Origin of the sequence: Achromobacter sp. NFACC18-2 (genome assembly GCF_900108985.1) — a bacterium.
Classification (GTDB): domain Bacteria; phylum Pseudomonadota; class Gammaproteobacteria; order Burkholderiales; family Burkholderiaceae_B; genus Achromobacter.
Map to the genome: position 1 here is coordinate 1 of NZ_FNYM01000008.1, position 57,043 is coordinate 57,043.

The 57,043-nt window shown below is 66.6% G+C and carries 47 protein-coding genes and 3 pseudogenes (1 of these 50 cut by a window edge); 27 read left to right on the top strand and 23 right to left on the bottom strand.

Translation table 11 applies throughout. From position 1 onward, the window contains the following. The 8 genes and pseudogenes from BMW75_RS29115 to BMW75_RS13795 form a co-directional block, all read left to right on the top strand. Positions 1 to 163: pseudogene (locus tag BMW75_RS29115) on the top strand (IS5/IS1182 family transposase); the annotation flags it as partial. Between the two features lie 163 nt (positions 164 to 326). Next, positions 327 to 800 (top strand): annotated as a pseudogene (locus tag BMW75_RS13765) (ABC transporter substrate-binding protein); the annotation flags it as partial. A 104-nt stretch (positions 801 to 904) separates the two neighbouring features. Further along, complete coding sequence (locus tag BMW75_RS13770; protein WP_092580042.1) at positions 905 to 1,858, top strand: ABC transporter permease; 954 nt, start codon at positions 905 to 907, stop codon at positions 1,856 to 1,858. Positions 1,859 to 1,862: 4 nt separating this feature from the next. Then, positions 1,863 to 2,759, top strand: coding sequence for an ABC transporter permease (locus BMW75_RS13775; RefSeq protein WP_092580044.1), 897 nt, complete (start codon positions 1,863 to 1,865; stop codon positions 2,757 to 2,759). Then, positions 2,756 to 3,808: an ABC transporter ATP-binding protein gene (locus tag BMW75_RS13780; protein ID WP_092580046.1), complete on the top strand. Its 1,053-nt coding sequence runs from the start codon at positions 2,756 to 2,758 to the stop codon at positions 3,806 to 3,808. The genes BMW75_RS13775 and BMW75_RS13780 overlap by 4 nt, the downstream gene beginning before the upstream one ends. Further along, positions 3,805 to 4,779: an ABC transporter ATP-binding protein gene (locus tag BMW75_RS13785; RefSeq protein WP_092580048.1), complete on the top strand. Its 975-nt coding sequence runs from the start codon at positions 3,805 to 3,807 to the stop codon at positions 4,777 to 4,779. Before BMW75_RS13780 ends, BMW75_RS13785 begins: the two co-directional genes overlap by 4 nt. 110 nt (positions 4,780 to 4,889) lie before the next feature. Continuing rightward, positions 4,890 to 5,759 carry a DUF2242 domain-containing protein gene (locus tag BMW75_RS13790; protein WP_092580050.1) on the top strand — a complete coding sequence of 290 codons (870 nt, stop codon included), beginning with the start codon at positions 4,890 to 4,892 and terminating at the stop codon, positions 5,757 to 5,759. Between the two features lie 121 nt (positions 5,760 to 5,880). Further along, entirely contained in the window at positions 5,881 to 6,306 is a 426-nt protein-coding gene (locus tag BMW75_RS13795) for a CopD family protein (RefSeq protein WP_231952119.1), read from the top strand. 29 nt (positions 6,307 to 6,335) lie between these two features. Here the strand turns inward: BMW75_RS13795 and BMW75_RS13800 are convergent, their stop codons facing one another. Together BMW75_RS13800 and BMW75_RS13805 are read right to left on the bottom strand one after the other, a co-directional pair. Further along, entirely contained in the window at positions 6,336 to 7,358 is a 1,023-nt protein-coding gene (locus tag BMW75_RS13800; protein ID WP_092580398.1) for a hypothetical protein, read from the bottom strand. Positions 7,359 to 7,414: 56 nt separating this feature from the next. Then, the gene (locus BMW75_RS13805; RefSeq protein WP_092580052.1) at positions 7,415 to 7,858 is read right to left on the bottom strand and encodes a hypothetical protein; all 444 of its coding nucleotides are present in this window, start codon (positions 7,856 to 7,858) and stop codon (positions 7,415 to 7,417) included. Positions 7,859 to 8,043: 185 nt separating this feature from the next. Between BMW75_RS13805 and ppk2 the strand changes: the two genes are divergently transcribed. Further along, positions 8,044 to 9,303: a polyphosphate kinase 2 gene (gene ppk2 / locus BMW75_RS13810; protein ID WP_092580054.1), complete on the top strand. Its 1,260-nt coding sequence runs from the start codon at positions 8,044 to 8,046 to the stop codon at positions 9,301 to 9,303. Positions 9,304 to 9,379: 76 nt separating this feature from the next. Here ppk2 and BMW75_RS13815 read toward each other — a convergent pair whose 3' ends face one another. From BMW75_RS13815 to BMW75_RS13835, 5 genes are all read right to left on the bottom strand, one after another. Continuing rightward, the gene (locus BMW75_RS13815; protein ID WP_092580056.1) at positions 9,380 to 9,733 is read right to left on the bottom strand and encodes a DOPA 4,5-dioxygenase family protein; all 354 of its coding nucleotides are present in this window, start codon (positions 9,731 to 9,733) and stop codon (positions 9,380 to 9,382) included. Positions 9,734 to 9,749: 16 nt separating this feature from the next. Beyond that, positions 9,750 to 10,112, bottom strand: coding sequence for a translation initiation factor Sui1 (locus tag BMW75_RS13820; RefSeq protein ID WP_092580058.1), 363 nt, complete (start codon positions 10,110 to 10,112; stop codon positions 9,750 to 9,752). Next, positions 10,112 to 10,495 (bottom strand): RNA-binding S4 domain-containing protein, encoded by a 384-nt coding sequence (locus BMW75_RS13825; protein WP_076520232.1) that lies wholly within the window; start codon positions 10,493 to 10,495, stop codon positions 10,112 to 10,114. Before BMW75_RS13825 ends, BMW75_RS13820 begins: the two co-directional genes overlap by 1 nt. 134 nt (positions 10,496 to 10,629) lie before the next feature. Further along, positions 10,630 to 11,619: a tripartite tricarboxylate transporter substrate binding protein gene (locus tag BMW75_RS13830; protein WP_092580060.1), complete on the bottom strand. Its 990-nt coding sequence runs from the start codon at positions 11,617 to 11,619 to the stop codon at positions 10,630 to 10,632. Beyond that, a complete protein-coding gene (locus BMW75_RS13835; protein WP_092580062.1) occupies positions 11,616 to 12,470 on the bottom strand; it encodes an amidohydrolase family protein in 855 nt (284 codons plus the stop codon). Before BMW75_RS13835 ends, BMW75_RS13830 begins: the two co-directional genes overlap by 4 nt. A gap of 109 nt (positions 12,471 to 12,579) precedes the next feature. On the opposite strand from BMW75_RS13835, the gene BMW75_RS13840 reads away from it, so the two are divergent. Together BMW75_RS13840 and BMW75_RS13845 are read left to right on the top strand one after the other, a co-directional pair. Then, the gene (locus BMW75_RS13840) at positions 12,580 to 13,470 is read left to right on the top strand and encodes a LysR family transcriptional regulator (RefSeq protein WP_092580064.1); all 891 of its coding nucleotides are present in this window, start codon (positions 12,580 to 12,582) and stop codon (positions 13,468 to 13,470) included. Between the two features lie 132 nt (positions 13,471 to 13,602). Next, entirely contained in the window at positions 13,603 to 15,447 is a 1,845-nt protein-coding gene (locus tag BMW75_RS13845) for an ABC transporter ATP-binding protein/permease (protein ID WP_092580066.1), read from the top strand. A 59-nt stretch (positions 15,448 to 15,506) separates the two neighbouring features. Here the strand turns inward: BMW75_RS13845 and BMW75_RS13850 are convergent, their stop codons facing one another. The 6 genes from BMW75_RS13850 to panB form a co-directional block, all read right to left on the bottom strand. Beyond that, the gene (locus BMW75_RS13850; RefSeq protein ID WP_092580068.1) at positions 15,507 to 16,310 is read right to left on the bottom strand and encodes an aspartate dehydrogenase; all 804 of its coding nucleotides are present in this window, start codon (positions 16,308 to 16,310) and stop codon (positions 15,507 to 15,509) included. 156 nt (positions 16,311 to 16,466) lie between these two features. Then, positions 16,467 to 17,420 (bottom strand): Bug family tripartite tricarboxylate transporter substrate binding protein, encoded by a 954-nt coding sequence (locus BMW75_RS13855; protein WP_092580070.1) that lies wholly within the window; start codon positions 17,418 to 17,420, stop codon positions 16,467 to 16,469. Between the two features lie 69 nt (positions 17,421 to 17,489). After that, entirely contained in the window at positions 17,490 to 18,758 is a 1,269-nt protein-coding gene (locus BMW75_RS13860; RefSeq protein ID WP_092580072.1) for a carboxylesterase family protein, read from the bottom strand. 138 nt (positions 18,759 to 18,896) lie between these two features. Then, a complete protein-coding gene (locus tag BMW75_RS13865) occupies positions 18,897 to 19,847 on the bottom strand; it encodes an adenosine deaminase (protein ID WP_092580074.1) in 951 nt (316 codons plus the stop codon). Positions 19,848 to 19,895: 48 nt separating this feature from the next. Next, positions 19,896 to 20,831: a LysR family transcriptional regulator gene (locus BMW75_RS13870; protein WP_092580076.1), complete on the bottom strand. Its 936-nt coding sequence runs from the start codon at positions 20,829 to 20,831 to the stop codon at positions 19,896 to 19,898. A 64-nt stretch (positions 20,832 to 20,895) separates the two neighbouring features. Next, a complete protein-coding gene (gene panB / locus BMW75_RS13875; RefSeq protein ID WP_092580078.1) occupies positions 20,896 to 21,801 on the bottom strand; it encodes a 3-methyl-2-oxobutanoate hydroxymethyltransferase in 906 nt (301 codons plus the stop codon). A gap of 384 nt (positions 21,802 to 22,185) precedes the next feature. Between panB and BMW75_RS13880 the strand changes: the two genes are divergently transcribed. From BMW75_RS13880 to BMW75_RS13905, 6 genes are all read left to right on the top strand, one after another. After that, a complete protein-coding gene (locus BMW75_RS13880; protein ID WP_254792011.1) occupies positions 22,186 to 22,791 on the top strand; it encodes a hypothetical protein in 606 nt (201 codons plus the stop codon). 45 nt (positions 22,792 to 22,836) lie between these two features. Then, on the top strand, positions 22,837 to 23,202 hold the full coding sequence (locus BMW75_RS13885; RefSeq protein WP_092580080.1) for a hypothetical protein: 366 nt from the start codon (positions 22,837 to 22,839) through the stop codon (positions 23,200 to 23,202). Between the two features lie 9 nt (positions 23,203 to 23,211). Next, a complete protein-coding gene (locus BMW75_RS13890) occupies positions 23,212 to 24,570 on the top strand; it encodes an MATE family efflux transporter (protein ID WP_254792012.1) in 1,359 nt (452 codons plus the stop codon). 82 nt (positions 24,571 to 24,652) lie between these two features. After that, the gene (locus BMW75_RS13895; protein ID WP_092580082.1) at positions 24,653 to 26,173 is read left to right on the top strand and encodes a lytic murein transglycosylase; all 1,521 of its coding nucleotides are present in this window, start codon (positions 24,653 to 24,655) and stop codon (positions 26,171 to 26,173) included. An 88-nt stretch (positions 26,174 to 26,261) separates the two neighbouring features. Then, positions 26,262 to 26,807: a GNAT family N-acetyltransferase gene (locus tag BMW75_RS13900; protein WP_076520247.1), complete on the top strand. Its 546-nt coding sequence runs from the start codon at positions 26,262 to 26,264 to the stop codon at positions 26,805 to 26,807. A gap of 31 nt (positions 26,808 to 26,838) precedes the next feature. Further along, complete coding sequence (locus BMW75_RS13905) at positions 26,839 to 27,072, top strand: oxidoreductase-like domain-containing protein (RefSeq protein WP_092580084.1); 234 nt, start codon at positions 26,839 to 26,841, stop codon at positions 27,070 to 27,072. A gap of 41 nt (positions 27,073 to 27,113) precedes the next feature. On the opposite strand, the gene BMW75_RS13910 is transcribed toward BMW75_RS13905, so the two are convergent. From BMW75_RS13910 to BMW75_RS13940, 7 genes are all read right to left on the bottom strand, one after another. Beyond that, a complete protein-coding gene (locus BMW75_RS13910) occupies positions 27,114 to 27,551 on the bottom strand; it encodes an acetyltransferase (protein WP_092580086.1) in 438 nt (145 codons plus the stop codon). Positions 27,552 to 27,597: 46 nt separating this feature from the next. Further along, positions 27,598 to 29,337, bottom strand: coding sequence for a M14 family metallopeptidase (locus BMW75_RS13915; RefSeq protein ID WP_092580088.1), 1,740 nt, complete (start codon positions 29,335 to 29,337; stop codon positions 27,598 to 27,600). A gap of 40 nt (positions 29,338 to 29,377) precedes the next feature. Further along, a complete protein-coding gene (locus tag BMW75_RS13920) occupies positions 29,378 to 30,244 on the bottom strand; it encodes an ABC transporter permease (RefSeq protein ID WP_076520251.1) in 867 nt (288 codons plus the stop codon). A gap of 5 nt (positions 30,245 to 30,249) precedes the next feature. Then, positions 30,250 to 31,173 (bottom strand): ABC transporter permease, encoded by a 924-nt coding sequence (locus tag BMW75_RS13925; RefSeq protein ID WP_092580090.1) that lies wholly within the window; start codon positions 31,171 to 31,173, stop codon positions 30,250 to 30,252. Between the two features lie 171 nt (positions 31,174 to 31,344). Beyond that, positions 31,345 to 32,871, bottom strand: coding sequence for an ABC transporter substrate-binding protein (locus tag BMW75_RS13930; RefSeq protein ID WP_092580092.1), 1,527 nt, complete (start codon positions 32,869 to 32,871; stop codon positions 31,345 to 31,347). A 51-nt stretch (positions 32,872 to 32,922) separates the two neighbouring features. Further along, positions 32,923 to 34,776 carry an ABC transporter ATP-binding protein gene (locus BMW75_RS13935; RefSeq protein ID WP_092580094.1) on the bottom strand — a complete coding sequence of 618 codons (1,854 nt, stop codon included), beginning with the start codon at positions 34,774 to 34,776 and terminating at the stop codon, positions 32,923 to 32,925. A gap of 9 nt (positions 34,777 to 34,785) precedes the next feature. Continuing rightward, positions 34,786 to 35,298, bottom strand: a complete 513-nt coding sequence (locus BMW75_RS13940; RefSeq protein WP_063641272.1) for a winged helix DNA-binding protein — start codon at positions 35,296 to 35,298, stop codon at positions 34,786 to 34,788. A gap of 424 nt (positions 35,299 to 35,722) precedes the next feature. Here BMW75_RS13940 and BMW75_RS13945 point away from each other — a divergent pair, with 424 nt between their 5' ends. From BMW75_RS13945 to BMW75_RS13955, 6 genes and pseudogenes are all read left to right on the top strand, one after another. Further along, positions 35,723 to 37,396: a ShlB/FhaC/HecB family hemolysin secretion/activation protein gene (locus tag BMW75_RS13945; protein ID WP_092580096.1), complete on the top strand. Its 1,674-nt coding sequence runs from the start codon at positions 35,723 to 35,725 to the stop codon at positions 37,394 to 37,396. A gap of 25 nt (positions 37,397 to 37,421) precedes the next feature. Next, complete coding sequence (locus BMW75_RS13950; RefSeq protein WP_092580098.1) at positions 37,422 to 48,986, top strand: hemagglutinin repeat-containing protein; 11,565 nt, start codon at positions 37,422 to 37,424, stop codon at positions 48,984 to 48,986. A 7-nt stretch (positions 48,987 to 48,993) separates the two neighbouring features. Next, positions 48,994 to 49,431 (top strand): hypothetical protein, encoded by a 438-nt coding sequence (locus BMW75_RS29120; protein ID WP_139208532.1) that lies wholly within the window; start codon positions 48,994 to 48,996, stop codon positions 49,429 to 49,431. A gap of 192 nt (positions 49,432 to 49,623) precedes the next feature. After that, entirely contained in the window at positions 49,624 to 50,085 is a 462-nt protein-coding gene (locus BMW75_RS29125) for a hypothetical protein (protein ID WP_139208533.1), read from the top strand. Between the two features lie 527 nt (positions 50,086 to 50,612). Continuing rightward, on the top strand, positions 50,613 to 50,915 hold the full coding sequence (locus BMW75_RS29130) for a hypothetical protein (protein WP_139208534.1): 303 nt from the start codon (positions 50,613 to 50,615) through the stop codon (positions 50,913 to 50,915). Positions 50,916 to 51,566: 651 nt separating this feature from the next. Continuing rightward, positions 51,567 to 51,754, top strand: a pseudogene (locus BMW75_RS13955) (IS256 family transposase); the annotation flags it as partial. 79 nt (positions 51,755 to 51,833) lie between these two features. Here BMW75_RS13955 and BMW75_RS13960 read toward each other — a convergent pair. Next, complete coding sequence (locus BMW75_RS13960) at positions 51,834 to 52,319, bottom strand: Lrp/AsnC family transcriptional regulator (RefSeq protein WP_092580100.1); 486 nt, start codon at positions 52,317 to 52,319, stop codon at positions 51,834 to 51,836. Between the two features lie 99 nt (positions 52,320 to 52,418). Between BMW75_RS13960 and BMW75_RS13965 the strand changes: the two genes are divergently transcribed. Next, positions 52,419 to 53,909, top strand: a complete 1,491-nt coding sequence (locus BMW75_RS13965; protein WP_092580102.1) for an aminotransferase class V-fold PLP-dependent enzyme — start codon at positions 52,419 to 52,421, stop codon at positions 53,907 to 53,909. A 105-nt stretch (positions 53,910 to 54,014) separates the two neighbouring features. Here BMW75_RS13965 and BMW75_RS13970 read toward each other — a convergent pair whose 3' ends face one another. Beyond that, positions 54,015 to 54,383: a hypothetical protein gene (locus BMW75_RS13970; RefSeq protein WP_092580104.1), complete on the bottom strand. Its 369-nt coding sequence runs from the start codon at positions 54,381 to 54,383 to the stop codon at positions 54,015 to 54,017. Positions 54,384 to 54,650: 267 nt separating this feature from the next. Here BMW75_RS13970 and fmdA point away from each other — a divergent pair, with 267 nt between their 5' ends. Beyond that, positions 54,651 to 55,880: a formamidase gene (gene fmdA / locus BMW75_RS13975; protein ID WP_092580106.1), complete on the top strand. Its 1,230-nt coding sequence runs from the start codon at positions 54,651 to 54,653 to the stop codon at positions 55,878 to 55,880. An 11-nt stretch (positions 55,881 to 55,891) separates the two neighbouring features. Beyond that, a complete protein-coding gene (locus BMW75_RS13980; protein ID WP_092580108.1) occupies positions 55,892 to 56,224 on the top strand; it encodes an FmdB family zinc ribbon protein in 333 nt (110 codons plus the stop codon). 88 nt (positions 56,225 to 56,312) lie between these two features. Here BMW75_RS13980 and BMW75_RS13985 read toward each other — a convergent pair whose 3' ends face one another. Beyond that, on the bottom strand, positions 56,313 to 56,780 hold the full coding sequence (locus BMW75_RS13985; protein ID WP_092580110.1) for a MarR family winged helix-turn-helix transcriptional regulator: 468 nt from the start codon (positions 56,778 to 56,780) through the stop codon (positions 56,313 to 56,315). Positions 56,781 to 56,952: 172 nt separating this feature from the next. Between BMW75_RS13985 and badH the strand changes: the two genes are divergently transcribed. Further along, positions 56,953 to 57,043: the 5' end (the start) of a 2-hydroxycyclohexanecarboxyl-CoA dehydrogenase gene (gene badH / locus BMW75_RS13990; protein WP_092580112.1), read on the top strand. The gene runs 677 nt beyond the window's last position; only the first 91 of its 768 coding nucleotides appear in the window; its start codon is at positions 56,953 to 56,955; its stop codon lies off the right edge, out of view.

The window sequence follows — 57,043 nt, forward strand, 5'->3', positions numbered from 1 at the left end:
CACGTTCAAGCACTGGATGGGCTATACGCACTTCCTGACTCGTCGCCTGGGGAATGTGAGCACGGAAATGAGCTTGAATGTACTGGCCTATAACCTCAAGCGGGTCATGCAAATCCTGGGCTACCAGCAGACCATGAAAGCGGTGCTGGCGATGGGCGGCTGAGCCCTTCATGTGACCCATAACGCACCTCAGGCCCTATCCGGGCCGCCCAAACGGCCTTGAGTGAGCCCCGCTTCGAAAAATCGAAGTGAAGACCGCCCAAGGTGATGCGGATCAGGCTATTGCGCTGTAGCTGGCAGGACGAAAAGCGTTTCCACACAGCCTCGGCCAGATGCAGCCGCTGCCCATGAACGAGTTCGTGCAGCAGAACCTGAAGGACTGCTACTTCGACGTGAGCTTTGACGTGGTGGAGTGGAACACGCTCTTCACCAACTGGCGCAAGGGCGCCAAGGATCCGTCCGCCAATGGCAGCGATGCGATCAACGTCAGCTTCGCGGCCATGGATCCGTTCTTCGCCATCGTGCGCTTCGTCAGCACCAAGACCTTCCCGCCCGCGTCCAACAACTGGGGCTATTTCGGCAATGCCGAGATCGACGGGTTGATCAAGGATGCGCGCACGACCTTCACGCCCGCCGAGCGCGACGCCGCCCTGGCCAAGCTGCATGCGCGCGTGGTGGAAGAGGCGCCCTTTGTCTGGATCGCGCACGACGTGGGTCCGCGCGCCATCTCGCCGAAGGTCAAGGGCGTGGTGCAGCCCAAGAGCTGGTTCATCGACATCGCCACGATGTCCATGGACTGACCTTGAACGCGCCGGACGCCTCGCCACGAGGTGTCCGGCGCATTTTTCCCGGGGGGCCGCGCGCGGCTCCTCCAGCGGTCTTCGGACCCTAGCCGGTGACGCCTATGCTGTCTTATATTTTCCGGCGCGTGGTGTATGCCCTGCCCATCATGGTGGGGGTCGCGCTGCTCTGTTTCCTGCTCATCCACCTGGCGCCCGGCGATCCGTTGGTCTCCATCCTGCCGCCCGATGCGTCGGCGGACCTGCAGCGCCAGCTGATGCAGCTCTACGGCTTCGACCGTCCGCTGGTCGAGCAATTCGCGGGCTGGCTGTGGCGCGCGCTGCATGGCGACCTGGGCACGTCGATCGCCAGCGGCCGGCCGGTGGCCGCCGAAGTCTTCAACGCCGTGGGCAACACCTTGCGGCTCGCCTGTCTGGCGACGCTGCTGGGCTTTGTCGTGGGCGCGTTCCTGGGTTTCGTGGGCGGCTATTACCGCAACTCGCTGTTGGACCGCGTCGCCTCGTTCATGTCGGTCGTCGGCGTCAGCGTGCCGCATTACTGGCTGGGCATGGTGCTGGTCATCGTCTTTTCGACGCAGCTCATGTGGCTGCCGCCAACCGGCGCGGGGCCGGGCGGCTCGGGCGAATGGGTGGCGGACTGGGCGCACTTCAGGCACATGATCCTGCCTGCGGTCACGATGTCCGTGATCCCGATGGGCATCATCGCGCGCACCGTCCGCGCGCTGGTGGCCGAGACCCTGTCGCAGGAATTCGTCGTGGGCCTGCGCGCGCGCGGCCTGACCGACCTGGGCGTGTTCCTGCACGTCGTGAAGAACTGCGCGCCCACGGCGCTGGCCGTGATGGGCCTGCAGCTGGGCTACCTGCTGGGCGGATCCATCCTGATCGAGACGGTGTTCTCCTGGCCCGGCACGGGCTTTCTGCTGAACGCGGCCATTTTCCAGCGCGACCTGCCGCTTTTGCAGGGCACGATCCTGGTGCTGGCGCTGTTCTTCGTGGTCCTGAACCTGGTTGTCGACATCCTGCAAGGCCTGTTCGACCCGCGCATCGAAAGGAACTGAGATCATGACCGATTCCGTGGCAAGCCTGGCCGCGCCCGCGAACGCGACGCCCATCGCGCGCTCTCCCGGCTACTGGTCCAACGTCGTGCGCCGGTTGCGCCGCGACCCGGTGGCCCTGGCCGCCGGCGCGCTTATCCTGGCCCTGATCGTCATGGCGATCCTGGCGCCGTGGATCTCGCCGGCCGATCCCTTCCAGGCATCCATGCTCAAGCGCCTGCGCCCCATCGGCACCGAAGGCTATCCGCTGGGCGCCGACGAACTTGGGCGCGACATGCTCTCGCGCCTGATGCTGGGCGCGCGCCTGTCGCTCTTCATGGGCATCGTCCCGGTCATCGCCGCCTTCGTGGTGGGCAGCGCGATCGGCATCCTGGCGGGTTATGCGGGCGGCTGGACCAACACCCTCATCATGCGCGTGGTGGACGTGTTCTATGCGTTCCCGTCGGTGCTGTTGGCCATCGCGCTGTCCGGCACGCTGGGCGCCGGCATCTTCAACGCGATTCTCTCGCTCACCATCGTGTTCGTGCCGCAGATCGTGCGCGTGGCCGAAAGCGTCACCACGCAGGTGCGGCGCAGCGACTACGTGGATGCGGCCAGGGCCTCCGGCGCGGCGCCGCTGACCATCGTGCGGGCGCATGTGCTGTCGAACGTGCTGGGCCCGATCTTCGTGTATTCGACCAGCCTGATTTCCGTGTCGATGATCCTGGCCTCCGGGCTGTCGTTCCTGGGCTTGGGCGTGCGGCCGCCGGAGCCGGAATGGGGGCTGATGCTGAACACCCTGCGCACCGCGATCTACACCCAGCCCTGGGTAGCCGCGCTGCCGGGCGTGATGATCTTCATCACGTCCATGTCCTTCAACCTGCTGTCCGACGGACTGCGCTCCGCCATGGAGGTCAAGGAATGAACGGTTTCATCGACGCGCGGCCTCCCGCGCACCCGGACCTGGGCGGACCGGCGCAGCCGCTGCTCAGCGTGCGCGGCCTGGTCAAGCATTTTCCGCTCAAGCGCGATTTTCTGTCGCGGCGCGGCGGCGGCGCCGTGCGCGCGGTCGACGGCGTGGATTTCGACGTGAAGAAGGGCGAAACGCTGGGCGTGGTGGGCGAGTCCGGCTGCGGCAAATCCACCACGGCGCGGCTGGTCATGCAGCTCATCGGCCAGGATCGCGGCGAGCTGGTGTTCGACGGCGTGGCGGTCGGATCGCGGGCGCTGGCGCTGCGCGAATTCCGGCGGCAGACGCAGATGGTGTTCCAGGACAGCTATTCGTCGCTGAATCCGCGCATGACCATCGAGGACTCCATTGCCTTCGGGCCGCGCGTGCACGGCACCCGCGCGGGCGAGGCCATCACCGCCGCGCGCAGCCTGCTGGGCAGGGTGGGGCTCGACGCGCAGCGCTTTGCGGGCCGATATCCGCACGAGCTGTCCGGCGGGCAGCGCCAGCGGGTCAACATCGCGCGCGCGCTGGCCCTGAACCCGCGCCTCGTGATCCTGGACGAGGCGGTGTCGGCGCTGGACAAGTCCGTGGAAGCGCAGGTGCTGAACCTGCTGCTGGACCTGAAGGACGATTTCGGCCTGACCTATATGTTCATCAGCCACGACCTGAACGTGGTGCGGTACATCTCGGATCGTGTCATGGTCATGTACCTGGGCCAGGTCGTCGAGCTGGGCCCGGTGGACCAGGTGTTCGACGCGCCGCGCCATCCCTATACGCAGGCGCTGCTGCGGTCCATGCCATCGACCGAACCCGGCGTGCGCACCGAGACCGCGCCGCTGTCGGGCGATCCGCCCAATCCCATCGATCCGCCCTCGGGCTGCCGCTTCCACACGCGCTGCGCGCAGGCGCGGGCCGCGTGCGCGCGCGAGGCCCCCGTCATGACGCAGAACGACGGCCACGCCGTGCGCTGCCTCATGCATCAGCCCGATTCCGGCTACGCCGCCTCTGGAGCCCTGTCATGACGCCCGCCGCACAACCCCTGGTCAGCATCCGGAACCTGGAGGTCGCCTTCCAGGCGGGCGCCAAGACGGTGCAGGCGCTCAGCGGCGTCAGCCTGGACGTCGCGCGCGGCGAGGCCGTGGCGCTCATCGGCGAGTCCGGCTCCGGCAAGAGCGTGACGCTGCGCGCGCTGATGCGCCTGCATCCGCCACGCCGCACCCGCATGCGCGGCGAGATGATCGTCGACGGACGCGACGTGCTGGGCATGAACGCGCGCGAGCTTGCCGCGATGCGCGGCCCGGTGGTGTCCATGGTCTTTCAGGAGCCCCTGCTGGCGCTGGATCCGGTCTACACGCTGGGCCGGCAGATCGAGGAAATGGTGCGGCGGCACACGGGCAAGAGCGCGGCCGAGGCGCGCGCGCGGGCGCTGTCGCTCTTCGAGCGCGTGCGCATTCCCAGTCCGGAACGGCGGCTGCAGGCCTATCCGCACGAAATGTCCGGCGGCATGCGGCAACGGGCGATGATCGCGCTGGCCTTGTCGTGTTCGCCCAAGGTGCTGCTGGCGGACGAACCCACGACGGCGCTGGACGCCACGGTGCAGATCCAGATCCTGCTGCTGTTGCGTGAACTGCAACGCGAGCTGGGGCTGTCCATCGTCTTCGTCACGCATGACATCGGCGCGGCGGCCGAGATCGCCGACCGCGTCGCCGTCATGTACGGCGGGCGCATCGTGGAGCAGGGCACGCTGGCGGACCTGCTGCGTGCGCCGCGCCATCCGTACACGCAGGCCCTGCTGCACGGCCGGGCGCACGGCGCCATGCAAAAGGGCCAACGCCTGCAGACCATTCCGGGGTCGCCGCCCGACCTGGCCGCCTTGCCGCCGGGTTGCGCCTTCGCGCCGCGCTGCGGCTACGCCGAGGCGCGCTGCCGGGAGGCCGTGCCCGGCATCGTGCCGGTCGCGCCGGGACATGAGGTGCGCTGTGTGAGGGTGTGAAACCGACGCCCTGGAATCTGTTTCAACCTGTCTCCAATGCGGCCCGTCCCCAATAACGGGTCCTGTATCCTGGCCCATAATGCACCTCGTTGCCCAGAGCAGGACCCGTCATGCCTCGCGTCACCCGCCGTATTGCCTTTCCCCTGGCCGCCCTTGCGGCGGCCGTCCTGGCCGGATGTTCCACCCCCAAGCCCGTCTATGAGCGCGAGGACTTCGCGCAGAGCGACACCTACTCGCGCAGTTTCCCGGCCGCCAGCAGCGCGGCCTGCGACGCGGGGCGCCGGGCCCTGCTCAGCCAGGGATACAACATCGACAAGTACGAACCGAATCGCGTCACGGGCCACAAGAATTTCGAAGGCGAGGATGGGCAGCATACGCAGATCAGCTTCAACGTCGAGTGCGCGTCGGACGCGAGCTCTAACGAGCGCGCGACCGTTTTTGCGAATGCCGTGCAGGACCGCTATTCGATCAAGCGCACGGGCAATTCGGCCAGCGTCGGCGTGAGCGTCCTGGGCCAGGTGTCCATGCCGTTCGGCGGCAGCGACGACTCGTTGGTCAAGACCGCCAGCCAGACGGTGACGCGGCCCAAGTTCTATGACGGCTTCTTCCAACTGTTGCAGCGTTTCCTGCCGGATGCGCAGGCCGCCGCCGCGCCGCACCAGCCTCCGCCCACCCGCGGCAAGACCGCCGCGCCCAAGCCGGCGCCCGCGCCGGCCGAACCCGTCGCGTCGCCGGATGCGCCCGCGGACACGCTGAATCCGGCGGCCGCGGACGGCGAGAAAGCCGCGCCTGCGGCGGCGCCGGCCCAGTCAACTGATGGCGCGGCAAAGGCCGGGTCGCCCGCGGCGGGGGCATCTCCCGCTGCAACGCCTGCCGAGGGATCGTCAGCCGCGGGGGCGCCTGGTGCCGGAGCGCCGGCTGCTGGATCGCCGGCCGCAGGATCGCCCGAAAATCCGCCTGCCGCGCAGACGGCGAACTGACTGGCGCGCGGGAACCCTTTGGCCCGCGCCCGTCGCAGAACGCGCGCGGGTTTGCCGTAGCGCAAGCCGCCCGCGCCGGCCCGGCGCGCCGCCCTGGCGGCGGGCGGCGATAATGCCGGCCATGACCTACCAACTTCTGAAAATGGCCCACGTCGCGGCCGCCGTGGCCTGGCTTGCGGGCTCGCTCTTCGTGTCCATGTTCCTCCTGACCTCGCAGCCGCAGTCCGGCGACGAGGCGCCCAAGGAGCGCAGGATGCTGCACGTCCTGCGCCGCTGGACGCTCTATGTCACCACCCCCGCCATGGTCATCACCTGGCTCATCGGCCTGCACCTGGCCATGACCTTCGGCTGGTTCGCCATGAACTGGATCTGGGTCAAAGTGGCTTTCGCGCTGAGCCTGTCGGCCTTGCTGGGCATGCAAAGCGCATCGCTGCGTCGCATGGCCGGCGGCAGCGACCGCCGCCCGCCCATGCTGGACCTGCACGCGCCGTTCACCGTCCTGGCGGCCGCGGCCATCGTGACACTGGTGGTGGTCAAGCCTTTCTAGGCGGCGGCGCAAGGCGCGGCGCGCGGGGATCAGCGCAACTGCGCCTGCGGCATGGCGGCCAGGGATTGGGTCGCCAGCCGCTCCTGCTCGCGGGCCATGCGGTTGACGGCGTCCTGGTGCTGGTGAAAGCGGCGCAGGTCGTCGTCGCGGCCGAACATCAGCTCGGTCCGATCCGCATACCAGAACTGCCGGTTGTCATCGAGCAGCGTGATCATCAGGCCGAACTCGCGCAGGATCCGCGTCTCCAGGTCCCAGACGCGGGTGAGTTTCTCGGTGCTGGCCGCCCGGGAGTCCTGCAGCGCTTTCAGGATCTTCGCTTTTTCGGAATCGGAAATCGACAGCGAGCGCACCAGCGCGGGCATGGCGTTCAATATCTCCAGGCTGCGCTGGCGGTAGCCGGGCACGAGCTTTTCCGCCTGTTCCAGGATGAGGCGGCTTTCGATCAGGCCCGAGTCGCGCGCCAGCCGGCTGGCGTCGAAGAGCCGCGGCAGGCCGATCTCCTTCAGTTCCTGCAGATAGGCGCGATGCTGCGCCAGCCGTTCGCCGGCCACGGTCTTCAGGGCCCGCTCCATTTCGCCGTAGGGACCGGAGGCCTTGGGCGCGGGGTCGATGTCGGGCACGTCCTCGGGCGCGCCGCTGCCGCCGCCCGCCTGCAGGCGCAACGCGTCGATGGCTTTGCGGATTTCGGCATTGGCGATGTCGCGCTGCCGGTCCTGGTGCTGGCGCTCGGCCAGGGGCGCGGCCACGGCGGCCAGCAGGAACACGCCCGTGCCCAGCATGATGCGCAGCCGGTTGCGCGGCGTGCGAAAGCGCTTCCAGAGGGAAAAGACGCCCAGGACGATGAGCACGAAAACGCCCAGGGCGAGCGCGCTGCCCACGGCCAGCGTGGCGACCTCCAGCAATGTGCCGGGGCGCCGGCTGTGGACGATCCACGCCAGCATCCCGGAATAGACCAGACAGGTGGCGGCTTTCAGGAGCCAGCCCGGTTCAGGCGGCTTCGCTGCCGGGGCCGCCGGGCCGGCGGTCGAGGCGGGCGCTTGCGGATGGGTCATGTCGCGCACGAAAACGGGATATGGCCCTTGGACTGTAAAGACTCGTTCCAGCCCCGTCAATCGGCGCCGGTGCGTCGCCACGCGACCCATTCGCCTTCGCCCTCGAAGTGGCGCGGGCCGCGCGCGGCGGTGGCCAGGCCGGCCCGCAGGACTTCCATGTCCAGCCCCGGCAGGTTGCGCAGCAGTGCGGGGGGCAGATGGTCGATGTCCAGCACGGCGGCGTCGAAATCCATCCGCATCAGTCCGCCGCCGTCGCTGGGCACGCGCACGAACCACAGGCTTTCCATGTAATCGCCGAACCAGGGGTCTGGATAGATCGCCTGCGTGAACAGGAATCCGAATTCGTGGATGTCGCTCCACGGCCAGAACTCCTGCAGCCCCATGGCGCGCGCGAGTTCGCCCGACCGCGTGAGGCCGGCGTCATCGAACCGCACGGTTTCGCGCAAGGGATCCTCGGGCGCCGGCGGGCCGGCCAGCCATTTTCTGATGAATGACCACATGGCGGTGCGAACGGAGTGACGAAACGCGCAGTGTAATGGGGGCAGGTCGGTGCAAAAATGTTACAACCATTGATCCCCATCAACGCCGCGCGCCCAGCGGCGCGTTAGGGTTGGAGTTTTGCCTGACGGGTCGCCGGCGACTGGCCGCCCTGGCCAGGCAATCATGCGCAGCAAGGACAGGATCAATGACCGACAAGACATCTCAAGCCCCCGAACAAGACGCCGCCACCGCAGAAAAGCGTGCCGCCGGCACCGCGGGCGCTGCCAAGCGCACGGCGAGCGGCCGCCGCGCGCCCGCCAAGCGTTCCGCGGGGGCCGTGGCCGGGAGCCAAGCGGCCTTGAAAGCCGCCGCGGCGCCTGACGCCGCGCCCGAGGGGCAGCCCGCCGCCGGGACCGTGGCCGACGCCGGGACCGCCGCCAACGCCGCCGCAGAACCCGTCGTCGAAATCCGCAAGCGCGTGGCTGCGCGCCAGGACGCGGCGCGGCAGGAGACCGTGGCGGTGCTGGCCGACATTGCGGGCCGCTATCGGGTCGGCGAGCCCGGGCAGGCCCATGAGGCCCTGCGCAGCGTCATCGACGAGCTCTCGGCCGACGACGCGCAGGCCGTGCATCGCGCGCTGCTCGAGGCCAACAGGCAGGCGCCCCGCTCGCGCCGCAATCCCGACGACGAACTGGCGGTGGACTGGCGCGAAGGCATCTACCCATACCGCCACCGCATGCTGCGCCGCAATTACGAAAAGCAGAAGTACCAGCTGCAGGTCGAGCTGCTCAAGCTCCAGGCCTGGGTCAAGGCCACCGGCCAGCGCGTCGTGATCCTGTTTGAAGGCCGCGATGCGGCAGGCAAGGGCGGCACCATCAAGCGCATGATGGAACACCTGAATCCGCGGGGCGCGCGCGTGGTCGCGCTGGAAAAACCGTCCGACACCGAAAAGGGCCAGTGGTATTTCCAGCGCTACGTACAGCACCTGCCGACCGCCGGCGAGATCGTCATGTTCGACCGGTCCTGGTACAACCGCGCGGGCGTCGAGCGCGTGATGGGCTTTTGCACGCAGGACGAATACCTTGCGTTCCTGCGGCAGACGCCCGATTTCGAACGCCACCTGGTCAGCAGCGGCATCATCCTGATCAAGCTGTGGTTCTCGGTGAGCCAGGAAGAGCAGCGCCGCCGCTTCATGCAGCGCAAGGTGCATCCGCTCAAGCAGTGGAAACTGAGCCCCGTGGACCTGGCGTCGCTGGACAAGTGGGACGACTACACGCGCGCCAAGGAAGCCATGTTCGCGCATACCGACACCGCGGACGCGCCCTGGATCGTGGTCAAGTCCGACTGCAAGAAGCGCGCGCGGCTCAACGCCATGCGTTATGTGCTGAGCCGCGTGCCGTACGAAGGCAAGAGCGACGATCCGCAGATGGCGATCGATTCGTTGATCGTGGGACGGGCGCTGTAGCGGACCAGGCGACCGCTCAATCAAGCGACCAAGCGGTCAATCGGTCGGGCGATCTGGCGATGAGGCGCCCGGGCGGTTACCCGCCCAGCGCCGCCAGATTCAGCACATGGCTGCGCCCGATCCACACGGCGCAATCGCGGTGGTCCCGCAGCGCATCGCCGGTGTTCGGATGCATGAACACGTCGAGCGCGTCGCGGTTCAGCGTGAGCCAGGTCGCGATCTCGGCCAGGTGTTCCGGCGCAAAGGCGATCTGGTAGCTCCACTGCGGATGCGGGCCGACGGGGCGCTCATGGAAGCGCCCCATTTCCATCTTGCCGCCGAATCGTGCGACCACCCGCTCGCGCAGCGCGAACGCGGCGTCGCGGGTGGCGGCGTCGAAGTACACATGGGCGTGCCAGCTGGCGACATCGGTCACGGGAATATCCATCATCTCGGGTCGTTCCGGTTCAGCCGCCCGCGCGCTTGGCGCGGTGGCCTTGTTTGGCGAGCGCGTCGAGGATGCGGTCGCAGTGGTCGCCCTGCACCTCGATCACGCCGTCCTTGACGGTGCCGCCCGAGCCGCAGGCGGTGCGTAGCTGCTTGCCCAGGGCGTTGAGCGCGTCGGGCGCCAGCGCCAGGCCGCGGACCAGCGTCACGCTCTTGCCGCCCCGGCCCTTGGTTTCGCGGGAAACGCGTGCCACGCCGTCGCCGGCGGGCGTCGCGCGCGCGGCCTGCTGGCACAGGCATTGTGCGATGGGCTGGCGGCACTGCGGGCACATGCGCCCGGACTCGGTGGAATAGACCAGGCCGCCGGCGGTGCTGCGCTTCATCAGCCTTCCCCTCGCATCCGGTCGATGAGCCGGCGGTCGCGTTTGGTGGGGCGTCCGGCCTCGATGCCCAGCGCCGGCTCCGGCGCGAGGCGGCGCATCTCCGCGGCGCGCTCGCGCGCGGCGATGCTTTCCGGCGTTTCCTCATAGAGCTGGCGCGCGACCGGCGCGGGCCCGCGCACGCCGCTGACGGCCACGACGCGCACCTGCACGGCGGGATCTTCCTTGCGCACCGCGACCACGTCGCCCGCGCCGACTTCGCGCGCGGGCTTGGCGGGCTGCCCGTTCACGAACACGCGGCCCTTGCCGATTTCCTGCGAGGCCAGGCTGCGCGTCTTGTAGAAGCGCGCCGCCCAAAGCCATTTGTCGAGCCGGATCTTGTCCATCCTGCGATTTCCTGCGGTAAAGCTGTCCAAGCCGCCATGATAGCCCCGCGCTAGCGGCCCAAAAAAAAACGGCGCTCCCGAGGAGCGCCGCAAACCGGCTACGCGGTGGCCGGGCCGTGCTGGCCCGGCAGTACTCAATCCAGCTTCAGTCCGGCTTCCTTCACGACGCGCTGCCACTTTTCGATCTCGGCGCGGCGGAACGTGTCCAGTTCGGCGGGGGTGGAGCCGATGGGCTCGGCGCCGATGCCGGCCAGTTGTTCGGCGATGGCGGGGTCCTTCAGGACCTTGGCCAGCGCCTGCGACACCTGGTCCACGATGGCCGGCGGCGTGCCGGCCGGGGCGAACACGGCATTCCATTCATAGGTTTCGTAGCCCGGCACGCCGGACTCGGCGATGGTGGGCAGGTCGGGGGCGGTCTTGGAGCGCTGCGTGCCGCCGACGGCCACAGCGCGCAGCTTGCCGTTCTTCACGTGCTGCCAGGCCGAGCCCATGCTGGCGAACATGACCGGGACCTGGCCCGACATCACGTCGATCATGGCCGGGCCGCCGCCCTTGTAGGCGACGTGCTGCAACTGGGTCTTGGCGAGCAGGTTGAACAGTTCGCCGGCCAGGTGTTGGGCGGAACCGGGACCCGCGGAGGCGAAGTACACCGGCTCCTTGGCGCCGGGCTGGCCCAGCTTGATCAGGTCGGCCACGGTCTTCACTTCGTACGAGGGCGTGACGACCAGCACGTTGGGCACGCGCAGCAGCAGCGACACGGGCGCAAAGTCCGCCAGCGTGTCGAACTGCATCTTTTTGTGCAGGGCGGGGTTCTGGGCGTGGTTGGACGCATCCAGCATCAGCGTGTAGCCGTCGGGCTTGGCCTTGGCGACCACCGCGCCGCCGATCATGCCGCCCGCGCCGCCGCGGTTTTCAATGACGACGGGCTGGCCGAGTTCGGCCGCGAGCTTCGGGCCGATCAGGCGGGCCACCACGTCCACGGTGCCACCGGGCGGATAGGTGACCACCAGCGTCACCGCGCGCTCAGGGTAGGCGGCATGCGCGGCGCCGGCGGCGCCGGCCAGCAGGCCCGCCGCGGCGCACAGGGCGCTGCGGCGCGCCAGGCGTTTGAAGAGAGGGGTCATGGTGTGTCTCCTTGGAATTGGAATAGCCGCAACGGCGTGTCGGCAAGCACGGCGCGTCGTTGCGCGGGGTCGTCGATCCAGGCGTCCAGCCACTGCGTGGCCGCGGGGTAGGACGCGAGGTGGCGGTGTTCGGTGTGGGGCCAGTCGCTGCCCCACATCAGTCTTTCGGGGGTGTAGACGTCCAGGAGCTGCTGCGTGGCAAGCCGGCCCGACGCGGCGCAGGCCGGGGCCGTCCAGTTGCGGTAAGGCGCCGACAGCTTGACCCAGACGCGGCCGCTGTCCGCCTGTTTGAGCAGGTACTGGAAGCCCGCGTCCAGGACGCCGAGCGCCGGATCCGGGCGCCCGAAATGGTCCACCACGATGCGGCAGCCGGCCGCCAGCAGGGCGGGCAGCACGCCGTCCAGGCGCGCCGCCTGCAGGTGCACTTCCACATGCCAGCCCAGCGCGTTGACGCGGGCGAGCAGCGTCTGCCAGGCTGGCGTCTGCAGGGCGGGCAGCTCAAGCCCGATGAGGTTCAGGCGGATGCCGACCACGCCGGCCTCGGACAGGGACTGCAATTCGGATTCGGCAACGTCCGGCGCCACCACGGCCACGCCGCGCAGGCGGGCGGGACAGGCGCGCAGCGCCTCGGTCAGGTGGCGGTTGTCGGTGCCCAGGAAGCTGGGCTGGACCAGCACGCCATGGGTCAGGCCGTGCGTATCCAGCAGGCCCAGGTATTCGGCCAGCGTCGCGTCGTAGTCCGGCGTGTGGCGGCGCGCGTCGGCAAGCGCCAGTCCCTGGTGAAAGACGTGCGCGTGGGTGTCGACGGCGCCTGGAATAAGCGAGGGCAAATCGGTCTCCTCGTTCTGCATGCCGGATCAGAGTCGGCGATGCACTTTGTCATGCTCTTTTGTCGGCATTCTAGGAAGTCGATGTATAGTTTTCCATTCTGGAAAATCGCATTTTATATATTGAAATAATATGGAAACCCGGCACCTGAGGTACTTTCTGGCCGTGGTCGACCACGGCAGCGTCAGCCGCGCATCGGACTGGCTGGGCATCGCGCAGCCCGCGCTGAGCCAGGCGCTGACCCGCATGGAGAAGGACCTGGGCGTGCGGCTGTTCGAGCGTTCGCGCCAGGGCACCACCCCCACGCCCGCCGCGCAGGCCATCCTGGAGGACGTGCGCGCCAGCGTGGCGCGCATCGACGCCGCGGCCCGGCGTGCGCGGGAGATCGGGCGCGGCAGCGCGGGCCAGTTGACGGTCGGGCTGGTGTCCTCGGCGCTGTTCGACACCTTGCCCCGCGCGCTGCGCGAGATGCGCAGGCAGGCGCCCGGCGTGCGTATCATCCTGCGCGAGATGAGCAACGCCGAACAGGCCGAAGCCCTGCAGACCGGAGAGATCGACATCGGCCTGATGCACACGCCCGTGGCGGTGGGCGGGCGCATGCGCGAGCGCCAGTTGCTGCGCGACCGGCTGGTCGCGGCGGTGCCCGACGAATTCGAACTGGGCGCCGACGGCCAGGTGTCCATGGCGCAGATCGCGCAGGCGGGACTGGTGATGTACCCGCAGTCGCAACTGCCCAACTTCTATGCGGAAATCCTGGACGCCATGCGCAAGGGCGGCCACGATGCGCACGTGGCGCAGGAGGCCAACCGCACGCTGACGGTGCTGTCCTGCGTGGCGGGCGGGTGCGGCGTGGCCCTGCTGCCAAGCTGGATCCGGTCGATGGACTTTCGCGGCGTGCGCTTTTGCGAAGTGCGCGACGGCGAACGCCTGCCCAGTTTCGACCTGAGCGCGATCTGGCCCGCGCGCAGCGTGCCCACGCTGGCGGACATGTTTGCCAATCTCGACCTGGGGCAGCGCGGGTGATGCGCCCAACTCCTTTCATCCTGCCTTCAACTTCCTTCAAAAAGACTTAAGCCAGGCTTAAGGCCGCCCTTCGGCCGGAACTTGGCATGACCATGGGGTCTAACCGGGAACGTCTTGGTGGGGTTCCGGCTCATGGATCTGAATTGGCAGCAGCAACTTGCGGAAAGCGCCTGGTGGCTTGCGCGCGCGTTTGGCATGTCGGCCGTCGCGCTGGCGCTGGCAACCTTGGTGCTGGCGCGCACCACGGTCTGGGGACGCAAGTTCTGGCGCCTGGCCTGGCCCTATTTGACGCCGCGCCGCTCCTGGCGGCCGTTGCTTACGCTGGCGCTGCTGCTGTTCCTGGCGATGTTCGCGGTGCGCATGACCGTGCTGTTCTCGTTCTGGTACAACGGCTTCTATAGTTCGCTGCAGGCGCTGGACCAGGTGGCCTTCTGGCGCTTCCTGGGCATCTTCGCGGTGCTGGCCACCGTGCACGTGGTGCGCAGCCTGGCCGACAGCTACGTGGGCCAGGCCTTCGACATCCATTGGCGGGTCTGGCTGAATGAACGCCTGACGCGCGACTGGCTGGGCAACGGCGCCTACTATCGTGGCCACTTCCTGGACGAGCCCGTCGACAACCCCGACCAGCGGATCGAGCAGGACATTGCCCAGTTCGTGACCGGCTCGCGCACGCTCGCCATCGGCGCGCTCAGCGCCATCGTGTCGCTGGTCGCCTTCACGGCGATCCTGTGGGGCCTGTCCGGCCCGCTGTCCTTGGGCGGCGTGGAAATTCCGCGCGCCATGGTGTTCGTGGTCTACCTCTACGTCATCGTCGCGACCTGGCTGGCGTTCAAGATCGGCCGGCCGCTGATCAAACTGAACTTCCTGTCCGAACGCCTGACGGCCAATTTCCGCTATGCGCTGGTGCGCCTGCGCGAAAACGCCGAGAACGTCGCGTTCTATCGCGGCGAGGAGGTCGAGCGCGCCACCTTGTGGACCCGTTTCACGTCCTACATCGCCAATCTGTGGGCCCGCGTGTACCGGGGATTGAAGTTCGACGGCTTCAATCTGTCGGTCAGCCAGATCGCCGTGGTGTTTCCGTTCATCCTGCAGGCGCCGCGGTTCTTCAGCGGCGCGATCAAGCTGGGCGATGTGATGCAGACCTCGCAGGCATTCGGGCAGGTGCAGGATTCGCTGTCGTTCTTTCGCAGTTCTTATGACGCGTTCGCGCAGTACCGCGCCACGCTGGACCGCCTGAACGGATTCCTGGATGCCAACGAGGCCGCGCGCGCGCTGCCGCAGGTGCAGACGCAGGCCAAGTCCGACGGCATGGACATCGCAGGCCTGGACGTGTCGCGCCCGGACGGGGCCTGTCTGCTGAAAGACCTGACCCTGCAGCTTCATCCGGGGCAGGCCTTGCTGATCAAGGGGCCGTCGGGCAGCGGCAAGACCACGCTGCTGCGTGCGCTGGCCGGCCTGTGGCCGTATGCGCGGGGTACCGTGAGGCGGCCGCAGGGCGAGTCCGCGCTGTTCCTGTCCCAGCGCCCGTATCTGCCGCTGGGCGACCTGCGCGGCGCGGTCGCGTACCCCGGCCTCGCGCAGCCGGCCGACGACGCGCGCCTGGCCGATGCCCTGCGCCAGGTCAACCTGGGCCACCTGGCCGGGCGGCTGGACGAGGTGCAGGACTGGTCGCGCGTGCTGTCGCTGGGCGAGCAGCAGCGCATCGCCTTTGCGCGCGTGCTGGTCAACCGGCCCGCGATCGTGTTCCTGGACGAGGCAACGTCGGCCACCGACGAAGGCCTGGAGCACATGCTGTACAGCCTGCTGCGCGGCGCCTTGCCGGACTGCATGCTGGTCAGCGTGGGGCATCGCAGCACGCTGGATGGGTTTCATACGCACCGGCTGGACCTGCAGGGCGCGGGCCGCTGGCAGGTCGGCCCGATGCCCGCCGCGCGCCAAGCCGACACCCCGGACACCCTGCGGCGCGCGGCGGCCTGAGGGCCGTCGCAGGATGAAACCGGCCGCTTCCCGCGGCCATTTCTACGTCGTGAGCGCGCTCAGGTGCCGACGCGCAGCGGTCCGGTCAGTTTGCGCAGGGCGGCAACGACGCTTTGCGCGGTGATGCGTCCGGTCTTGGGGTTGGCCGACGGGATGTTCTGGATTTCCATCGAGAACGAGGCGGCGTCGGACACGACTTCGACGCGGTGCAGGTTGCGCTCCAGCGAGGGGTCGGCCCAGATTTCCAGCGTGGTGCGGTCCGGCCCGATGCCGGCCAGCGACACGCTGACCGCCACGTTGAGATTGGCCGGAAATCCCACGGCCGCTTCGCGCGGCGACCCGCGGAAGATCAGGCGCGGCTCGGTGATGCCTTCGATGTCGATGTTGTTGTCGACGAGGTAGGGCGCGCCCAGCAGGCCGCGCACCGGCTTGCGGGTGATCATCGTGACGGAATGGATGACGCCTTCGGCCGCGGCGGTGATGGCATCGAGCCCCAGGATGGCGCCGGACGGCACAATGACCTGGCCGCCATGCTGGCGCGCGAGGTCGATGAGGTCTTCGTGGCGCAGCAGCGCGCCGGAGCTGAGCACCACCATTTTCTTGCCGGCGCGCAGCACGGGTTCGGCGATGTCGCGGAACACGGCGGCGGGGGCGCATTCAACGACGACGTCGCAGTGCTCGGCCAGGGCGTCCAGGGTGGTGAACGTGGGCGCGCCGTTGTTCCAGGAGAAGGCGGGCGGGGCGGCGGGATCGCGCACCGCGACGGCGGCGAGCGTCAGGCCGGGCAGCCCGGCATCCAGGGATTGCGCCACGGCCTGGCCGATGGCGCCGAAGCCGGCGATGCCGACACGGTAGCTGTTCATGGGTATCCGGAAAGTTGGGCCAGCGGACGGACCGCAGGCGGTTCGAAAGCGCGGCGCGGCGGGCGCCGCGCGAGGCTGCCGGCCACTGTAGGCGAGCGCCCGGCCGCGCGTCAATGCGGGATGCCCGCAGGACCGCTTGGCGCGCGGCACTTCCCGTCACTGCAGCCGGATGCCCAGCTCCTTGATGAGCGGCCCCATCTCGGCGCGGTCCGCCGTTATCGTGGCCGCCAGTTCCTCGGGAGAACTGCCGATCGGGATCATGCCCAGGGTTTCCATCTGCGCTTTCATCGCCGGGTCCTTCAGGATGTCCGCCACGTCCTTCTGGATCTGCGCGACGCGGTCCCGGGGGATGCCCGCCGGGCCCATCAGGCCGATCCATGGCTGCGGCGCATAGTCCAGGCCAGACTCCTTCAGCGTGGGCGTGTCGGGCAGGCCACCGAAGCGCTGCGGGCTGGTGATCGCCAGGGCGCGCAGGCGCCCGCTGTCGATGAGGCCCCTGGAGCTGGACGGCGCGTCCAGGGCCACGTCGAGCTGCCCGCCAATCAGGTCGTTTTGCGTTTTGCCGGACGACGAGGAGGGCACGTACAGCGCCTTGATGTCGGCGCGGCGCGCCGTCTGCTCCCACACCAGATGAAACGCGGTGCCGATCGAGAAAGAGCCCACGCTGAGGTTGCGCACCCGGCTTTCGCGCACGAAGTCCTCCCAGGTCTTGAGCGGACTGTCCTGGGGCACGATGAAGATGAACGGCGTGCGCGCCACCAGTGAGATCGGTTGAAGGTCCTTTTGCGTGTCGAACGGCAGGCTGTCCACGGCGAAAGGCACGATGGTGACGGACGATGCCACCACCATGCCCAGCGTGTAGCCATCGGGCGCGGATTTCACCAGCGCGCCGGTGCTGATGATGCCCGACGCGCCAGGCCGGTTCTCCACGACCACGGGCTGGCCCCAGGCCGCGCCAAGCTTGCTGGCGAGGACGCGCAGCATGACGTCCACGGGACCGCCGGGCGGATTGGACACGATGATCTTGACGGGTTTGTCGGGATAGGCGGCCGTGGCGGCCAGTGGCATCAGCATCGCGAGCGTAAGTGCGAATGCGGTTTGCTTGAACATGGAATTCCCCTTGTGTCGTTGTTGAGAAGGCGCGGCGGCAAGGCCGGCGCCTCGGGCTGGCGAGTCGCCTCAGGCCAGGATCTGCACGTGCGGCGCCTGGGGCCAGTCCGGCGCCTCGCCCCGGATGAACGCCAGCCATGCGGCCTGTGTCCGGTTTTCCAACTGCTCGCCGTGCGCGGCGGACAGGCCGGCCAGCATGGGGGCGTCGGCAAACGCCCGCAAGGTGCCGAACACGAAGGGCAGTTCAATGCAGTGGCAGGCGCCGAAACGGTCCGTGGGCGCAACGTCGAATCGTGCCAGCCAGGCCTCGCGGCCCTGGGCGACGGCCTGCCGTGCCCACAGCCGCGATGGCGCGCCGAACACCGCGTCGCCCATTTCATGGCTTGCGGCATCCGTGCCGTGGTCGGGAAAGGCGGCCATCTCGTCCCGCGTGTAGCACGCCAGTACGTCGGCGCGGCCCGCGGCCTTCAGCAGCGCGGGTGCGATGTCCTGAGGCAGCACCTGGCCGTCCAGCACCGGGCCGAACAGGCTGCGGCTGCTGCCTTCGTCCCGCAGCGCCTGCACGACCTCGGGCGCCTGCTGCGCCGCCAACAGCGCCGAAACGGGCAGCTCGCGCGCCGCGGCAAGCGAATCGGCGCCGGCGGCGCGCAGAAAGACCTGCCCCAGCGCATCGGCTTGCCGCGCGCTGCGAAAGCCGCGGCCCAGCGCGGCGCTCTGCAGGATGGCGCGTGAGAAGCGCGGCTTGCGCGCCAGCATGGCGCAGATCGACGATGCGCCCGCCGATTGGCCCATGACCGTGATGTGCTCGGGATCGCCGCCCAGGTCCTGGATGTTGGCGCACACCCAGTCGATCGCCGCCTCCTGGTCGAGCAGGCCGGCATTGGCTGTCTGCCCCGGCACGTAGAGCCAGCCCAGCGCGGCGAGCCGGTAATTGACGGCCACGACGACCACGTCGCCGCGCTGTGCGAGGCGGGAACCGTCGTACCAGTCCAAAGCGCCGCCGCCGCTCTGCCAGGCCCCGCCATGCAGCCACACGACGACCGGGCGGCGCTTGCCATCGGCCGCCGGCGTCCACACCGTGAGGTGCAGGCAGTCTTCGGATTGCTGGGCGTCGAAGTCGCCCATGGCGCCGCGCAGCCGCGACGCAAGCTGCGGCGCGACGGTCCCCGTGCCCGTGGCGTCCAGTTCGCCGCGCCACGCCGCAGGTTGCGGCGGCGCGAAGCGCAGGTCGCCCACCGGCGCCTGCGCATAAGGAATGGCGCCATAGCGGCACACGCCGCCCTCGCGCACGCCGACCAGCGTGCCATCCCGCAGCGTTGCCTTCACGCATTCACGCATGAGCTTCCCCCTTGCATTGTTGTGCATCGTCCGGCCGTGGCGGGCGCCGCAGCCGCCGGACTATGGTAGGGAGGAAAGCGCCGCGCCGGGCATTCCGGTTTTGAACATAGCCATGCGCAATGCGCATGGCTATGTAGGCTATCGGGCGATACGCGCGTCCAGGCTGTTGTCCGCCAGGGCCTGCGCCTGCGCCTGCGTCATGCCCAGGTGTTCGTAGAGCGCGTGGAAGTTCTCGTTGACGTAGCCGCCGAAGTAGGCCGGATCGTCGGAGTTGACGGTGACCTTCACGCCCGCGTCCAGCAATGACAGGATGTTGTGCTCGCGCATGTGGCTGAACACGCGCAGGCGGGTATTGGACAACGGACAGACGGTCAGCGGGATCTGCTCGTCGATGAGCCGCGAGATGAGCTTGGGATCTTCGGCCGCGCGCACGCCATGGTCGATGCGCAGCACCTTCAGCAGATCCAGCGCTTCCCAGATGTATTCGGGCGGACCTTCCTCGCCCGCATGCGCCACGGCCGGCAATCCGTGCGCGCGCGCGCGGTCGAAGACGCGCTGGAAGAGGCGCGGCGGAAAGCCCTGCTCGCTGCTGTCCAGGCCCACTGCGATGAACGCGTCGCGGTAGGGCAGCGCCTGGTCCAGCGTGCGCATCGCCTGTTCTTCGGGCAGGTGGCGCAGGAAGCTCAGGATCAGGCCGCTGGTCACGCCGAGTTGCTTGCGGCCGTCGTCGAGCGCCTGGCTGATGCCATTGAGCACGGTCTCAAAGGGGATGCCGCGATCGGTGTGGGTCTGCGGATCGAAGAAGGGCTCGGTATGCACCACGTTCTGTTCGCGGCATTTGAGCAGGTAGGCCCAGGTCAGGTCGTAGAAGTCCTGCTCGGTGCGCAGCACGTCCGCGCCCATGTAGTAGAGATCCAGGAACTCCTGCAGGTTGTTGTAGTTGTACGCGCCGCGCAGGGCCTCGATGTCGGGCCAGGGCAGCGCGACGCCGTTGCGCTGCGCCAGTTTGAACAGCAGCTCGGGTTCGAGCGTGCCCTCCAGGTGCAGGTGCAGTTCCGCCTTGGGCAATGCGTTGAGCCAGTCGTACATGGGAGCTCCGGAAAAAAGAAGGTGCGTGGTCGGAAGACGGCGCGCGGCTCAGGCGGCAAGCGCGATGCCGTCAGCCTGGATGGTGCGTTCGAGCTGAGCCGCGAAGGCGCGCGCCTGGCGCGTGCTGGGGCGGTCGCGCCGCCAGATGGCGGCCAGGGGCGATTTGCGCAGGGCGGGCCGCGCCGGCAGCACGGCGAGTTCGCCGCGCGCCTGCCGGACGGCCGCGACGCTGCCGGGCAGCATCCACAGGTATTGCCCGTCCAGCAGCAGTTCGCGGCCGAATTCCAGCGACAGGACGCCGATCATATCCGGAATCGCCAGGCCAGCCTGGCGCAGGGACAGTTCGAGCTCGCCGCGGATGCGGCTGCCGGGCAGGGCGGTGATCCAGGGGTAGGACACGCAGTCGGCCAGGGTGGCGCCGGGTTGCCGGGCGAGCGGATGCTGCGGGGCGCAGGCCAGCACCACCGGATCCTCCAGCAGGGTGGTCGAGCGGTATATCTGCGGATTGACGGTGGACGAAAAACGGCTGATCAGCACGTCCAGCGTGCCGGTATCCAGGTCCTCGATCAGGCGCTCGTGCGTGCCGACCTCGATCGTCAGCGTGATGCGCGGATGGGCCTCGCGGTAGTCGCGCGCCGCCTGCGCCACGGGCCAGCCCGCGAACATCGAGAAGCAGCCCACCGTCAGGCTGCCTTCATCGCCGCGCGAGACCGCCGCCAGATCGACCTCTGCCTTGCGAAAGCCGTTCAGAAGCTGGCGCGCGTGGCGGCACATGGCGTCGCCCAGCGGCGTGCAGGTCGTTCCTTTTGCGGTGCGCTCGAACAGCCGCGCGCCCACCAGTTCCTCGATCTCGGCGATCGCGCGGGACAGGCCCGATTGCGTGCTGTGCAACTGCGCGGCCGCCTTGGACAGGTTGCCCAGTTCGGAGACGGTCAGCACGATTTCCAGGTGACGGATGCGGAGTTTGCCTCGGAACGGTGTCATGGCGCGGGCGACAGGGATGATGTGCCGATTATTCTCCCGCGCCCGCCGCTTGGCAACGCGCCGCCTACCAGGCGTGCTGCGCGTCCACCGGAAACGCGCCTGCCTTGACGTCGCGCACGTAGGCGGCGAACGCGCCCTGGATGCCGTCGGCGCCTTGCGCGAAGTTGCGCACGAACCGCGGCATCTTGCCGAGGTTGAGCCCCAGCATGTCGTGCATGACCAGCACCTGGCCGTCGGTGCCGCAGCCGGCGCCGATGCCGATGGTGGCGCAGGACGTCATCGCGCGCGTGAGTTCGGCGGCCAATCGGGCCGGGATCATTTCCAGCACCAGCATCGAGGCGCCGGCCTGGTCGAGCTCGCCCGCGTCCCGCAAGAGCCTGGCGGCGCCGTCGTCGTCCCGTCCCTGCACGCGGTAGCCTCCCAGCGCGGAAACGGTCTGAGGCGTGAGTCCCAGATGGCCGCATACCGGAACGCCGCGCTCGACGAGGAACCGGACGATCTCGGTGGTCCAGCCGCCGCCCTCGAGCTTGACCATATGGGCGCCCGCCTCCATGAGCCGCACGGCGGAGGCCATCGCCTGGTCGGTCGACTGGTGGTAGGACCCGAAAGGAAGATCCGCCACCAGCAAGGCGTGGCCGTTCGCCTTGTCCAGGCCGCGGGCCACGCACTGCGTGTGATAGGCAATGTCCTGGAGCGACACGCCGACCGTGCTGGTTTTGCCCTGGCAGACCATGCCGAGCGAGTCGCCGACCAGGATGCTGTCGATGCCGGCGGCATCGGCGGCCGCGGCGAAGGTCGCATCGTAGGCGGTCAGCATGGAGATCTTTTCGCCGGCCTGGCGCATGTCGGCGATGGTCCTGACGGTGACCTTCCTGCGGCCGTCCGGCGCGCCGGACCGGGGCGCCGCGCCGTAGGGCGGGGCGGCGGCGTCCTGCGGGGTCGAGGGCGAAGGAACGTTCGGCTGGTTCATGTCTGGTCTCTGGGTTGTCGCAAGGAAGGCCCGGCCGGACGCAGGCGCGGCCAGCCGGTGTTGATGTCTGCGCGCGGATGCCTGGCCCACCGGCCTGGGCGCATGCATGGGCGGTTGGCGCATCGTAGTACAGTCCGGCTTGCCCGGCGCGGACCATGCGCTTTCCGTGTGTCCGGGATTGCGGCGCGGGCCGCGGCATTGCGGGAGTCGGATATAGTTCCTCGCCCGCCGGCCAGCCGGCGATCATGCATCGGTCTGCAACGGGAGGAACAAGCCATGAATGCCAGGATGCGCCGCGCGCAACGTGCAATCCGGTGCGCGGGCGCCGTGTTGGCCGCAGCAACGTTGAGCGCATGCGGCGTCTCCCGGGTGGACGGCGTCGCCGTGAAATGGCCACCATTCAAGGAAGGCACGCTGGTGACCCTGCCCGCGGACGCGGCGCAATGCCCTGACCTGGCCGGTACCTACCGCGCGCAGGGCGAGCGCCGGTCAGGGGAGGCCGGATCGGCATCGCTTGCCGACCTGCGCGACTTTCTGGCCTACCCCCTGGACCTGCCGGGCCTGCGTGAAACGCCCACGCCATGGCGCGCGTCGCCACAAGCCATCGTGTCGTTTTCCCGGACCGCGGCGGGCTGGGACGTGCTGGCGCTGGACGGCCAAGGCGCGCGGGCCGTGGGGCGCCTGCCGTTGCGGCAAGCCGGTCCAATCCCGCCCGCGTCGGCGGCCGCGGCAGGCCTTCCGTCCCGCGACACGGTCCAGCGCGCGGCGGGCTGCACGCAAGGGCGTCTATGGGTCAGCGTGCGCCAGGACTGGCGGCAGCATGAATCCATCGGCGTGCGCCGCCACGTTGCGATCCTGCGCAAGGAGGCGGGCGGCCTGCTGGTGACCGTGCAGCGTGAGTCCGACACCCTTGGCATGCTGTTGCCCTGGTACACCAACGACAGCGATTTGTTCCAAAACTGGTTTGCGCCCGCCGCCGACCCCGCTTGAAATCTTCAACCCCGCAGGCGTGCGCCTGCCATCACCGAGTGCCTCATGACCGCAAAGCGACTTTTCACCTGGACTTTCTTCTTCGCGCTGTTCGTCGTGCTGGTGGCCTTGTTCTGGCGCCAGCTCTTTGACCAGACGCCGCCGTCGCTGCGCGAGCTGGGCGGACATCCGGTGGGCGGCGACGTGCACATCTACGGCGAGTCGCCGCGCCTTGACGGCATGGCCGACCGCGCGCTGCTGGCCGATGCGCAACGCGGCAATCCGGGCGCCCAGTACATGCAGGGCCTCATCATGGAGCACTACGACATGAAGGAGGCGCTGCGCTGGTACGAGGCGGCCGCGGCGCAGGGCTACGAACTGGCGGCGCAGCGTCTTGAGGCGTTGCGGCAGGCGTCCGCGTCCGCGCAATAGCGATCCCCTTTGAACGCGACCGCGCAACACGCCCGCTTCGTGTCCGGCCCGCTCGGCGGGCACGTCCTCGAGATGGTCCTGACCGGCTGGGCAAGCATGCTGGCCGTGTTTGCCGTGGAATTCCTGTCGCTGCTGTACCTGGGCACGCTGGAGGACGAGGCGGTGCTGGGCGCGGTGGGATTCGGGTCCATGACGCAGTTCACCATCATCGCCGTCTGCATCGGCGTGACGGTGGGTGGCGCGGCCCTGGTGTCGCGGGCGTTGGGCGCGCAGGACGCGGCCCAGGCGCGCACGCTGGCGGGCGCGTCCCTGATCCTGATGGCCGCCACCGCATTGGCCGCCGGCGCGGTGTTTCTCGCGGCGATCGGTCCGTTTACCGCCGCCAACGGCCTGGCCGAGGACGTGCGCGCGCATCTGCTGTCGTATGTGCTCATCACCACGCCGTTCGCGGTGGTCATGGGCATCGGCATGATGCTGTCCAACCTGCTGCGCGCGGCGGGCCATGGACGGCAATCCATGTGGGTGCTGCTGGCGGGAACCGGCACGGTCGCCGTGCTCGATCCCATCGTCATCTTCGTGCTGGACGGCGGCATGGTGGGCATCGCTTGGGCGAGCGGCGCGGGGCGCCTGGCCACCGTGGCGCTGGGCGCCTGGCTGGTGTTTCGCAAGCACCGCCTGGTCGCGTGGCCGGCGGTCGGGCAACTGCGTGAGCACCTGGCCGCGATCGGCGCCATCGCCTTGCCGGCCGCGCTGACCACCTTGGCTACGCCGGCGGCGGTGATCTTCACCGTGTCCACGTACGCCAGCTTCGGCCCCAGCGTGCTGGCGGGCGCCACGGTCGTGGACCGGCTGCTGCAACTGGCGTATTCGCTGTTTTTCGTGCTGCCCGGCGCCATCGGGCCGATACTCGGGCAGAACCTGGGCGCCGGCCAGTGGGACCGCGTCAGGCAGACCGCCGGCCTGGCGGCGCGCTGGGCGCTGCTGTACGGGTTTTCGGCGGCGGTCGGGCTGGCGATCCTGGCGCCGTGGATGCCGGACATCTTCCGGGTCACCGGACCCGGGCGCGACCTGATCGTCTTCTTCTGCCGCTACGGCAGCTTTGCCTGGGCGTTGAATGCGCTGTTCTTCGTGTCGATCGCCGTGTTCAACAACCTGGGATACGCCACGTATTCAACCGTCATCGGCTGGCTGCGCGCCACAATCGGCACCGTGCCCTTCGTCTGGCTGGGCGCTCGCCTGGGCGGGCCGGAAGGGGTGATGCTGGGGCAGATGGGCGGCTTTGCGCTGTTCAGCCTGATCGCGATGGCGCTGTGCCGGCGCGTGCTGCGCGCCCCGCCAGCGGGATTCGCGCCTGGCGCGCCGGCCTGAGCCGCGCCGGGCCGGGCGCCGGTTCGATTTCGGCGGCCGGTCGCGGTACGATCCCGGCTGACTTCGATTTTTCAGGAAAGCCATGCGCCAGAGTTCCCTACGTCCTCGAATCGACAGCTTTTCCCGCGTGCTGCTGGCCGCTGCGTTGAGCGCCGCCGCCGCGGGCGCCGCGCAGGCGCAGTCGCCCGGGTCGGCGACCGGGTCGCGCGTCCAGACGCCCGCGCCGGAACAGCCGCAGCCGGTCCTCAAGCCCAAGCGCAGCTTCGATGACACCCCGGCCCCGGCCGCCGCGGCTGCGCCCGCAGCCGCAGCCACGCCCGCAGCCGCAGCCACGCCCGCAGGCGCACCGGCGGCCGCGCCTGCTGCCCCCGCGCCTGCGGCCGCCGCGCCCACCGTCATCGTGCCCACCGAACTCGACACCAAGGCGTGCATCGACAAGCTGCGCAAGGGCGCCACGGCCAACGGCCTGACCGTCGCCGACTGGGACAAGTACACCGCCAACGCCACGCTGCTGCCCACGACCGTCGCCTCGGCCAAGGGCCAGCCCGAAGGCCGTGAAAGCTGGTGGGACTACATCGCCAAGACGGTGGACGACGAGCGCGTGCAGGACGGCAAAGCCGTGCTGGGCAAATACGGCGCCCAGCTTGGCGCCATCAGCCAGCAGTACCAGGTCGATCCCGCCACGCTGGTCGCCATCTTCGGCATCGAAACCAACTACGGCCGCCAGGTCGGCAAGACCGACGTGCTCAACGCGTGGCTGACCCGCGCCTGCACCGAGAACAAGACGCTCTGGGAAAAGAACGCCTACGCCTCTGTGCGCCTGCTGCGCGACGGCACCGTGCCCGCCGACAAGTTCGTCGGTTCCTGGAGCGGCGCTTTCGGCATGACGCAATTCATCCCGACCTCGTTCTACGAACTGGCCGCCGACGGCGACGGCGACGGCCGCATCGATCTCTACAACTCGCTGCCCGATGCGCTGGCCTCCACGGCCAACCACCTGCGCAAGCGCCGCGCCCAGTGGACGCACGGCCTGCCGGCCGTGGTGGAGGTGCGCGTGCCCGCCGAACTGGCCGCCGCGATTCCGCCCGAGCCCGACGCGGAATACGTCGGTTCGCAAGACCGCCGCACCATCGCCCAGTGGGCACAGGCCGGCGTCAAGCAGGGTGACGGCTCGGTGCTGAAACTGCCCTCGGGCAATGACCAGCAGGCGTACCTTTTCGCACCCACCGGCGCGCGCGGCCCGGTGTTCCTGGCCACCGTAAACTTCGACGCCATCCTGCACTACAACCAGTCGCGCCGCTACGGCCTGGCCGTGTCGCTGCTGCTGAACCGCCTGCAGGGCGGCCCGGCGCTCGCGACCGCCTGGCCCACCGACGATCCTGGCCTGTCGCGGGCGCAGATCAAGGAGCTTCAGGAACAGCTCTACGGCCGCGGCCATGACATCGGCGTGGCCGACGGCATTCCCGGCGCGAAGACGCGCGACGCGGTGCGCGCCGAGCAGGCGCGGCTCAACCTGCCGCAGGATGGCCGCGTCGGCAAGCGCATCCTGGATGCGCTCAAGGCCGACCAGCCCGCGGCCATGCGGGCCTATCCGCCGCAATGAGCGGGCCGCGCGGATGAGGGTTAGGCTGGAGTGCGTGGCGCCGTCCGGGCCGGTATGATCGGCAGGTCCGCCACCGCTCTCAACAACCATGCCGTCCGCCGAGTTTCCCGACGATTTCCAGACCCTGCGCCTGCGCGCCCGCCGCATGTCGCAGGCGCATCTGCCGTTCATGATCGAAATGCACGCCAATGCCGACCTGATGCAGTCCATGGGCGGCACGCGCGACGCGGCGTCCAGCCGTCGCTACGTGGCGCAGAACATCGTGCACTGGACCGAGCACGGCTACGGCATGTACGTGCTGGAAGACCGCGACACCGGCTTGCCCGCGGGCCGGGCGGGGCTGAAAGCCTCGACGTCGCCCGGCCGCGCGGGCGTAGAACTGGCCTATGCGCTGCATCCCGACTGCTGGGGCAAGGGGTTTGCGCCGGAGATTTCCCGCGCGCTGATCGCGCTGGGATTCCGTCTGCTGCCGGTGGATGTGCTGGGCGCCGTGGCGCTGCGGTCCAATGTGGCGTCGCAGCGGGTCATGGAAAAGACCGGGCTGCGCTACGTCGGCATGACTGGCGACACGCCCGAGCCCAAGGTCTGCTACGAAATCCGGCGCGTGGACTGGCGCAGGCTGGAAGGCGTGTGAGCCGCCATCCGCGCGGCGCTAACATGGCGCGATGAGCACCAGGAAAACCACTGCCGGCAAATCCGGCGCCGGCCGCGCCACGGCAACGCCCGTTGCCGTTCCCGCCGACGACCCGCCGCCCGTTGCGCCCGAGCGCCCCGCGCCCGACGAATGCTGCCACAGCGGCTGCATCCCCTGCGTCTATGACCTCTACGACGAAGCCATGGACCGCTATCGGGACGCGTTGAAGGCCTGGCGCGCCCGGCACGAGCCGCAGCAGCCCTGAACGCCCCGAGCGCCCCGAGCGCCCCGAACGCCGGGCAGCGATCAGCCCGGCAGCTTCATGTGGATGATGGGAAACGGACGGCCCGCGTCGTCGTAGGCCGAGCGGCCCATGTCCTCGAAACCGTAGTGCTTGTAGAAGCCGTGCGCCTGTGGATTCTGCTCGTTTACGTCGACCAGCAGCGTGCCGTGCAGCGAGCGCGCGAAATTCAGCAGGCGCCGGCCGGCGCCCTTGCCGCGCTTGTTGGCATCGACGAACAGCATCTCGACCTTGTTGCCGGCCAGGCCCATGAAGCCGGCCACCTCGCCGGCATCGTCCTCGCAGACCCAGACCCTCACTGATGGCAGGTAGGTGTTGAGCACCTGTGGGTACATGGCCTGGATTTCCTTTTCGGAAAGGAAAGTATGGGTGGCGCGTACCGAGCGGAGCCAGATATCCACCAAGGCCAGATCGTCGCCGTGGTTGCGTTCTCGGATGTTCATTTCTTATTGATTCTGTAGGTCGTGTGCCGATGGCGGTCCTTGGCCGCTAAAGCCCTGCGCGATAGATGTCGGTGGCTGCCAGGACGGTTTCCATCTGCACAGTATGCGCGAAAACGAAACGGTCGCCGTAGACCGTTTCATCCGGAAACTCCGAAATCAGCGCCATCGGCAGGTCTTCGCGGTCGGTTTCCGTGATCTGCACCGGAATCCCGTTCAGCAAGTCAAAGCCCGTTTCGAGCGCATGCGCGTGGAACAGTTCCAGTTGGCGGGCATTGAACCGCACCAGGTCCGGCACGTTGCGGGCCAGGCGCGCGGTGACGCCTTCGATCAGGCGGCGTGCGCGTTCAGCCCATCCCGGATGATGGCGCAGCACCAGGAAAAAGCCCTTGGGAATGGTCCAGAGCTCGAAGTGGCGCGGCAGGTACCCCGACAGCGGGCGCGTCCATTCGTGCGCGGGATAGCCGTGCAGGTTGATGTGAAGCTGCGCGCCGCTGATGGCGTGCGCCTGGTGCCGGCCGTCGCGTTCGAAGAACGGCGCGCGCTCGCGGTACGCGATGTCGTCACCCAGCGCGCTGTAGCGCGACGCGTGCAGCATGTGGCGGGGATGCTGTTCGCGCAGCCGGTTAAAGAGCGCGTAGCCATCGGGGTTCTCGGACGCGATCAGCGCGAAATGCGCATCGCCGCGCGCGGCCAGGGTCTGCGCCGCGCGCAGCGCGCCCACGACGCCCGAGGTCTCGTTGGCGTGCTGCGCGCCGGAAATGAAGACGGCCGGACCCGGGCCGCGCACGTAGGTGCCCAGCACCGGACGGCCCTGGCGGGACATCGCCTGGAAGGTGTCGCCGCCGAATGCCGCCATGCATCCGGCGATCTGCGCGGCCGACAGCGGTTCGCGCGCCTGCGTCAGCGGCTGCGCGGGCAGCGACGGGATCACGGGCGCCACGGGCGCGAAGGTCTCCACCGACATCTGCACGCGCGCCGCGCCGTCGTGGCGCCGGATGTCGGGAATGATCTGGCCGGGCTGCAGGCCGCGATCGCCGGACGGGCGGCCCGAGTGCTGCTGGAAGTGCTCGAGCAGCGAGAAATAGATGTCCTCGTGCAGCGCCTCGAAGGTGCTGACGATTTCCTCGTCCACCGGCAGCGCGAAGTCGATGCCCGGCAGGTCCACGCGGATTTCCAGGCGATCGAAGTAGGGCTCGTGCGCGCCCCACGCATGGTTGCGCACGGTGTCCATGATGCTGCGAAAGAGCAGTTGGTATTCGGTGGCCTGCGCGGCATCGGTCCGCACGACGCCGTCCGCATCGCGCACGCGCAGCCAGCCCGTGGGCGACAGTTCCGGCGTGCCGTCGGGCGCGTGCCCGAGCGCGTTGGGCGCGAACACGCGGGTGTCGACCTTGCGGCCGTCTGCGTAGGCCAGGCTGACGTCGTAGTGCAGGTCGGCGGCGCCGGGCAGCAGGGTCACGCGCACGCCCTGCAGCAGCGCGACCAGCGGATACGCCTCGAGCGTGAAGCGCTTGGCCTGCGCATGTTCGTGCAGTGGATAGCGGATCTCGGCCGACAACAGCCCCTCGCGCTCCACCTCTTCAAGAAAGTAATGCAGCAATGGCTTGTAGGCGCTGCGAAAGCGCGCCTTGACGCCAGCCTGTTCCAGCCGGGCCTGCGCCGCGCGGCGGGCCGCCACGTCCTCGAACAGCCAGCCTTCCACGACCGCGCCGCGCCAGGCCGGCGACAGGTAGGCGTGTGTCCACGCGTCCAGCGTGCGGTCGAATGTCTTTTCCAGCAACGTCATGCTCGGTGTTCCTTCCGGCCGCGCGGGCCGGATCGATATTTCAGACCTTGCCGGTCGGGTCCAGGCGGTCGCGCAGCCAGTCGCCCAGCAGATTCAGGCCCAGCACGGTCAACATGATGGCCAGGCCGGGAAAGACGCTGACCCACCAGGCCGTCTGCATATACGTGCGGCCGTCGGCAAGCATACCGCCCCAGCTCGGGATCATGGGATCGACGCCCAGGCCCAGGAAGGTCAGGCTGCTTTCCAGCAGGATGTTGTTGGCCACGTTCAGGGTCATCAGGATCACCAGCGGCCCCAGCAGGTTCGGCACGATGTGGTGGCGGATCATCGCCAGGTCGCGCACGCCGAAGGCGCGCGCGGCCAGCACGAACTCGCGCTCGCGCAGGGCCAGCACCTGCGCGCGGACCAGCCGGGCGTACTGCACCCATTGCGACACGATCATGAAGAAGATGACGTTGAACAGGCCCCCGCCCAGGATGGCGATGAACGTGATCGCGACCAGGATGAAGGGCAGGGCGAGCTGCACGTCGGCAAAGCGCATGACGATCATGTCCCAGAAACCGCGGTAGTAGCCCGCGATCAGGCCCATGACGATGCCCAGCAGCGCGCCGCCCAGCACGGACGCAAAGCCCACCAGCAGCGAGATCTTGCCGCCGACGATGACGCGCGCCAGCACGTCACGGCCCAGCGGGTCGGTGCCGAAGGGATGGGCGGCGGACGCGAAAGGCGCCATCAGGCGGCCGGCCAGGTCCATCGATTCGCCGCCATCCGGAAAGAGCCAGCCCGAGGCCAGCACCAGCAGGACCATGACGCCGGTCAACAGCGCGCCCAGCACGAATTCCAGCGAGCGGTAGCGGCTGCGCGGTTTGACGGCCTTCGGGGCCGCGGGGGAAGTGGTTGTCTGCATGATGCTCAGCGCGTGCGGATACGGGGATCGACGATGCCGTAGGCGATGTCGACGACCAGGTTGACCAGGACGATGACGGTGGCCAGCACGGTGACCGTGCCTTGCAGCACCGGATAGTCGCGGCCGGAAATGGCGTCGAACGCCAGCGTGCCCAGCCCCGGCCAGTTGAAGACCATCTCGATCACGACGATGCCGCCGATCAGGCCGCCGAACTGCAGGCCCAGGTAGGTGATCAGCGGAATGGCGCAATTGCGCAGCGCGTGCTTGTACAGCACCACGCGTTCCTTCAGGCCCTTGCTGCGCGCCACCATGATGTACTGCGCGGACAGCGTTTCCAGCATCGTCGTGCGCACCAGTCGGATGTTGGTGGCGCTGAGGATGATCGCCATGGTCAGCGACGGCAGCACCAGGCTCGCCGGCCCGCTCCATCCCGAAGGCGGCAGCAGCGGGAACGTGATCGACAGCAGCAGCACCAGCATCAGCGCCAGCCAGAAGTTGGGAAACGACAGTCCCACCAGCGACAGGATGCGGATCGCCTGGTCCGTGGGCTTGCCGCGCTTGATGGCGGCCTGGATGCCCAGCGGCAGCGAGATCAGGATCGACACGATCAGGGACGTGAACGCGAGCATCAGCGTGGCGGGCAGGGCATCGCCGATCAGCTTGGCGACCGACGTGCCGCCCATGAAGCTGCGCCCGAAATCGCCGTGCAAAAGGCCCTGCATGTACGACAGGTACTGCTCGTGGAACGGCCGGTTCAGCCCGAGCGCCTGGCGGATATTGGCCAGGTCTTGCTCCGTCACACTGCCCGAACCCTGGCTGAGCATCAGCGCGGGGTCGCCGGTCAGGCGCACGGCATAAGAGACAAGCAGCGTCACGGCCACGATCACGAAGATCGCCTGCAACACGCGTTTGATGAGAAATCCGGTCATAAGGCGCCGCGCCGGCTTACGCCGTCGCGAAAAAATGATGTGAGTGCGGCACTAGCTACCACCAATGCCTCAACGGGGCACACCCCAGCGGGATGCCGCGGAACCGGCTTTGCCGGTCCGCAGGCATGCCCCCCCCTGGGGGGGAAGCGCGTAGCGCTTCGGGGGGGGGACTCAGTCCACACTGGCGTTGACGAAGCGGAAGCGGATGTCTCCCGGAACCTCCAGGTTCTTCACGCGCTTGTTCACGCCCACGATCGTGTTCAGGCTGTACAGCGGCAGCTCCAGCGCCTGGTCGGCGACGTACGCGGCGATTTCCTGCAGCATCGCTTCACGCTTCTTCACGTCATAGACCGTGCGCTGCGCTTCCAGCATCTGATTGAGCTTGGCGTCGTTGTCGTACGGGTTCCACTTCTGGCCCGAGTGGTACATCAGGTACGCGGTGTTGTCGTAGTCGTACGTCCAGCCGCCCCATTGGTTCTGCCACATCTCGCCGGTCTTGCCGCCGGGGATGATGTCGTTGAGCAGCACGCCCGTTTCGTAGGGCTTGATGGTGGCGCGCACGCCCACGCCCTGCAGGTAGCCCGACACGGCCTGGGCTACTTCGCGGAAGTTCGAATCGCTGCCGCGCACGTCGATCTGCACCGTGGCGCCCGGCTTCACGCCCGCGGCAGCCAGCAGCTTCTTGGCTTCGGCGGGGTTGAAGGGCAGGGGCTTTTGCTCGGGGTTGTAGCCGAACGATTGCGGGCCCTGGAAGCTGGCGATGGTCTTGGCCTGGCCCAACAGCAGCTGCTTGACGATGGCGTCGCGATCGACCGCCATGATCAGCGCGCGGCGCACGTCGCGGCTCTGCGTGATGCCGTTCTTGGTGTTGTAGCGCAGCGCGAAGGCCACCGGACCGCCCGTGGAGATCACGTGGGCATTGCCCGACTTCTTCACGGTTTCGATCAGGCCCAGCGGGATCAGCGTGGCGATGTCGATGCGGCCGGCCTGCAGCTCGGCGACCTGCGTGCCGGGCTCGCCGATGAAGCGGTACACCACCTTGTCCAGCTTGGGCTTGCCGCCCCAGTAGTCGTCGTTGCGCGCCAGCGTCACGTTGACCTTGGGCTGATAGCTCTCGAACTTGAACGGGCCGGTGCCGACCGGGTTCGTGTTGAAGAAATCCTCGCCCTTTTCCTTGATGTACTTGGGCGGCACGATCATCGCGCCGTAGCCGGCCAGCTTGGTGAGCAGCACCGGATCGGGCTGCTTCAGGATGAAGTCCACCGTGTACTCGTCCACTACCTTGACCTCGCCGATCGAGTCGTAGTTGGACTTCTGCGGCCCCTTGGCGCCTTCCGCGCCCAGCAGGCGCTCGAAGGTGAACTTCACGGCCTCGGCGTTGAAGGGCTCGCCGTTATGGAACTTCACGCCTTCGCGCAGCTTGAAGCGCAGGCGCTTGTTGTCGTCCTGGTATTCCCAGCTCGTGGCCAGGCCCGGCTGCAGCTTCAGGTCCGCGCCGCGCATGGTCAGGCCGTCGTACAGGTTGCTGCCGACCGAGCCCCAGAACGTCACGAAGGTGTCGATCGGATCCCAGCTTCCCGGATCCTGGTTGATGGCGACGTTGAGCGTGCCGGCGGCGTGCGCCGTCGAAAAGGGCGGCGCGGCGCCCAGCGCCAGGGTCAGGGCGGTGGCGGTGAAAGTGGTGCGTAGGAACTGCATGGTCGCCTCCAGGGACGGGGAATCGGGTCGGACCGACGGATAAAAAGGGGTTCAGGCGGCGCGTGCGACCTGGTGGCCGGGCGCGACTTCAAAGAGGGGAACGATGGCGGGCTCATCCCCGACGCGGCGCACCGGACTGGGAATCTCGCCTTCGATCAGGGACGTGTCGATGTGGCGGCCGGGCTCGGCCACCGGCACCGCGGCCAGCAGCTTGCGGGTGTAGGCATGCTGCGGCGATTCGAAGATCTGGCGGCGCGTGCCCAGCTCGACGATCTGGCCCAGGTACAGCACCGCCACGCGGTGGCTCACCTTTTCCACGACCGCCATGTCGTGCGTGATGAACAGATAGGACAGTCCGCGGTCCTTCTGCAGATCCATCAAGAGGTTCAGGATCTGGGCCTGGATCGACACGTCCAGCGCCGACACGGACTCGTCCGCGATGATCAGTTTGGGATTGCTGGCCAGCGCGCGCGCGATGCACACCCGCTGGCGCTGGCCGCCGGAGAACTCGTGCGGATAGCGCCGGGCGTGCTCGGGCTTCAGGCCCACCTGCTCCAGCAATTCGCCCACGCGCCGCGCAATCGCGTCCTCGCCGGACAGCAGGCCGTGCGTGCGGATCGGCTCGGCGATGCTGAAGGCCACGGTCTTGCGCGGATCCAGCGATGCGTACGGGTCCTGGAAAATGTATTGGATCTCCTGGCGCAGCCGCTGGCGGCCGGCACTGTCCATCGAGAAGATGTCCTGGCCGTTGTAGCGCACCGCACCGGACGTGGGCGCCACGAGCTGCTGCAGGGTCTTGCCGATGGTGGATTTGCCGCTGCCCGATTCGCCCACCAGGGCCAGTGTTTCGCCGGGGTAGACGTCAAAGCTCACTTCTTCAACGGCGTGCACGCGATGCGTGACCCGGCCGAACAGGTTGTGGCCCACGTCAAAGCGCGTGGTCAGCTTGTCGACGCGCAGCACGGGCTCATCGTAGCGGGCCGTGTCCTGCTCGCGGGTCTCGCCCACTTCGCGCAGCGTCTCGCCTTCCAGCACGGTCTGCGGCGTGCGCAGCGGCAGGTCGCGGCCCGTCAGGCTGCCCAGGCGCGGCACGGCAGCCAGCAGCGCGCGCGTATACGGATGCTTGGGTGCCTTGAAAATGTCTTCGACGGTGCCTTGCTCCACCTTCTTGCCGCGCAGCATCACCACCACATCGTCGGCCATCTCGGCCACCACGCCCATGTCATGCGTGATGAAAATGACCGCCGTGCCCAGGTCGCGCTGCAGTTCGCGGACGGTGTTCAGGATCTGCGCCTGAATCGTCACGTCCAGCGCCGTGGTCGGCTCGTCGGCAATCAGCAGGCGCGGCTGGCACGACAGCGCCATGGCGATCATCACGCGCTGGCGCATGCCGCCCGACAACTGATGCGGATAACGGTCCAGCAACTGTTCGGCGTCCGGCAGCCGCACTTTCTCCAGCAGCTTGCGCGCGGCCTGGCGGGCCGCCGAACGCGATAGCTGCTGGTGCAGCATGATCGCCTCGACGATCTGGTCGCCGATGGTGAACACCGGGTTCAGCGACGTCATCGGCTCCTGGAAGATCATCGCGATGTCGTTACCGCGGATCGCGCGCATCTGCTCGTCGCTGGCCTGGGTCAGGTCCACCTCGCGGTCCTCGCCGTCGCGAAACAGGATCTGTCCCGTCGAGATGCGGCCGCCGCTGTAGTCCGTCAGTCGCATGATCGCCATCGACGTCACCGACTTGCCCGACCCGGACTCGCCGACGATGGCCAGCGTCCTGCCGGGCCGCACATCGAAATCCAAGTTGTCGACGGCGCGGAACTCGCCGGTCTCGGTGGTGAAGTCGACCGAGACGCCCCGCACGGACAGCAGCGGGGCGGTAGAAGAAACAGTAGTGCTAGACAACGTGGATTCTCACAGCGAGGTGGCGGCGCGGGCGGCCTGGTCGTACAGGCCCGAGAGGGCGCGCAGGGTATTGGCCAGTTGATGGCTGGCCTCATCCGCGGCGGGGGAGTCGATGAAGGGCTTGACGAGGCATTGCTCGCGCACTTCGGCATAGCGCTGGATCGCGGCCGCGCCAGCGTCGGTCGTGGTGTAGATCACTTCCTTGCCGGTCTTGGCGCTTTGCACCACGCCCAGCCGTTCCAGCTTCTTCAGCGAATAGTTGACGAGGTGCGTGTCTTCGACATTCAGCGTGAAGCAGATGTCCGCCAGCTTCTTGCCGCGGCCGCGGTGGAACACGTGGTTGAGCACCAGAATGTCCAGCGACGTCAGCTCGGGCAGGCCCGCACAGGCCATGCACCGCACCATCCAGCGATTGAAGGCGTGCGACGCGATGATCAGGCCGAATTCGACTTCGGACAGTTCGGGCGCGGACGAGGCCAGATGGGAAGAGGAAACGATGGCGTCCCGGACGGATACAGGCATGGGGCAGGCAGGCAAAAGGACGGATCGACGATAAAACGTTGGCGAATTATTGATGATTTGTTGATTTAGGGGACATACGGGATAACCCGGAGTGGGGCGCATTTTCGGATTGTTCTGATTTTTGTCGGGGTGGGCGGCCGTCTACAAAGCCAGCGGCTCCGGGGGGCGGCATGCGCCAGCACGTAGCTCCATCAAAAAACGTCCGAAGAATGCGTACATGCAACAAATAAAGCGAATCCGATTCGTCGTCGAACAGATAAGACAGATAAGACAGATAAAACAGATAAGTGGGTTGTGCCGTCGAACAGGGGAATTGGCGAAAGCAGCGTTGCCGGCTGACCGAGCGCCCCGCACGCAGCGCTTCAGCGGATATTCGGGTGCGCCCTGTCGTGCAGCAAGGCTCTGGCTGTTGCAGTGGACCGTCATGTTGTGTGCGATGGCGGTCGGCGGGCCCGCAGTGGCGCAGACGGCGCCGGACGCCGTGCTTCGGGCCACGGAACTCCAGCGCCGGCAAGAACAGGAAGTCGATGCCCAGCGCGCCCGAGCCGCCGAGCGCCCCGACGCGCTGTCCTCATCGCCCGCGCAGCGCGCGCGCGGGCTTGATCTTCCAGCCGAAACCCCTTGCTTCCCTTTGCGCGAAGTCGCTTGGGAAGGCGCTCCGCCTCCCCGCGCGCTGGCCCTGGCTGCCCAGCACGTTGTCGGGCAGTGCGTGGGCGGGCAGGGGTTGCGCGCCCTGCAGGAACACCTGATCGGCCTGCTCATCGACAATGGTCAAGTCACTGCGCGCGTCGTAGTGCCGGAGCAGTCCCTGGCGGCCGGCACCGTCACGCTGCGCTACCTGCCCGGCCGCATTTCGGCCGTCAAGGGGGAGGGAACCGTCGGTTGGTGGCGCACCGCGCTGCCCACGGCACCAGGCGGCGAATTGAACCAGCGCGACCTGGATCAGGCGATCGAGACCATCCGCCGGCTGGGCAGCCAGGCCGATGCCGCCATCGACATCGTGCCCGGTCCCGAGCTGGGGGACTCCGACCTTCTCATCAAGCCCGGCACCGGCAAGCGTTGGCACGGCTATCTGGGCGGTGACAACGGCGGGATGGATAGCGTCGGAAAATACCAGATCAACGCCGGGCTGACGCTCGACTCTCCGTTGTTCCTGTATGACCAGTTGTCGGTGTCCTGGAACAGCAATGCGCACTGGCGTGATACGGAATCCCACACGCGCGCGGCCTCCGTCAATTACAGTATTCCATTCGGCTACTGGACCTTCTTCACGGGCGCCAGCAAGTCCACGTATCGCCAGACCGTCGCGGGCTTCGAAGATCCCATCATCTATGGCGGCACCACCAAGCAGATCCAGGCGGGCGTGTCGGTCGTGCCGTATCGCGGCACGGCCTACAAAGGCAACCTGTCCGTGAGCTTGTTGCGCAAGCGCACAGAAAGCACGTTGAACGACGTTCCCATCGACGTACAGCGCCGCGACGTCACCGGCTACGAGATCGGCTTCGGGCATCGCCACTACGTGGGCCAGGCCGTGCTGGACATCGGTGGTGGCGTGCGGGGCACGCTGCCGCAGTTCTCCGACCAGCCCGGTTACGTCTACGGCGATCCGGACTGGAACGGCCGCAGCACCCTCTACACCGCCAACGCCGGCCTGTACCTGCCCTTCAAGGTGGCGGACCAGCCCTTCGCCTACCAGGCCAACTGGCAGATCCAGCACGCCAAGACGGCCATCGTGCCCGCCGACTACTTCACCATCGGCAACCGCTACGCCGTGCGCGGCTTCGACGGGCAGATGACGCTGGCTGCCGAAGACGGCTGGACATTGCGCAACGACCTGTCGTGGAACCTGGATGCGGTGACCGGCCTGCCCGGGCAGCAGCTCTACGCCGGCCTGGACGTGGGACGCGTGGGCGGCCCATCCGCCGCCTACCTGTCCGGCCGCACGCTGGTCGGGGCTGTCGCCGGCGTCCGCGGCCGTTTCTCCATTCCCTACGTCAATGCCAGCTATGACCTGTCGGCCGGCTGGCCGCTGAAGAAACCCGAATCGCTCGAAACCGCATCCACCGTCTTCGCGATGGCTGTGATGTTCGAGTTCTAAATCAGATGTTGCTCATCAGGTGCGCATGATGTCCAAGCTCCGTTCATTGATTGTCTGGTCCCTCGTCTATACGCAGGTCTGGACGCCCGTGCTGGCGCAAACGCTGCCGATCTCGGTCGACAAGGGTGTCCCGGGGCAGAAGCCGATCGTGGGCGTCAGCAATGGCGTTCCTGTCGTGAATATCGCGCCGCCGTCGGCTGGCGGCGTCTCCAACAACCGCTACACCCAGTTCAACGTGGGCCCGTCGGGCGTGGTGCTGAACAACAGCGGCGGCGCCAGCCAGACGCAGCTTGCCGGCCAGGTGGCCGGCAATGTCATGTTGGGCAACCAGCGTGCCACCACCATCCTGAACCAGGTCACCGCGCCCAACCCGTCGCAACTGATGGGCACGCTGGAAGTCGCGGGCAACCGGGCCAACGTCATCGTGGCGAACCCGGCGGGCATTACCTGCAACGGCTGCGGCTTCCTGAACTCGGACCGCGCGACCCTGACCACGGGGCGGCCCCAGATCGGGCCTGACGGCAGCATCGCGCTGGAGGTGGCCGCGGGCAAGATCCGCGTCGAAGGCGAGGGCATGAACGGCACGGGCGCCGGTCAGGTCGACCTGATCGCCCGGACCCTGGAAATCAACGCGGGCGTCTGGGCCGATCGCCTCAACGTGACGGCGGGCGCCGCGCGCGTGGATTATGCGACCGGCGCGGTGTCGGCCCAGGCGGGCGAAGGCCCGGCGCCCGAGGTGGCGCTGGACACCGCCGCGCTGGGCGGCATGTACGCCAACAGCATCCGGCTGATCGGCACCGAGGCCGGCGTGGGCGTCAACGTGGGCGGCAACCTGGTGGCCTTGACCGGCGACCTGCAGGTCAGCGCGTCGGGTGACGTGCGCATTGCGCCCAGCGCCGCCGTCCAGGCGGCGCGCGATCTGCGCCTGGCGGCCGGGCGCGATCTGGCCGTGGATGGCGTCGCGCAGGCTGCGGGCGGCGTCGCGCTTTCGGCGGGACGCGACGCCCAGATCCAGGGCGCGGTCGGCGCCGGCGGGGCAGTCGATGTGGACGCTCCTGGCGACGTGATCGTCGCCGCGCAAGGCGCCCTGCAGACCCAGGGCGCGCTTCGCGTAACGGCCGGGAAGGACCTGACGCTGGGCGGTTCCCTGCTGATGGGCGGCCAGGACGTGCGCATGGAATCCGGACGCCATGTGCGGATCGGCGGCGATGCGTCCACGCCGGGCGCGACGCCGCCGGCCATCGGCGGCTCGGGCTCCGGGCCCGAGGCGGGCGGCGAAACGCCGTCGGGGGGCGCGGGGGCAGGAAGCGGCGCTGGCGCGGGCGGTCCGGTCACGGACGGCGGGGCGTCTGGAGCATCCGGCGGCGCGGCGCAGGCCGGCGCCGATTCGAGCGGGCTGGTGACCGCCAAGGGCGGCATCGCCCTGAAGGCCGGGCGCGACATGACGCTGCCCGCGCAGGTGACGGCGGCCGGCGCGCTGCATGCGCAGGCGGGCGCGGACCTGGCCACGGGCGCTACCGCCCAGTTGCAGTCGGGCGGACCGGCGACGATACGCGCCGGCGCGGACCTGCGCGTGGGCGGCCTGGTCGGCGCGCGCGGGGACGTGTCGCTGATGGCGGGACGCGACGCCCAGGTGTCCGGCAAGGGCGCGGCCACGGGCCGCCTCGCCATGGACGCCGGGCGCGACCTGCGCCTTGACGCACCCGCGCAATGGGACGCCGAAGGCGCCGTGGCCGCAAATGCCGGCGGCGACATGGCGCTGGCCGGCGCGCTGCGCGCCAACGGCGACACGGCAATCGCGGCCGGCGGCAAGCTGGCGATCGACGGCGCGGTCTCGGCCGCGTCCGGCGGCCTGAACGTCTCCGCAGCCGGCGATGTGTCCGTGGGCGCGCAGGCGCAGGTGGCCGCGGCCGGCCCCGTCGGCCTGAACGCCGCCGCCGATCTGCAGAGCTTCGGCAAGGTCACGTCGCTGAAAGACCTGTCGCTGCAGGCGGCGCGCAACCTTGCGCTGGACGGCGAGACGCTCGCCACCGGCGATCTGCGCTTGCAGGCGGGCCAGGCCCTGGCTGCGGCTTCCGCGTCGCGGCTGCAAGCGGACGGTTCGGTGACGGTTGATGCGGGCAACGCATCGCTGGCAGGCCTGCTCATCGCGGGCCAATCCGTGCAAGTGAACACGCGGGACGGCCTGCGCGTGGACGGCACGATGCTGGCCGACGCGGGCACGCTCAAGGCCGTCAGCGGCGGCGACATGACGCTGGGCAGCGCCAGCGTGCTGCAGGCGGGCCGGCAGTTGGACGCGCAGGCCGGCGGCAAGCTGCTGGCGGACGGCACCATCTCCGGTGAGACAGACATCCGGCTTGCCGCGGGGACTAACGCCGAACTGAATGGCAAGACGGTCGCCAACGGCGCCCTGCGCGCCGAAGCCGGCGCGGACCTGACCATCGGACAGGCGGGCCTGGCGCAAGGCAGCAGCAAGCTGTTCCTGGGCGCGGGCCAGGACCTGCGCGTGGCGGGCACGGCAGGAACCGCGGACATGGGGCAGGGGGCCGAGGGCTTCCTGCAGGCCCAGGCGGCGCGGGACTTCTTTGTGACCGGCGTCGTGACGGCGGGCACGCCCGCCAGCCTGTCCGCCACGCGCAACCTCGGCATCGACGGTACGGTGGCGGCGCTGGCGGGCGGCCTGATGGCAGACGCCGGCGGGCAGTTGCGCGTCGGCGCAGCGGGCCGCATGCGGGCCGCGCAGAACCTGACCGCCCGATCCGGCGGCGACCTGGACTCCGACGGCGTCATTGTCGCGGGCGGCGGCCTGACGCTGATGGCCACGGGCGATGCGCGCCTGGGCGGCACCGCGGCGGCGCTGGGCGACACCGCCGCGGGCAACCTGCTGCTGGGCGGACGCGATGTGACCATCAAGCAGGGCGGGCAGGTGCAGGCCGCGGGAACGCTGACGGCGCAAGCCGGGCGGGATCTTGTTGCCGCAGGCGCGCTCGCCTCGGTGGAAGACATGATGCTGACCGCCGCGCGCGATGCGCGCGTGGATGGCACGGCGGCCAGCGACGCGAACCTGTCGCTGACCGGCCGCAACGTGGCCGTGGGCGCGGCGGGCCTGGCGCAAGCCGCCGGCACGCTGGCCGCCACGACGCAAGGCACGCTGCTCGCGGCGGGCAGCATGCTGGCGGGCGTCACGCAGACGCTCACGGCCGGCGACGACATGACCGTGGACGGCACCGTCGCGGCATTGCAGGGCGACCTGACGCTGGAAACGCTGCGGGGCAATCTGGTCCTGGGCGCCGCATCGAACCAGCAGGCGGGCGGGGCGCTGGCCGCCACCGCTGGCGGCGCGCTGCAGGCCTTGGGATCGGCGGCCGCCGGGCAAGGCCTGACGCTGCGCGCGGGCTCGGACGCCACGCTGGGCGGCATCGCCGCCGCGCAGGCGGGCAGTGTCACCGTCACCGCCAACCAGAATCTGGCGACCACCGCCGACGCCCGCATCCAGGCCGCCGACGCCATCGACCTGCAGGCAGGCGGCGCGCTGCAGAACGCCGGCATTCTGTCGGCGGCGGGCGCAGCCACGCTGCTGGCGGGAACCACCCTCGACAACACCGGTTCGGTGCTGGCGGGCGGCGACGCCAACGCCACCGCATCGGGTGCGCTCAGCAACGCCGGCCGCTTCATCGCGGGCGTCGGCGAAGACGGCGCGCTCAGCCTGCCCGGCAGCCTCAAGCTGACCGCCGCCTTCATCACCCATCCGGGCATCAGCGCGGCCGGCAAGGACATGACCCTGTCCGCGGGCGGCATGGACCTGTCCGCCGGCAACCTGTCTTCCATCGGCAAACTCGCGCTGGCCTCGCCCGGCGACATCGCCACGCGCAACGCCGTGCTGCACGGCGGCAGCCTCGACATCTCCGCCGCCAACCTGCGCAACCAGGGCGGCAAACTGACGTCCGCCGGCGACGCCGTGCTGAAACTGGGCGGCGAACTCGACAACACCACCGGACTGATCGCCGCCGCCGGCAACGTGCAGATCGAAGCGGCCCGCGTCGGCAACGCCGCTGGCACGCTGGCGGGCGGGGACCTGACCCTGGCCACGGCCGGCGCCGTCGACAACCGCGGCGGCCTCATCCAGGCCGACGAAACCCTCACCCTGAACGCCGCCAGCCTGGACAACAGCGCCACGCTGACCGCCGCTTCCGCGCCGCCTAAGGGCGTGCAGGGCAAGCTGGTCACCATCGTTGCCGACCGCGTCAACAACCAGGGCGGCTCCATCAGCGCCAGCCAGGACCTCACGATCACCACTGGGGAACTGGATAACGCCGGCGGCGAAGTCGCCGCCCAGCGCTATGCGACGATAGACGCCGCACTGCTCAAGAACAGCCAGGGCAAGGTGATGGCGGGCGAACGCCTCGCCATCATGATCCAGGCCCTGCAAGGCCTGGGCGCCCTGCAATCCGCGCAGGACCTGTCCTTCACCTACACGGGCTCGCTCAACCAGACCGGCGACATCGCCGCCGGCCGCGACCTGAGCATGTCCGTTGGCGGCGCCATGGACAACAGCGCCACCGTCAGCGCCGGCCGCGACCTGACCATCACGGCTGCCTCGCTCAACAACCAGGCCGACGGCGAGCTGCTGGCCGGGCGCAACAACACCATCAACGTCACCAACGGCCTGACCAACTCGGGCCTCATCGACGGCGGCGCGACCAACATCACCGCCGGCCGCGTCGACAACTTCGGGCGCATCTACGGCAATACCATCTCGATTCGCGCGGGCGAACTGGTCAACGGCGCGGGCCCCGGCGGCGGCGCCGTCATCGCATCGCGCGGCGACCTGGATCTGGGCATCGGATCGCTCGTCAATCGCGAGCATGGACTGATCTACGCAGGCGCCGACCTGCGCATCGGCGGTGCGCTGGATACGAACGGCCAGGCCATCGGCCAAGCCGTATCGCTGCTGAACGCGTCGGCCACCATCGAGGCAGCGGGCAACGCGGCAATCTCGGCCGCGTCCCTGCAGAACGTCAACACCAACTTCGTCAGCCAGACGTTGCCGGTTCTCACGGTCCCCAAACTGTACGTGACCCCGGAGGGGTCGACGGACATGTACGACATGGAAACCAACTGGTTCTGCGACCAGGTAACGCCCATGTGCGGCAAGGTTCCCGAATGGTTGGACGACGATCCCGAGCGCCGCTTCCTGTTGCCGTCGGACAAGTATCCCGCGTCGCGTTATGGGCCGCCGTTCGATTACGTGCCAAACAAGAAAGGCCGGGCTGGCGAGACTGCGCCCATCCCTGTCACCTTCACCCCCCAAACCGTTGCGTGTTCGGGAGGAGACAACGGCGGCGATTGTTGGGACGTTCCCGAGTCGTTCTTCTACAGCAACGATGCGCCAGTTTGGGCCGTTTTTGGCGTAACCCCGCCGTCCGGACTCATGCCGGTGTGGCAACCGCCGCTGCGAGAGTGCTTTGGCACGGAAGCGTGCGCGGCGGAGGCAGCGCGTCGCCAGGCATACGAAGATGCCTATGCTGCATTCCGAGCTCCGCATATCGAGCTGGACCAGCGCATCCGCGAATTCAACGCCGACTTCGACAGCCGTCTCGTAGGCACTTTCACCTACTACGAAGTCGAAGAAACCGTCACCGAAACCCGCACGGTGTCATCGGATCCTGCCAAGATTCTGTCGGGCGGGGCCATGACGCTTACCGGCACCGTCACCAACGACAAGAGCCAGATCGCGGCAGGCGGCACATTGTCGGTTAGCGGTCCCGCCATCAACAACATCGGCGCCGCAGGCGAGCGCGTCGTCGTCCGCAACGGCACCGCCACTGTCACCCAGGCCCGCGACAGCGACCGCAAGGAATACGCCAGCGCCTACACGCAAACTCTGGCCGCGGAATCCATCGAACTGCCTGTGGGCACTTCCGGCGGCAACCTGTCTGTTTCACTCAGCGGCGGCGCGCCCGGCGCCAGCGGCGCCACGGCGCCCGGCCCGGTTCTCATCGCCAGCATCGGCTTGCCTGGCGGCAACGTCGTGCGCACGGTCTCCAACCCGGCCACCATCCCGGACAGCCAACTCTTCGCCGTCAATGGCACGCCCGATGCGCCCTACGTCGTTGCCACCGACCCGCGCTTTGTCGGCAACCGCCCGACCGTCTCCTGCGACTACCTGTTCGACCTGCTGCAGCAGCCCGGCGCGCCCGTCGGCAACAGCGGCGCCTCCGGCTCCGTCAACGCCGGCCTGGGCAACAACCCCGGCGGCCTGAACGCCCTGATCCCCGCCGGCGCGAAATTCCTCACGCCGTCCGGTCAGCCCCGTCGCCTGGGCGACGGCTTCTACGAACAGAAGCTCGTCGCCGACCAGATCCTGGCCACCACCGGCCAGCGCTTCCTGGAAGGCTTCGGCGACAACGACAGCCAGTACAAGCAGCTCCTCGCCAACGGCGCCCAGTTCGCGATGAACAACGGCATCAAGCTGGGCGCGGCGTTGACCGAAGCCCAGCAGCGCCAGCTCACCACCGACCTCGTCTGGCTGGTCGAGCAGACCGTCACGCTGCCTGACGGCACCACCGAGACCGTGCTGGTCCCGCAGGTCTACCTGTTGGTGCGCGAAGGCGACCTGAAGGGCGACGGCACCCTCATGGCCGGCCGCGACGTCAAGCTTGCGGCTGACGGCGACATCAACAACAGCGGCACCATCGGCGCGCGCGACGCCACCGTGATGACGGCGGCCAACATCGTCAACCAGGCCGGAGGACTGATCCAAGGTTCCATTGTCGACCTGGCCGCGCGCGAAGACCTGATCAATCTGGTGTCGCTGATCAAGGGCGACAACGTTGCGCTGTCCGCGGGTCGCGACATCGCGCTGACCTCCACGTCGGCATCCGAGAACCACGGCGCTTCGTGGGGCTCGTACATCTCCGGGGTATCGCGTGTGGACGCGGGCAACCTGAGCATGCAGGCCGGTCGCGACATCAACCTGACGGCGGCGCAAGTCACCGCCACGGAAGACGCGCGCCTGCAGGCGGGCCGGGATATCAACCTTGCCACGCTTACGCAGAGCCATAACGAATCGCTTGTGCGCAATAGCAAGAACCGCCACGATCTGAGCACCAGCAGCGAAGTCGGGACGGTCATTGCCGCTGACGGCAATCTCACGCTGATTGCGGGGCAGGACTTCAACGCTCGTGCAGCGGATGTCATGGCCGGCAATCAGTTGGGTGTCGTAGCAGGCCGCGACATCAACATCGGCGCCGGAGAAGCCTCGGCCTCCGCCCACGACGAGGTGCACTACAAAACCCGCGGATTTCTCTCCAGCAAGACCACGCATCAGGCCGACTCGATGGCCTGGACTCAAGCGCAAGGGTCGACCTTCAGCGGGGAAGAGGCGGTTCTCCAGGCCGGCAGGGACTTCTCGCTCAACGCCTCGCAGGTTCTTGCCAGCAAGGATCTCATCGTCGACGCGGGCCGCGATCTGTCGGTGACGGCGGGAACCAACACCTACGGAGAAAGCCACTACGAACGCGTGAAGAAAAGCGGACTGTCCTCCGGCGGCTTTGGCATTTCATACAAGAGCAGCGATTCCAAGACACTGCAGACCGTCGACGGGATGACGCAGAGCGACGCGCGCAGCCTCCTGGGCACCACGGGCGGAAACGTCATCATGACGGCTGGCCGGGACGTCCTGGTTGCCGGCAGCGACGTCGTGGCGGGCAAGGCTGCAGGCGATATCGCGGGCAGCACGGGCAACATCGATATCCAGGGCGAGAACGTTGCAATCGTGGCCGGCCGCGATGTCGAGAACACCCACAGCGAGTACTCGCTCAAGCAAAGCGGCTTCGGAGTTTCCGTTGTCGGCACCTTGATGGACACCGTCAAGAACGTGTCCGCCGCAGGTTCCGCCAAATCCAAGGCGCAAGAGCTCGGTCACAGCGGGGCTACGACGCCGGGGGTGTCGCTGTCCTACAGCAGCAGCAAGAGCGGCGGCTCGTTCGACTCGTACAGCCAGGCAAGTAGCGGTTCCTCGCTGAGCGCCGCGGGCGATATCGTGATTCGTGCGACCGGGAACGGTTCGCGCGATGCCTCGGGCCGGGCGCAGGATGGCGACATCCTGATCTCCGGTTCCAGCCTGCGCGCCCAGGGCGGTGTCGTACTGGATGCCCAGCGCAACATCGCCGTCGTCGGTTCCGACAATCGTCAGAATCAGACCAGCGAGGAATCGAGCAAGAGCACCAGCTTCTCGATAGGCAGCATGAGCCTGGGCGACATTGGACGCGCGATCGATGGCGGGCCCAATTCCAGCGGCGTCAAGATGTTCCCCTACGGCAGCGAATCGGCGCAGTCCGATGAATTGTCCTCCGGCACGTGGCAGACCTCATCGCTCATCACCGGCAACAGCGTTCATCTGAACAGCCGTGACGGCGACATCCGCATCGCCGGATCGGCCATCGACGCCATCAACAACGTGGGCCTTTTGGCCAACCGCGGATCGATCGTCATCGACACGGGCAGCGCGACGCGCGACCACAGCAGCAGCTATAGCAACAAGACGGTGGGCGATCTGGGGCGTGAGGGCAGCGGCTTTTCCGTTGGGGTGCGCAGCAGCAGCGGCAGCCTGGATGAGCGCAGCAGCACGCCAAGCGCAGCCGGCAGCACCATCACCAGCCATCTGGGTGACGTCTCGATCGTCGCCATGGAGGACGTATTGGTGCGCGGAAGCGATATCCGCGCAGGCCGGGATCTGCTCATGGCCGGTCAGTCAGTCGCCATCGAAGGCAGCTACGACACCAGCGTCTATCGCCAGTTCCAGGAGACCAGCCAGATCGGCGTAACCATCAGCGCCAGCAATCCGGTCGTCAGCGCCGTGCAGAGCACCAACCGCATGCGCGAGGCCGCCCAGGAGACCAACAATGGCCGCCTCCAGGCCATCGCGGCAGTCGCGGCGGGCCTGGCGGCCAAGAATGCCTACGACGCGGTAGCCAAAGACCCTGCCAAGGTCGGCGGCATCAACATCAACGTCGACCTGGGCGCCAGCAGCGCCAGCCAGACCAGCACCGGCCAAAGCAGTACCGCAAGCGGCGCCGCCATTTCGGCCGGCCGTGATATGACGATCATCGCTGCCGGCAAGGGCGACAAGTCCGACATCATCGTGTCGGGCTCTGACCTGGCCGCGGGCCGCAACATTGTCCTGGATGCGCAAGGCGACATCCTGCTCACCGCCCAGCAGAACACCGCCAGCCAAAAGACCGACGGCAAGAGCAGCAGCGCCAGCATTGGCGTGGGCTTCTCGATTGGGGGAACCCAGAACGGCTTCAGCATCAACCTGGGCGCGGGCGGCAGCAAGAGCAAGAGCAATGGCGAGGACCTGACGTGGAACAACACGCACGTGCAGGCCGGCAACGTGCTGACCATGAACTCCGGCGGCGACACGGTCCTGCGCGGCGCGCAAGTCAGCGCCGACCGGATCCTGGCCACGGTGGGCGGTGACCTCACCGTCGAAAGCCTGCAGGACATCAGCAGCTACACGGCGCGCGACCGCAGTGTGGGCGTGCAGGTAAGCCTGTGCATCCCTCCCATCTGCTACGGCGCCAGCTCGGTCAGCGGCAACTACGGCAACACCAAGATCAACAGCCAATACGCCAGCGTTACTGAGCAGTCAGGCCTGTGGGCGGGCGATGGCGGCTTCCAACTCGATGTCGCCAAGAACACCGGCCTGATCGGCGGCGTCATCGCCAGCAGCGACAAAGCGGTCGCCGGCGGCAAGAACGTCCTGATCACCGGCACCCTCACCAACCGCGACGTCGAGAATCACGCCAGCTACGACGGCCAGTCCATCCAACTGGGCGGTGGCGTGAGCCTTGGCGGCGGCAACGACGATGGCAAGGACAAGAGCAACATCGGCACCGACGGCAAGGGCGAGATCGCGGGCGGAAGCAAGGCCACGCCCAACTCCAACCTGCCCAGCTCGAACGGCGTGAGCATGGGCGCGCCGGTGGTGGCGGGAGCCAGTGGAGAAGCCAGCTCGCCCACGCTTAGCGGGATCAGCGGCGGCACGATCGTCATCGCTGACGAGGCGGGGCAGAAGGCGCTGACGGGGCAGACGGTGGCAGAGGTGATTGCGGGGTTGAACCGTGACACCAAGGACACGCTGAACAGTCTGGATCCGATATTTGACGAGAAGGAGATTCGGACGGGGTTTGAGGTTGTCGGGGAGGCTAGTCGGCAGGTCGGGCAGTTCATGGCGAATCGGGCGAATGAGGCACGGGCTTTAGAAATCGAGCTGGAAAACGAAAAGAAGAAGCCGGGTGGCGGCGATCCAGTCCGCATTCTCGCGCTTAACGACTCTTTGGCTGACGCGGCTAAGTGGGGGCCAAGCGGGGAGTATCGCTTGATCGCCACAGCTATCCTGGGTGGGGCAGCAGGTAATGTCACAGGCGGCGTTTCCGACTTTGCGCGGGCCAGCGCAGTCAATTACCTGCAGGGGTTGACCACGCAGCAGGTCAAGTTGTACGCCGATATGTTGGGAGACGGTCCCGAGGCCCAGGCCGCCCGCGCCGCGTTGCACACTGTGGTGGGCTGCGGGGCGAGTGCGGCCCGGGGCGATGGGTGCGGAGCGTCCGCATTGGGGGCTGGTGCAGCGTCCGTGGTGAACGGTCTGCTGGATGCTGCAAGCGGCAAGGCCGGCTCGGCGTTGTCGCCGGAGGAGAAGGAAGCCCGCAACAATCTGGTGGCCTCGTTGTTGGCTGGGGTGGCGCTCGGGCTGGGGGAAGATGTTAGTGGGGTGGTAAATAGCGGAAGGCTCGAGACCGAGAACAATGCGCTCGGGACTGCGGTCAGGCGATTAGGGATACCAGCAATGAGCGCGTGTCTCCGTTTGCCTGTGTGCTATGAAACCGCCCTCACACGCGCACAATACTCGGCGATTACGGCGCTGGCGGCCGAGGCAATGGCAAAGGCCCCTGGGCTGGACGATGATCAAGCGCTATTGCTGGCGGTGACTAAATTCCTGGCAGGTGAAGTGCCTGTGGGTCTGCCTGGTAAGCCTGGAGAGCCCGTTCCGCCTGTGGCTATACCGCCTGGTGGTGGTGTTGGAAATCTGCCTGACACGCAGGTGCCGGGTCAATCAGGGCAAGTGCCGGACGTTGGCGGGGTGCCGGGGCAGGAGAATAATGGGCCGGTGGGCGGAATGATAATGCCGTCGCCGCTCCCGGAAGATGAGTGGCCGGATCTAATATTTAGTGAGAGCAAAGGTGTTCCTCCGTCTATAGTCGGGCCAGACGGCAGGCTGCCTGCCGGAATTGGGGGAGCCGGGACACCGATTCCTATGCTTCCTACAAAGAATCCGGATGCAACCGCCGAAGATTTTGCATTGGGGGCATTTAATGGGCAAAAGCCGTTGAAGGTTTTGAATGATATATCTGGACCCGGCAGTTGGGTGGCGATCATGCCTGATGGTACTGCAATCACTTACAGACCCGCTGGCCAAGCGTCGTCGGCAACGGCGGACACTACCGCCACTGTTGAAGTTAATAGTGCATCAATAAAAGAAATTAATTCGGGAAAAATCGCCAAATTTAAGTTTCCATTACTTTAAATAGACCATGAATAGCACCCTTCGATTGCACTATCAGCGTCAACTAATCTATGCTGGGCTCGATGATTTTAATCCGAATTCCGTGTTTCCAAATTATTTGGGCGGAGAGAGTGGGGGAAATCGTTTGGCATGGAGGCGAGAGGTGGTGAATTTCTTGGATATCGGGGTGGGGTGTGGCCTGCTTGCTATACTAAATTGGAATAACTTATTTTCACCTTTGGTTTTGAAAGATGTGAAATTTGCTTTATCTGGAAATCGAGTGTCGGAGGCTGGGTTGGTGGATGAAGATATCATCTGGAATTCACTTTATTTTTTTGGAACGGAAAGTCTTATTCATGACCTAGATAGATTTGGATTGCTGAAGTGGGGCTCATTGTTGGATACGGAGAATTTGAAATTTCTTGATTTTATCCAAGAAAAATACAAGATTGAACTTGGAGTCTAATGGGAATGGGGTTAAGAGGGAGGTGTATGATATTTTCAAAGTGATGGTTGTATCGAGTTAAAGGCAACTTTATATGTGCGACTAAAATTCAAATGTTAATCCCCGCGCTCAGAATGGGGGCTACGGTTTTAGCTGATTAAAGGTACTAATCCAAATGGATTGAATATATTGGTAATTAAATAGAGGTCGCAAATGAAGTTGCTGGCCAATGGGGGTGAGTTGTGCAAGGTTCTCCGGAAATTTTCGGATCTCGAGTGGAGCAAATATCAGAGTCGGATGGTCGAAATTGTTCTGAAAGATGGGCGAATCTATAGGGAAGATAATTCAGCCTTCCCGCCATTTACGGCCGTCCGCTTCAAGGACGAAGATGCTAAGTTGGCTGATAAGGTGAAACAAGCAGTTGATAGCTATAGTGGTCGTGTGAAATGGATTGTGTCTCCTCACCAGCGGGTGAGCTTTCCGAATGTTAATTGGGTTATCCGGCCAGAGTTGGTTATTAAAACCGTTGAAGATGCGGGCCAAGGAGGGGAGGTAATAAATCCGCAGAAATATATGTCGGAGAACTACCCCAATTTTGCCCCATTAGCCTACGCAGACTTGTTGAATCTGGCGCGGCATGTCGAAACCGTGTTACGAGGTGAACCAATCGACTAAATTTCCGCTCGGGATTATGTGGGGCTGAAAATAAAATAATAGTGGGAGCAATAAGCTGTCAGACTACATTTTCCCTGCGACTGTTGCTGAAAATGTAGTCTGACACCTTTTTTTCGCGCAGCAGCCCGGCGCGCCCGTCGGCAACAGCGGCGCTTCCGGCTCCGTCAACGCCGGCCTGGGCAGCAACCCCGGCGGCCTGTACGCCCTGATCCCCGCCGGCGCAAAATTCCTCACGCTATCCGGTCAGCCCCGTCGCCTGGGCGACGGCTTCTACGAACAGAAGCTCGTCGTTGACCAGATCCTGGCCACCACCGGCCAGCGCTTCCTGGAAGGCTTCGGCGACAACGACAGCCAGTACAAGCAGATCCTCGCCAGCGGCGCCCAGTTCGCGCTGAACAACGGCATCAAGCTGAGCGCGGCGTTGACCGAAGCGCAGCAGCGCCAGCTCACCACCGACCTCATCTGGCGGGTCGAGCAGACCGTCACCCTGCCCGACGGTACGACAAAGAATTGAATTGGGTGAAAAAATGAGTTTTGGTATTTTTCTTCACTGCGAGATATCGAGGGAATTCGATCAGTCGGCGCTGCTAGGAAAAATTAAAATCGACAATTATTCAGAAGATTTCTTTGCTTCCGCCGAGTTTTGGCGTAGAGAAGACTATTTGGAGAGCTGGAAACGATCTTTAGCTGAAGGTTTGCAGGGTGGCGGGCGCTGTGCTTTGATTACCTCTATTAATGACCCGGTCTCGTCAAATTTCTTATTATATTGGGTTATTTATTTGGAAGGGGATGTTGCATATGTGCAGAATGGTGTTCTATTTATAAATTAGCTGCCAGTAACGTTCGACCCAAGTGCCATTAATGGTTACGTTCCTGCTAGGGCGGGGGTCAATGAGGAAGGGGTGGCGATTTCGCAATGGAATATAGATAGGAAATCTGTGATGGACTTTTTTAATAGTCTTTAGATCCTGGTATGACAAACCATGGTTTGATAAACCAATTCATAAGTCTGTCGGTGACGTCATTCAAATGTCGACATGGCTTCAATTTCGAGTCGTATGTGGGGTAAGTCGAACGGCAGAATATAAAAACTATTTTCTTTCAGGATGGTGCAGGTTCAATTTTTAGGTTTGATCGTCCTTGGTCGAGGTTTTAAATGCCAAAATTCGGATGCGTCTGTGGTTACGTCTTAAGTTTATCTACAGACACCACTGAATACGAGTGGGCTTTGGTCCCTGAAGCGACAATTGATTCGGTGGCTGCTCAAACAGCAGTCAGTATCATGTCTGAAGACGAATTTTATGCCGCCATCGGAAAGGGTAGCTCGGTGGTGTACCGTTGCCCCGAATGTTTCCGGATCCATGTGGACGAAGGTGGAGGTTTGTTCCGTTCCTATGTTAGGGAAATAAATTAGTAGTAAAAAATAAGGGGGGCATCAGTAATTTCGTGTTTAAGACATAACATGCGTTCAAGGAGTATGTATGCCACGCAATCCGAAGTTCAAGCCGGCGAATCTGCCGGCATCTCCCCTGAGCTGCTGGCGTCGTTCGGCAATGGTCCGATGACGGCAGAAGCGATCAACGCCGCTTCGCTAGCCTTCAAGAAGGCCTTGATCGAACGTGCGCTTGGTGGCGAACTGACCCATCATCAGGGCTACCCGAGCGGAGCTGTATTGATCCAGTGAAAACCTGCTTACGTCCTAATCGAGGAATTGTTGTCAGTCTCTTGCCGAACCAACCACAATCCCCTCATTCCCCCAGCATCCGCAGATCCGGCGGCCGGTTTTCAATAATGGCCTCCATACTGAAAAACCCCGTCACCGTCGACAACTCGAAATCCGTGATCAGCTTCTGATAGAAGCGGTCATAGCCCGCCATGCCGCGGCAGACGACTTTGATCAGGTAGTCCCAGTCTCCGCCGATGCGATAGAACTCCGTGACTTCAGGCAGGCGTTCGACGTGTTCGCGGAAGCCGTCGGCCCAGGCCTTGGCGTGGTGGCTGGTGCGGATCATGACGAATACTGTTAGGTCCAGGCCCAGTTCGACCAGGCTGACCTCGGCGCGCGTACCGCGGATGATGCCGCAGGCGTTCAAGCGCTGGAGTCTGCGCCAGCAGGCGTTCTGCGACAGGCCGACCCGATCGGCAAGCTCGCGTTGGGACAGGGATCCGTCTTTTTGCAGGCAGGCGATGATGCTTAGATCAAGTTTGTCTATTTTTTCCATTTCGTCGTTCATTTGACCCGTTTTAGCGGAATTTAAGCAAAAAAATGGTGATGTTTCATCTGGGGCTTCCATCGTATGATAGTTGCGAACTGTTCCTGATGTGATCTCCCCATGAATATGCCTCTCCCCGCGGCTCCGGTGCGCACTTCCGTTTCGCCGTTGCAGCAATTCCAAGACAGCCTGAAAACCCCGGATGTGGCCGCGGCGCTTGCTGACGGATTGATCGGCAAGGACGCCTGCATTGACGGGCCGTTCGGCGCCAAGCCCCTGGTCTATGCGGATTACGTTGCCTCTGGCCGCGCGTTGATGCAGGTGGAGCGCTTCGTGCTTGAACAGGTGCTTCCGTTCTACGCGAACTCGCATACCGAAGCCTCGTACTGCGGCGGCTTCATCACGCGCCTGCGGCGCGAGGCGCGCGCGGCGATCGCGCGGTGCTGTGGCGCGAGCGATGCGCATGCGGTGATTTTCTCGGGATCGGGCGCAACGGCGGGCATCAATCGGCTTGTGCATCTGTTCGGCGTGGACGCGGCGGTGGCCGCGGGCCGGAAGGTGCGGGTCATCATCGGGCCTTATGAGCATCATTCGAACATCCTGCCGTGGCGCGAATGCGGCGCGGACATCGTCGAACTGGAAGAAAGCCCGGAAGGCGGTCCCGATCTGGCGCAGTTGGCGCAGGCGCTGAAAACGACTGAGGACACGCTGGTCGTTTGCGCGCTGTCGGCGGCGTCGAACGTGACGGGCATCGTGGCGGACGTCGAGGGCATCACGCGGCTCGTGAAGGCCAGTGGCGCGAAGATGCTGTGGGATTATGCGGGCGGCGCGCCGTACCTGCCGGTCCGGATGTCGCCGGCGGCCGACGCGCAGATCGACGCCATCGTGTTTTCACCGCACAAGTTCATCGGCGGTCCCGGCGCGTCGGGCGTGCTCATCGTGCGCCGCGATGCGGTGCGCGACACGACGCCGACCTGGCCCGGCGGCGGCACCGTGAAGTTCGTGTCGCCCGTGGGGCACGATTACAGCGGCAGCCTGGAATCGCGTGAGGAAGCGGGCACGCCGAATGTGGTGGGAGACATCCGCGCCGCGTTGGTCGTCCTGGTGAAGGAAGCGCTGGGCGCCGATTTCATGCAGCAGCGCCATGCGCATTTCGTGCAGCGCGCGCTGGCGGCGTGGCAGGGCGCGGAGCGTCTGGAGCTGCTGGGCTCGCTGACCGCGCAGCGTCTGCCGATCTTCTCGTTTCGGGTTCGCGACGGCAAGGGCGGCTTCGTGCATCAACAGTTGGTGACGCGGATGCTGAGCGATCGCTTTGGCATCCAGGCTCGCGGCGGTTGCGCGTGCGCGGGGCCTTATGTGCATCGCCTGCTGGATATCGACGAGGCGCAGTCGCTCCAGATGCGGCAAGCCATTTTGGATGGACGCGAGATCGAAAAGCCCGGCTTTGTGCGGCTGAATTTCAGCGCGCTCCTGTCGGACGACAAGGCGGACTTTATCCTGGAATCGGTGCTTGCGCTGGCGGCCGACGCGCCGGAGTACGAGCATCTGTACGGCTTTGATCCGAGCCGCGCGATCTTCTTTCCGCGCGATGTGGAGAAGAAGGCCGCGTAAAGCGGCGTCGGGCGCCGATCACGACGGTGGCTGCCTTTGCAGCCGCAGTCGCAACCTTTGCCATCTTCGCGCAGCCCCTTTCTGGGGCTGCGTCCCGCTCCCCGATCAGTCCTTCATCTGCAGACCGCAGACCCGGATCCACGAGGCCTTCATGTCCGTGAGATCGTCGGAGGCGCCCGTCAGCGTGCGCGTGACCTGATCCGAGAACTGCACGCCTTTGCGTCGGCAAGCCTCGAAGTCGTCGCTCAGCGCAAAACGCGCATCCAGCAGGTCCAGCCGGCCCTGGCACAACTCCCGATTCAGCTCCAGGTTATTGGCCGCCTCGCGCGTGCGCTGGATGTCCTGCGCCTGATCGATGCGGGCCAATTCCGCGTCCACCCGCGCGATGCAGTCATCGGCGGCAATCGCGGGCGCGCTGGCGCAGGCGGCGATGATCAGGAGGGCGGCGAAGGACGGGCGGTGGATTGCGGCCATGCGTATGAAACCTTGGTAGTGCGTGAAAGCGTGGCTTGCATGATAACTGCTGCGAAATGGCCCCGTTGCGCCGGGCGGCACGCGCGCTGCCACTGCATGGAAAACCAGTATGTCCAAACGCGTGAACGCGTCTACCATCGTTGACGGTTCAATCGATCCCAAGATCCAACCCGCAACGGGATTTGGACGTGTATTTGAACGTGCATTTGGACCTGTATCCGGCTGAAGTTCTGTTTTATCAACTCGTCACGACGGAGATGAAAGAGAATGACCAACACGCTTATCAGTGTCGATCTGGAACAATCCCCCTACGACAACGAGCAGATCCACAACCGCTGGCATCCGGATATTCCGATGGCCGCGTGGGTGAAGCCGGGGGACGATTTCATTCTGGAAACCTATGACTGGACGGGCGGCGCGATCAAGAACGACGACAGCGCCGACGACGTGCGCGATGTGGATCTGTCCACTGTGCATTTCCTGTCCGGTCCCGTGGGCGTGGAGGGCGCGGAACCCGGCGACCTGCTGGTGGTCGATCTGCTGGATATCGGCGCCAAGCCCGACAGCCTGTGGGGTTTCAATGGCTTTTTCAGCCGCAACAATGGCGGGGGCTTCCTCACCGATCATTTTCCGCACGCGCAGAAATCCATCTGGGATTTCCATGGCATGTTCACGTCGTCGCGGCATATTCCCGGCGTCAGTTTCGCGGGCCTGATCCATCCGGGCCTGATCGGCTGCCTGCCGGACAGGAAGCTGCTGGACGAGTGGAACCGGCGCGAGCAGGCGCTGATCGACACCAATCCGAATCGCGTGCCGCCGCTGGCCAATCCCCCCGCGCCCAAGACGGCGCACATGGGCGCGCTGCAAGGTGCGGACCGCGACAAGGCGGCAGGCGAGGGCGCGCGCACGGTGCCGCCGCGCGAGCATGGCGGCAATTGCGACATCAAGGACCTGTCGCGCGGGGCGCGCGTGTTTTTCCCGGTGTATGTGAAGGGCGGCGGGCTGTCGGTGGGCGATCTGCATTTTTCGCAGGGCGATGGCGAGATCACGTTCTGCGGGGCGATCGAAATGGCTGGCTGGGTGCACATGCGTGTGTCGCTGATCAAGGGCGGCATGGACAAGTACGCCATCAGGAATCCGATCTTCAAGCCCAGCCCGATCACGCCGGCCTACAAGGACTTCCTGATCTTCGAAGGCATTTCGGTCGACGAAGCGGGCAAGCAGCATTACCTGGACGTGAACGTCGCCTACCGTCAGGCGTGCCTGAACGCCATCGAGTACCTGAAGAAGTTCGGCTATTCGGGCGCGCAGGCGTATTCGCTGCTGGGCTGCGCGCCGGTGCAAGGGCACATCAGCGGGGTCGTCGATATTCCCAACTCGTGCGCCACGCTCTGGCTGCCTACGGAGATCTTCGATTTCGATATCCAGCCGTCGGCGTCGGGCCCCGTCAAGCACATCCAGGGCGGCGTGGACATGCCGCTGTCTCGCGACCGTTAGGAGGCACGACGATGCCGATGTATGACTATGCGTGCGGGGATTGCGGGGAATTCGCCGCGTTGCGGCCGCTGGCGCAGTGGCGAGATCCGGCGGCGTGCCCGCAGTGCGGCGCGATGGCCGGCCGCATCGTGGGCGGGGCGCCGGCGATTTCGGCGCTGTCCTCCGCGGTCAATCGGGCGCGGGCGGCCAACGAGCGCAGCGCGAACGAGCCGCGCAGCACGCGCGGCGGGCACGGCATGAACTGCGGGTGCTGCGCCGGCCCGCGTTCGCGCGGCAAGACCCGGACGTCGGCGGACGGCGCCAAGTCATTCGCGGGCGCGAGGCCGTGGATGATCAGCCACTAGCCTGGCGACCAGTTCGCCGGCAAGCGTGTCGGCAGGCCCCGCGTCGCGCGGGCTTGCCGGCTGCGCTTCGTGGAACCCGTGCCCGCCGCTACTGAGCCTCTTCCTGTCCCGCGTCCCTGTCCAGTTGCTGCATGTTGTCGAGCAGCTTGAGCAGGTAGTGCAGGGTGTGGCTGAGGTCGCCCATGGAGAATTCCGCCAGCGCGCCTTCGTAGTAGTCGTGGATGCGGGGCGTGGCGTCCTGCGTCCACACCTTGCGGCCGCGTTCGGTCATGGTGACCAGGCGAGAGCGCCGGTCGCGGCCGTCGGGGGCACTGGCAATGTGGCCGTCCCGCTCCATACGGCTGATCAGTCCAGACAGGCTTTGGCGGCTGACCATGAGGTAGCGCGCCAGATCGCCCACACTCATGCCGCCTTCGGCTTCGGGGCGCGACAATGCGCCCAGCACGGCCCATTGCTGCGTGGTGAGCCCCAGGTGTTCCACTGCGCGGCTTCCCGTTTTATGCAGCATGTTTGCGCATTGATACAGTCGGAAGAATAGCCGGTTGGCCAGCTCCATTCGGGCTATTTCGGTGTTTTTATTAGGGTTTGTCATAGGTCTTATTTGCGCGTCCGGTGCTTGATCGCGGGTAGGGCTGCTTCTAATATGCGTAAACATGTTTACGTATATCGGCTTGATTCCGTATCGGTGGGACAAGGATACCAAGCCAGCAACCTGGGCAGAGGAAATCATGCAAAGACTGGCGGGCAAAACGGCAATCGTGACGGGCGGCGGTGGCGGTATCGGCGGGGCTACCTGCCGGCGCTTCGCCCAGGAAGGCG

What these genes read in the sequence shown, in the direction of transcription:
- BMW75_RS13845 (WP_092580066.1), top strand. Translation starts at nt 13,603, where the DNA reads ATGGATCTGAATTGGCAGCAGCAACTTGCGGAAAGCGCCTGGTGGCTT.
- BMW75_RS13790 (WP_092580050.1), top strand. Translation starts at nt 4,890, where the DNA reads ATGCCTCGCGTCACCCGCCGTATTGCCTTTCCCCTGGCCGCCCTTGCG.
- BMW75_RS13950 (WP_092580098.1), top strand. Translation starts at nt 37,422, where the DNA reads ATGATGTCCAAGCTCCGTTCATTGATTGTCTGGTCCCTCGTCTATACG.
- BMW75_RS29130 (WP_139208534.1), top strand. Translation starts at nt 50,613, where the DNA reads ATGAGTTTTGGTATTTTTCTTCACTGCGAGATATCGAGGGAATTCGAT.
- BMW75_RS13785 (WP_092580048.1), top strand. Translation starts at nt 3,805, where the DNA reads ATGACGCCCGCCGCACAACCCCTGGTCAGCATCCGGAACCTGGAGGTC.
- BMW75_RS13865 (WP_092580074.1), bottom strand. Translation starts at nt 19,847, where the DNA reads ATGTACGACTGGCTCAACGCATTGCCCAAGGCGGAACTGCACCTGCAC.
- BMW75_RS13860 (WP_092580072.1), bottom strand. Translation starts at nt 18,758, where the DNA reads ATGCGTGAATGCGTGAAGGCAACGCTGCGGGATGGCACGCTGGTCGGC.
- BMW75_RS13940 (WP_063641272.1), bottom strand. Translation starts at nt 35,298, where the DNA reads ATGCCTGTATCCGTCCGGGACGCCATCGTTTCCTCTTCCCATCTGGCC.
- BMW75_RS13820 (WP_092580058.1), bottom strand. Translation starts at nt 10,112, where the DNA reads ATGAAGCGCAGCACCGCCGGCGGCCTGGTCTATTCCACCGAGTCCGGG.
- BMW75_RS13960 (WP_092580100.1), bottom strand. Translation starts at nt 52,319, where the DNA reads ATGAACGACGAAATGGAAAAAATAGACAAACTTGATCTAAGCATCATC.
- BMW75_RS13855 (WP_092580070.1), bottom strand. Translation starts at nt 17,420, where the DNA reads ATGTTCAAGCAAACCGCATTCGCACTTACGCTCGCGATGCTGATGCCA.
- BMW75_RS13980 (WP_092580108.1), top strand. Translation starts at nt 55,892, where the DNA reads ATGCCGATGTATGACTATGCGTGCGGGGATTGCGGGGAATTCGCCGCG.
- fmdA (WP_092580106.1), top strand. Translation starts at nt 54,651, where the DNA reads ATGACCAACACGCTTATCAGTGTCGATCTGGAACAATCCCCCTACGAC.
- BMW75_RS13795 (WP_231952119.1), top strand. Translation starts at nt 5,881, where the DNA reads ATGACCTACCAACTTCTGAAAATGGCCCACGTCGCGGCCGCCGTGGCC.
- BMW75_RS13930 (WP_092580092.1), bottom strand. Translation starts at nt 32,871, where the DNA reads ATGCAGTTCCTACGCACCACTTTCACCGCCACCGCCCTGACCCTGGCG.
- ppk2 (WP_092580054.1), top strand. Translation starts at nt 8,044, where the DNA reads ATGACCGACAAGACATCTCAAGCCCCCGAACAAGACGCCGCCACCGCA.
- BMW75_RS13920 (WP_076520251.1), bottom strand. Translation starts at nt 30,244, where the DNA reads ATGCAGACAACCACTTCCCCCGCGGCCCCGAAGGCCGTCAAACCGCGC.
- BMW75_RS13830 (WP_092580060.1), bottom strand. Translation starts at nt 11,619, where the DNA reads ATGACCCCTCTCTTCAAACGCCTGGCGCGCCGCAGCGCCCTGTGCGCC.
- BMW75_RS13775 (WP_092580044.1), top strand. Translation starts at nt 1,863, where the DNA reads ATGACCGATTCCGTGGCAAGCCTGGCCGCGCCCGCGAACGCGACGCCC.
- BMW75_RS13925 (WP_092580090.1), bottom strand. Translation starts at nt 31,173, where the DNA reads ATGACCGGATTTCTCATCAAACGCGTGTTGCAGGCGATCTTCGTGATC.
- BMW75_RS13825 (WP_076520232.1), bottom strand. Translation starts at nt 10,495, where the DNA reads ATGGACAAGATCCGGCTCGACAAATGGCTTTGGGCGGCGCGCTTCTAC.
- BMW75_RS13985 (WP_092580110.1), bottom strand. Translation starts at nt 56,780, where the DNA reads ATGGAGCTGGCCAACCGGCTATTCTTCCGACTGTATCAATGCGCAAAC.
- BMW75_RS13900 (WP_076520247.1), top strand. Translation starts at nt 26,262, where the DNA reads ATGCCGTCCGCCGAGTTTCCCGACGATTTCCAGACCCTGCGCCTGCGC.
- BMW75_RS13905 (WP_092580084.1), top strand. Translation starts at nt 26,839, where the DNA reads ATGAGCACCAGGAAAACCACTGCCGGCAAATCCGGCGCCGGCCGCGCC.
- BMW75_RS13850 (WP_092580068.1), bottom strand. Translation starts at nt 16,310, where the DNA reads ATGAACAGCTACCGTGTCGGCATCGCCGGCTTCGGCGCCATCGGCCAG.
- BMW75_RS13800 (WP_092580398.1), bottom strand. Translation starts at nt 7,358, where the DNA reads ATGACCCATCCGCAAGCGCCCGCCTCGACCGCCGGCCCGGCGGCCCCG.
- panB (WP_092580078.1), bottom strand. Translation starts at nt 21,801, where the DNA reads ATGAACCAGCCGAACGTTCCTTCGCCCTCGACCCCGCAGGACGCCGCC.
- BMW75_RS13870 (WP_092580076.1), bottom strand. Translation starts at nt 20,831, where the DNA reads ATGACACCGTTCCGAGGCAAACTCCGCATCCGTCACCTGGAAATCGTG.
- BMW75_RS29125 (WP_139208533.1), top strand. Translation starts at nt 49,624, where the DNA reads ATGAAGTTGCTGGCCAATGGGGGTGAGTTGTGCAAGGTTCTCCGGAAA.
- BMW75_RS13815 (WP_092580056.1), bottom strand. Translation starts at nt 9,733, where the DNA reads ATGATGGATATTCCCGTGACCGATGTCGCCAGCTGGCACGCCCATGTG.
- BMW75_RS13805 (WP_092580052.1), bottom strand. Translation starts at nt 7,858, where the DNA reads ATGTGGTCATTCATCAGAAAATGGCTGGCCGGCCCGCCGGCGCCCGAG.
- BMW75_RS13885 (WP_092580080.1), top strand. Translation starts at nt 22,837, where the DNA reads ATGACCGCAAAGCGACTTTTCACCTGGACTTTCTTCTTCGCGCTGTTC.
- BMW75_RS29120 (WP_139208532.1), top strand. Translation starts at nt 48,994, where the DNA reads ATGAATAGCACCCTTCGATTGCACTATCAGCGTCAACTAATCTATGCT.
- BMW75_RS13770 (WP_092580042.1), top strand. Translation starts at nt 905, where the DNA reads ATGCTGTCTTATATTTTCCGGCGCGTGGTGTATGCCCTGCCCATCATG.
- BMW75_RS13910 (WP_092580086.1), bottom strand. Translation starts at nt 27,551, where the DNA reads ATGAACATCCGAGAACGCAACCACGGCGACGATCTGGCCTTGGTGGAT.
- BMW75_RS13965 (WP_092580102.1), top strand. Translation starts at nt 52,419, where the DNA reads ATGAATATGCCTCTCCCCGCGGCTCCGGTGCGCACTTCCGTTTCGCCG.
- BMW75_RS13895 (WP_092580082.1), top strand. Translation starts at nt 24,653, where the DNA reads ATGCGCCAGAGTTCCCTACGTCCTCGAATCGACAGCTTTTCCCGCGTG.
- BMW75_RS13840 (WP_092580064.1), top strand. Translation starts at nt 12,580, where the DNA reads ATGGAAACCCGGCACCTGAGGTACTTTCTGGCCGTGGTCGACCACGGC.
- BMW75_RS13945 (WP_092580096.1), top strand. Translation starts at nt 35,723, where the DNA reads ATGTTGTGTGCGATGGCGGTCGGCGGGCCCGCAGTGGCGCAGACGGCG.
- BMW75_RS13915 (WP_092580088.1), bottom strand. Translation starts at nt 29,337, where the DNA reads ATGACGTTGCTGGAAAAGACATTCGACCGCACGCTGGACGCGTGGACA.
- BMW75_RS13970 (WP_092580104.1), bottom strand. Translation starts at nt 54,383, where the DNA reads ATGGCCGCAATCCACCGCCCGTCCTTCGCCGCCCTCCTGATCATCGCC.
- BMW75_RS13835 (WP_092580062.1), bottom strand. Translation starts at nt 12,470, where the DNA reads ATGCAGAACGAGGAGACCGATTTGCCCTCGCTTATTCCAGGCGCCGTC.
- BMW75_RS13780 (WP_092580046.1), top strand. Translation starts at nt 2,756, where the DNA reads ATGAACGGTTTCATCGACGCGCGGCCTCCCGCGCACCCGGACCTGGGC.